Below are 57,671 nucleotides of genomic sequence, written 5' to 3' on the forward strand. Positions count from 1 at the left end.
TGAACGATTTAGAACTGATTTTCACAATGCTTGGTGAAGCATCTACTACAAGAATTGCAAAAGATAAAGATGCTCAAGGATTTATCGAAAACAAAGAAGCGGCAAAGAAAGGCGGAATAGTTGGGGGTGTAGCTAGAAAAGAACTTGAACAGCAAAGTGTTAGAAAAGTATCTACTCCAGAGAATTATCTTACTGAACCTGAAAAAAAGAAAAAACTCCCGCGTCAGAAATAAAAAACTCACATCTCTACAAAAAGTTATACTTTTTTGACATTATTCACAATCATAAGTTTCATTATTAATATAAACAACATTATTTTCTTTCCTTAAACAATTCATTTCACCAAGCTTAATCCCGTAAGGATTATCAATCACAACGTTGCGTGAAATTTTACGAATCACCGTATTATCTTGGAGAGTATATTTAACAATTATTTCAGGTATTAATACATCGCTTCCACCGCAATCAACATGATTATTTCTAGTATTATCTAAAACATCTTTGTAACTTGCATAGAAAGCGCAAATTTTAACTTCATATTCTTTATTAATTAAAGTAGCAGGCAGTTCAAAGACTCGCCTAAACCCGTTTTCAGTAAATGCAGTATTATCAATTTCTGTAAGTATTACCTGGCTGATTTCTTCCAATAAGACCATATCGGAATTTTTAGCAAAATCAAGTGTCCTTTCTTGAATTGCGCCCATATAAATCAGGAATACAAATAACATAAAAGCAACTAAAATAGTAAATTCAGTAGAAACTTGGGCCTTTCTCATCTTAAATAATGTCAAGTTCAACATATTCCTGCGTAATAATAACTATTTTTTTTGCTCCGCCCGAATATTGTGCAGGTTCAAAACTTACGGGGTACCCGGTTTTTCCTTTAATTTTAAGTGGTGCCTGAGTTGAAAATACAATTTCATTTGATCCTTGAGTGAATGTAATCTCGCAATATTTTGGAGGGTTATAATCAGTTTTGCAATTAATGCCTAAATTGTCTATACCTGACGGCATACTAATATCCAAAGTTATCTTTGACCCTTTTCCTAAAAAATAAGAATTTTCAGCGTTATTAACAATCGCATTACCTATATCAGTAAACCTTGCAGTTCCTATCTGTTCAAGAGATGATTGAGAATAAGAATAATACAAAAAAATTCCAGGAACAAGCAGTAAAAATAATACACCAATCACTAGCACATATTCCATTGCAAATTGCGCTTTTTTATTTGAAATGTTATAACTGGAGATAACCATTTATAAAAATTAAGCTTAATTAATATATAAATGTTGGTGAAATATGTAAGTGCATAGCACTGCCAATCCGTGAAATTGTCTATTATATTATTTATGTAAGATACTATCTATGTAGGCTTAACTTACATTTATTATTTGATAGATAACATAACGGGCAAAAACTATGCACAGACTAAAATATAAATGTTGGTCAAATCAGAACTTCACACAAAAATCAATATAATAATAATTCATTTTTAAAATAAATAAGAATAATAAAAAAATAAGAAAATAAAAAGCTAAATTTAGCTTTCAATAGTAGTTATAACATCCCCTGATGCAGTATGTGTAAAAGCACCTGCAGTACCTTTATAATACACAAGTTTAGGAACTAATTTTACTTTTGTGCCTACTGTGCCCAGATTACAGCTGGTGGATGTTGAAACTGTGCCGCTTGCGCTATTTTGTATTACAACTGGTGGTATTAAATTTGCAGTACTAGAACCACATATTACTGATCCAGTTGCTGGATCTTCAACCCATGCTTTTGTTATTGTAATTTTATCACCTAAAGCATTCTTTATTAATAAAGTAGCACTAGCACTTTTAAACTGATGTTGGTTACATTCTAAACCTACCTGGAAAAAACATTTTTCCGGCAACACATTTGTTGGATTTAAAACTCCAAAATATGCTAAAGCTCCTATAACCACAAGAACTACTAAAATCGCCCAACCATAAGTCATTAAAAATTCCATAGCTGCTTGCGCTTTTTTATTATTCATTAATTATCACCTTTTTTATTGTTAATCTGATATTTAATTAATTTTAAGGGGGAATTTATATATAAAGCTTTCGCATGAAAACATCGCCTAATAATTTACAATGAACCTACAAATGAAGAGAATACCCAACCAAACAAAACCATTAATATGCTGTATATAATATAAGCCCCAAAAACATACATAGGGATATACTTTATCCCGCCACGAATGTCTCCTTTATTTATAATAGAAACTATCATCGCCGCAAAAAACGCAATTGTCATTAAAGCTAAACGTGAAAAAGTAATAAAATCCGGCAAAGCAATTGCAATGCTGATTTTTCCCATTACAGAAGACAGCGTAGCAGTTGATAATATATTTTTTGAAAAAGTGTCAATCATTGAAAGCAGATAATATGATAACGAGAAAAGTGATGGGGCAATGCCTAAAACAATGGCAGTAATAAATATGGTATAACTAATAGTATTTGCAATCATTCTTTCCTTTAAAGCAGTAGTCTTTTTAATGTCATCAATCACTTTATCAATCACATACGAAATTTCTCCCCCTCCACGCATACTTTCAGTTATCAATGAAAAAGCCCGTCTTAATGTAATAGAGTCATACTTATTTACAAAATCTTCAAGCGCGCTTACAATATCGTCACCGGTCATAACGCGTTTTGCCGCAATCTTGATCTCATTTGAAAGCACCCCGAATTCAGGCTTAATCGCTCTCCATAACGCCTTATCCAGCGTCATGCCCGTTTTTAAGTTGTCATTAAAAATGGATAAAAAATCAGCAAGCACGTCTTCCATTTCTTTGGTTCTTTGAAATATTTGAACATCAATATACACATAAACAATACCCATCATAACTAATGCTAAAATAAGTTCAGTAACAAAAATAAAAATGAATGTATATGCTAATGTTTTTAATAAGCCCAACCCAACAAAATATATTGGCCAAAGATATGCAAATAATAATCCGGTAATAATCACACTTATGTAAAACATTACTCCGAATATTGTATAGGGAATTTTATAGATACCAGCCTTTTCAAGATAACGCCTAAAAATGGGCCTAACAAAATCAGGAATAAACGCTTTACCAAAATCCTCTGCAAGGATAAAATAATCCCCCCATTTTTTTGTATTTTTCATTATTTCTTTCTATTTTCCATTATAATAATACTGCCGGCCTGATTGATTTATATAATGATATAAACATAAACTGCACAAATGCTATAATAAATATAATGAAATATAACACGTTTAACGGGATTATTATCCCGACAAAACTTGATATAATAGACAGCATTGTAATTCCAAGCGATGGCACAATAATCGCAAGCACCATATAAAAAAGAGTGATAGAATTTATTTTTCTTCCATACTTTTCAATTTCTGTGAAATATTCTTCATTAATTCCGTCTAAAATAACACTTAAACTTTTGGTCATGTCTGAACCAGTTTTGATAGAGTTAGAAATTTCCCATAATATTTTTCTAAGATTTCGGCAAGGATTATTTTTAATGGATTTATCAATTGCGTCTTCAATCTTTGCGCCGAAATGTATGTCCTGCACTATCTCGTTAAATACTTCCCCTGTTGCGCCATAACTTTTGGCAACACCGATTAACGAACCAAATAAAGGTTCACCGGATTGCACTTTAACAAGTAAATACCTGCCGGCAAATAATACGTTCTTATTAATCTCTTTTTCTCTTTGAGAGATATAAACAAAGGGTATATTAATTAAAAAAAAAAACACTAAAACAAAAATCACCGGCCCTAATAAAAATAGTAATAATAATGAGACACCATAAGACTTGAACAGCATCAGCAATAATAAAATTACGGCACCCATAATCATTATTGAAGTGAATAGACTTTCAGCCACATACCTTTCAGCTGTTTTTTTCATCCGCGCCATTAACAATTGCTGCTGTAAATTTGGAAGATAACTTACTATGACTGGCGCTATTTGTTTCATCATTTTGTTAGCACTCCATTATTTCTGTTTGCTTTTCTTACTGACTACTTTTTTTTGCAGTTTTGTATTATCCTTATCATTCTGCAATTCATTATTATCTTTATCAGAAGCTTTTTTTACATGTAATTCATTGTACGATTTTTTTTGTTTGGCTTCTTTTACACTATTTAAATAATATTTAGCTAGAATTAAACCAATCTGATTAATATCATTAATGTTCCTATTGACTAAATCTTTTAATATGCTTATTTTTTCTTTTAAATCATCATCGATATCCTTTTCACTCATTCCTGTGTAAAGGTTAAGAGTTTCGTATAAAGTTTTAGACTTATTTTTAGGGAACATCATATCTTTTTGAGCATCATACTGCATAATCACATTGGGATCTCCATCAGGCATAATCTCTGCAATTTGCAGAGTTCTTCTTTTGCCAGTACGCCTGTTCCTGTTTTGCACAAGTATTAAGTTTAAAGCAGGCAGCATTAATTTTGGAACATCAATCGGAGGATTTGTTAGCCTTGTCACTGTTTCACGCGCATTATTAGCGTGGATTGTGCCGTACACCGAATGGCCTGTATGCATTGCTTCAAACAATACTTCAGCTTCTTTTTGTCTTCTAATCTCTCCCACTAATATCCTGTCCGGTCTCATCCTTAAAGAATTAACTACTAGGTCCAGCATAGAAACTTCACCTTTTCCCTCCGGATTAGGTTGCCTGGTTTCCATTGGCACCCAATGTAAAGTTGTTGGCAATTTTAACTCTCTAGTATCCTCAATGGAAATAATTCTCTGATTGGGCGGTAAAAAATTACATAACACATTAAGCATAGATGTTTTACCTGAACCAGTTCCGCCAGCAATCAATACTGACATTTCGTTTTGTATCGCTAACCAAATTAAAGCTGCTGCTTCATAGGATATAGTATTTGCCTTTAAAAAATCAGTAATTGTCCATGGCCTGGCTGCAAATTTTCTGATGGTAATTGTATTGCCAAAATTCGAGATAGGGTTAAGTGTCGCATTAACCCTGTCACCCGTTAATAGATGCGCGTCCATTAATGGCGAGAGGATTGTAATTTGTTTGCCCACGTCTTTCCCTATCATAGTAGAATAATGCCTTATCTGTTCTTCAGATTCAAGCCGAACATTAGTTTTCAGCCATCCGTGAATCTTGTGATAAACCCATATTGGTTCTTTTGCGCTATTCACAACTACTTCTTCCAAATTAACATCTTTCAATAAAATTTCTAAATGACCCAACCCCAAATCTTGCTGAATCAGGTAAGTAGTTAGTAATTTTAAATTTTCATTATTAATGTTAGGAAAAAGTTTTTTAAGGAGCAATTCCATTTCTTCTTTAAATTTTTCTTTAACTTTTTGCATACCTTCAAAACCGCTAATTTCAATAGTTCCAACATTAACCTCAGAAACAAATTTTTGTCTTATTTTTTCAAGTATGACGCTTGTAGCTTTGCTAATATTTAAAATAGAAATTTCATAACTCGGCACAAAATCCTCTTCGCCTTGACTTATATTTACATCAACTAAAATACCATCTGCATCGATTTGATAAGAATCAATTTCTTTCAATATATTCACCTTTCATTTAAAGATTGTTTAGCCTTTTGCTTTATAACAAAAGCTTCTTCATTATCTGGCTCAATATTTAATGCTTCTTCAGCATCAGCCATTGCACCGCTATAATCAAATTCTTCAAGCTTTACTACTGCCGATGCAATTTTTTCATCAGCTTTTGAAAGCCGAATAGTGCCCTGGCCTTTTTTATCAAGGTTAATTTCTTCCATCATAGCCTTTGCAGGACCATAATTAGGATTAATCTTTGATACTTCTTTAAGATAAGCAATTGCTTTAGGATGATTTTTAATCGTAAAATAATTCATCGCTTTAATCATTAAATCATCAATACGATCCATTTTAAATTCTTCATCTGAGAGGGCAGGCAACTGCAACCTTTCAGTTGGAGCGATTTTTTTAACATTCATTTGAAAATTAAAAAGTTTGGATTTTGCATAATTAATTAAAGGCGCAGAGTTTGGAATTTGGGTTAATACATTTTCAACCATCCCGTTTGCTTCGCTCAAAATTGATTGCACATTAGAAACTTCATTTGATTTACTTGCATTTTCCAGCGTTTCAATCAATAAATAAAGTTTATACATTAAATAAATATTTTTGATTTCCTCTTTAAGGCGGGTTTTTTTAGATGCAAGCGCTAATGGAAGTTGCTGGTAAATTAAATAAATGCTTTTGTAAACATCAGGCAGTAAATTAAACCTGTCAGTACTGACAATTTCATAAGCATTCACTATTAATTTTAATAATGAGAAATATTTCTCTTTTGCATAACCTTCTAACTCTCCCAAAATTACCATATCCGAATGTGATACTATCTCAAAGTAAGTTTCATATATCATATTTCGCACTTGCACTTTAGTTTTATTAAATCCCTTTGGCAGTGAGTTATAACAATCAATACTTTCTTTATAATATTGAAACCCTAAATCAAAATTAGTTTTAGCAACGCATTTTTTGCCTTTTTCAAGATAAGATTGAATTTTTTTCTTTCCATTATGAATTGCGTCTAATGCCGAATCATTTTTTGCATTTGTAATCTCTTTATATGTTTTCAATATTTCATTTTGAATAATATGTTCGTTTTTAATAAACCCCTTGGGCATTTGGCTGTACAAACTTTTAATTTCCCCGTACCTTTGGATTGCGATAACAATTTCTTTATTTTTAAGCAAATCCTGAATCTCTAAAAGTAAGCCCCTGATGGATTTAAGTTTAGATTCTGCATCAGTCAATGAATAAAGTTTTTTAACATCGACAATTTGTTGGTGTATTTCTGCCAATTTTTGTTGCAAAACAACCTTTTCAGCAAAAAAACCTTCCGGTAATGCAGAATATGCCTCTCGCGCAAGAGAATAAGCCATCGTAGCTTCATCAACATTTTCTTTTTTAAGCGCCAACCTAATAATTCCTAATTGTCGCTCAATCAAATTAGATTTGTCTTTAAGCGTGTTTTTTGCGACTTTACTTTTTAAATTGTTTAGATTTTCATAGAACTCTAATACCTTTTTAGTCAAAATTATTTTTTCTTCAAAAAATCCGGGAGGCAATTGCTTATAAATTGCTTTAATACTACTGTATATTATAATTGATTTGTCTATTTCTCCGGACCTTAAATAGGTATAAGCCTCTTTTAACAATTTTAATATTTCAGATTGCTTGTTTACCATCTCTTCTTGAACTTTATTCTCAAGTGTTACAATAATCTCATTATTAAGTTTGATTAAATCATCTTCAATCTGCCCCATTTTCTCAAGAAACATTTCAGGCACTTTATTGAATGCATCATATAATTGTTCATACGTTTTTTTTGCTTTTTCAAATTCCCCTTTAACGACTGAATCGTGCGCAAGATTCATCAAATTTGCGACATCTTTAGGTTTTGTAATGCCTCTCTCTTCATCTAAGTCATTTAGAGAAAGTAAAGATTTTGCTTTTGCCAAAAGATTTTCATGTTCAGGCTCATTTAATATTCCTTCATCTCTTAATGTTTTTTTTAATTTGGGGGGCAGTACCCCCTTAGAAACAATCTCTTGATTACCAACCCACTGAATAAAGGGAGTAGTAAATTGATAACTTAATTTAATAAAACCTACTTCTTCAAAATAATGCGCCCATTCTTCAACAACCCCTGGTGATACTCCTAATTCTTTTGCGGCATCATTGATAGAAATATTTTTTCTATTTTGCAAAAGACTCATTAAAGAATCAACGTCAGTTTCCATTATTCCTTTTTTTTCAGACATCTCTATATATCGTTAGATTATTTATATATAAAGTTATTGTTTTACTGGTGCTGTCCGAAAAGTTCATTGTCTGTATATTTAGATCTAAAAATAAACTTAATATCTGCAAGAAGTTTTTTGCTAATCCAATTAAAAGCGAGCATACTAATTAATAATGGAACAACTCTAAAAAGCACCATTTTATGTGACGTCATATGAATAATAACATGCAGAAGCGTATAAAGAATCAATTACTCGCGACAATCAACACACTTGTGAAAAATGAGATTATATATTGAATTTAAAAAAAACATATTTAGTAAATATTCATTTTAGTAATGTCCCGCATAAAACAACTATAATCATAACTTACTTTTTACAGCTTTATCAGAAATAATTGCGCTATTTCCCGTAGGATCTTCAATAATAATTTTTAATGGTTCTTGACCCCATAATACTTTATTAAGTTTTTTTAATAAATTTTTAGCTTTTTTCTTTTTATCTTGGTCTTCTTCATTGTCACGTACGCTTTCAATCATATTCATAACTCGATTGATTACTCCTTCAATGTTAGTTATATAGCCATTTGAACTAGGTCCAGATTCAATTGTCATAATTCGAGGAATTTTTACAGTTGCTTGCGCAGATTTAACAACCCTAATTTTTAGATCTTCTTCACTATTAATTTCAATAGTAAATTTAGAAGGTTCATGAGTCTCAATTGCTTCAATATCAGATTTGTGGTATTTACATGCGCTGCAACTCATCGAAAAAATATACATCTTATTAAAATAAGGTACTTCAACTTCTTGTTCTATAAGGGTTAATGCATTTTCACTACAAATCGGACATTTTTCCCCTTTCAAAATTTCACCAGTTTCATCCATGCAAATAAAGAAAAGAAATAAGGTATAAAAACCTTGCGGAGTAATTTATAAAAAGTGAGAAAGGTTTGAACGAAGTTCATTACCTTGTAAAGGTTTGAACGAAGTCGTATTGGTCACCCTGTAGATGTTAACCGTTGGCTGTTAAGAATTCGGCTGTTTTAAGTCATTTTTGCAGAAAATTGTCCAAAATCTTGTTTCCACTCATGTTTGCTTCATCCATTCCATATTTTGAATGCTTCATCTTCGTATTTTTGAAAGTCTATTTTGGTACAGTTATTTACCTTGCAGAAATGGTTTGTGATATCCTCTTTTGTTAATCTTTCTTTTTTAAGCATATTTTCACCATCGGATGTATGTAACCATAAGCCAACGTGTTTAATCTTATGACAAAACCCACATAAGTGATGAATAGTATCTAATTTTTGTATGTGATTATCATCATCATAAATCCAGAATTCATGTGCTTCTAATCGAACATTTTCTTTTCCACAAATCCAGTATTTTCTGCCTTCTTTTATGAACAATTCACTCTTGAGTTCTTGCCATTTTTGAAGTTTATTCTGTTTTTTGTAATATTGGTAAATACTTGCATACCACACTGTTAAAGGAACAAGTTCAATAGTTAGCTTAAATTTATCAGTAGTCATTTTTATCAAAGCTTTTTGAAATTTTATATTTTGAATTGATTAGTTTTGCAGAAGATATTCTGCTTGTCCTAAATTTTCTTATTTCCTTTCGCAGATGGCAATATCCTATAGTGTATTTTGCTGAGGTATAGTATACATCGAGTTTTCTTTTTTTAAATTCTGCATTTTCCATGTTAAAATACTTAATCTCTACAGTTTTAGACTGCTTAAATGCTTTCTTGAGTGTAGTATAGACTTTTGAGTCAATATTGTTATTGTATGGATGATATTTTTTTCTTAGAAATTCTTTATCAATTTCATCTTTAGCTTCTTTGGGCAGACTGTGGTTAATCTTTTTTAGAATTGACTTAATTTGTTTTTTATCTATTGACGTCTCATATTCATCATCATAGCTGTTATAATCCTCTTCATCATTATTAGGTGTGTCTTCTTCGTATTTTTTTACGAGTTTATAGATTATCTGTAATTCAGAAGGAATCAGATGGAGTGATTCTGATTCATTTTTTGTCATCCTTTAACCTTCTCTTTTTTTGCGACTCGGATTCTTGAAGATAGTTGTCGGATGTTGCTATCTTCTCTCCACTTCTTTGCTCAAGTTCTTTTCTTGCTATGCCTGCAACAGTGCCGCCTTCAGCTGCAGCATCTTTATTTTCTATGAATCCTTTGGCATTCTTGTTTCTTGCAATTCTCGTAGTTGAAGCCTCACCAAGCATTGTGAATATAAGTTCTAAATCATGCATATGGTCTCTAAGGTTTTCATTTTTTAATCCTTTCAATTTCTTGTACTCAGTTGGAGTCATTCCAAATGTTGCTTTCGAAATTTCGGCTGTAAGAATGGCAAATTCTCTGTCTGCTATAACTCCTCTTTTCTTCCATTCATCAGTCAACTCATCCCTTATCGCAATGCCTCGGACTCTTTTCTCAATCCACTCTTCAGAATATCCTTTGAATTTGAAGATTTCCTTCATTCTCTTTTGAGCAAGTTCAGGATTCTCTATTTCCTTAACTCGGTCATAACCTACTTTTGCTAGCCACAGCTTAAATGGTTCAGCTTTGGGAGAAGGAATAGACTGGATAATCCTAAATGCTCCTTCAGTGTTTACGCAGTTTGTTTCCCTTTTCTTGCTATCTGGAGCAAGAAGCTCAAGTGGGGTACAAATTGTACCCCAGTTCGCATTCAGAACAGGATCACGGCTGCGCATCTTTTTGACATATTGTTTAGGATCAGCACTATCTGTAAGAATTGAGATTATATCCAAGATAGAGAACCACCACCCATTATTGTGCCAAGTTCTCCTTATGTTCTTTCCCTGAAAGACCACGATAGCTTTATTTGTGTCCATGTTTCAACCCCCCGAGCTTATAACACCTAATAAACGAGTTAACTCCATCTCAAATTCCCTAGAAACATCAGAAGCCCCACTTAATGCATGAGCGGTTTCATGTAAAAGTGTTCCTGCATAGTCTTTTAAATTTTTTAATTGATCACGCTTAATAATTATATTCGTTCCATCCCACAAACCTGAAGCTTCACTAAATGAATTATCTAATCTCATTGTTTCTGAAATTAATACTTGTTTGATGTTACGGGGTTTACCACCAATCAAATCAAAAATCTTGGTTGTTTTTTCAAATATTTCTTTCTCAGGCTTATTAAGTTTTGTTGGGTCAACAAATTTGAACTTAAAATTATCATTCCATTCTTGTGTATATTGCCCTAAGTCTCTAATAGGATTACCTGCATAATCTTTTGTGCCCCTGATTTTTTCCTTAACTGTTTCAGGAATTATCACAACTTGAAAACCGGAATTCTTTGCATCATCAACCATATTTCTGGCGTCAAACATTTCCATTGAAGTTAGAAATATTACCTTCTTCAAAGAATTTAATAGCTTACACGCGTGAACTGCAATGTCGATCCAAACAAGTTCATCATGACATTGACCAGAATCATATTTTGATAAATCTGATGTCAACAATTCAGCAACCTTTTCAGTTTTGCATTGTAAAAGAACATCTTTTACTCTTTGAGTGTATGCTGTCCTACCAACATTAGTTCTTTCTCTGTTCAGAGCTTTCCTCATTATTTTTGTTATTGAAGTAATATTATATGAAAACAAGAAGTTTTCTTCCTCTGCAATTAACAAACCTCCAACATATATTCTAGAGGTTTTACCTTTTATATAAACTTCTCCAACATCAGTCTTTTCCAATAAATTCTCATTAGAGAACATTAAGAAGAAATCTTTTACGGCAGCTATATGCTCATCTTTACAATTCTTTAATATAACTTTTGTACCAATAAATTTGACATCCTCAGTTTCTTCCGAACATCCGCTACTTAACGGTCAGACACGACATCTACGGGGTGACCAATACGGAACGAAGTTCATTACCTTATAAAGGTTTGAACGAAGTTCATTACCTTATAAAGGTTTGAACGAAGTTCATTACCTTAATCTAATTTTTCGGTTTTTTGCGTTCTGTAAATATTTGCAAAAGCAGGCGTTACACAAATCCAGTCATCACCAAATCCTGCTACATCTCCCCCAATAGCATCGCAGGTTTTTTTAATCTTATTAATTGCTCTTTTAAGCTCAACAATATCTTTATCTTTTAAAGGTTTAATATTAATAAGCGCAATAGTATTACCAACTCTTAATGAATCTAAAATATCACGCACGCCTTCAAAATCTTCAATAATAAATGGCCGTACTTGTACCTTTTCATTATTTTTCCCAAAAGATTCTGGCGCAAGTTCTACATAATCATCTACTAATTCCTCTGGTTCTTCTAATACTTCTGTACTAAATGTTCCCCCTAAACTTTCTTTTAACTGTGAAAAAAATCCCATAATTATTCCCCTCCTGCCCTCACATATTTAATATAATTATTTTTTATACTTAATTTTTAAATTTTCTATAAATTATGATAATATAGATATATTTAAAGTTTTTCATTATTGATAAGATATTATGTTGATATAACTATATGCAAACTATATACTCTTTTTCATATATCTATAAAAGAATGATAGTTAATATACATCAGGGGTATAATTTATGGTTAATAAAAATAAGGATATACATTTGGAAGATTTAGTAAAATTTATTGAAAAAAACCAGTCCAAACTCACAGATAGGACAGTTAGAATAGGAATGGTCGGTCATGTTGATACAGATTGTGATTCTGCAGCATCTATGTTCCTATTGGAAAGAATAATCAAAAGTTCATTGCCAAGCATTGAAACACAAATTATATTAAGTGAAAAACCAAAGGATGACGTTGCTCAAATATTGGGAGAGTATCCTTCAGAATTTGAATATCTAACTTCAAAAACAAATGGTGCGCAGGAAAACCTAAAAAATCCAGATATAATTATTTATGTAGACGGGGCCCATAACCCGGGCAGGCCATATATTCCCGAATCGTGGGTGGATTTAAGCGCGCAAACAATGGTCTTTGACCATCATGATGGACAAACTAAATTTGATTTTGGCAAAATTGACACAGAAGAATGTAAAAGCACAGTTTCATTAGTTTACAATTTATTCTGCCAAACTCCAGATTTACAGATAGATACTGGTTTAGCAACCATGTGTGTTCAAGCAATCAAAATAGATACTTCTTACTATACAAAAGCAACTACAAAGGATTTTACAGCTAATTCATTTTTTTACAATTTAGCAAATAAGGCATTACTAGAAAATTTAGTAAATAAATTAAAACATAGCCAATGGAAAGTAGGGGGTTCAAGCGCATCACATAGCAGGATGATTGAAGATATATGCTGGTTTTCATTTGTAGATAACATCTCTAAAGAAGATTGGAGAGGCATATGCGATTACGCTGAAGAGGCAATCAACAGAGTAAACGATCCTATTTTACCTTTAGCCATATTTACAGCGATAGGCCCATCAGATCAATATGGACGGGGCATCCAGATAGCAATCCGCGGTAAAAATTGCAGTGAAGTAGCGACAAAATTATTTGATGGCGGCGGTGATGATGGCAAAGCTGGTGGCCAAATAGAAATCCCTTACCTTTTTGATGAAGTGATGAGTACTGATGCTTTTAATAAATTAGTTGAAGAAGAACTCGAGTTAAGGATTAAAGGTTCATATCTATCAAAAAAACCTAAAGAAGAAAAACCCAAACCTAAACCTATACGGGGCACTGAGACAGCAATAAAATCTGAAGAAGAAAAATCATTGCAGTCAATATTAGCTAAAAAAGAATTAGATAATAAAATATTTGATTGCTGCCTAGAAGCTATGAAAGCAAGACATACCCCTTCAAATGTTGCATCTGCGTTTGTTTATAAAAAAATGGGAGATGGCAAAACTGCAATAACTGAAGACAATGTTAATTCATTATCCTATATAATTGAACAATTTAAACGTGTTCCTCGGCATAATACTTATGTTGCATATGCTGTTGTCGATGGTCCTGCCAATATGTATGTGCTTACTTTAGTTTCTTCAAAAGAAGATGATCCAAAAGCAGCTAAAATGCTAGCAATGAATGTTTTTGGTGAAGACCGCATTCTCGAGGAACTATCAACTGATGAATATGTAGTTGCAAAAGTAGATCTGTTTTTTGAATATGCTTTTGGCACTAAGCTTCTTGACTGTGTTGATACCGCAATTAAAAAAAAGATAACCAGTTTGTATGAAGATAAACCAATTAATAGTTAAAAAAATTAATACTCAAAAATTAGTTAACCCAACCTTTTTGCCAAGCAAAACTCAAGAACTAAGTTCTGAGCACAGAAATGCCTTGCATTTCTTATGAGCTTGACCAAAATCTGAGACCTGCACTCACTTTGTTCGCTTAGTCTCAATTTTATTCCGCATCATCAACTGTAAAAAGAGTACTATCATGCACATCAAATAACCCCAACCTGGCGCCAGCATCAAGCCAGCCATGCGCATAATTAAGCGCGGCAAACGCATCCACAATATTGCCAAGTGAATTAAAATGTTCTGCGTCTGTAATATAACGAGATATCATATCAAGAAAATCATTGCGCGCCAATAACATGTCTTCACTATTCAGTCGAGAGCCTGAGCCTTTTGCCATGTCATAGGCTTTCTTAGTAACTGAGAAATATTTCTTAATGTGTTCTAATGTAATTTGATCTTGATTCATTTTCGTTTAAATAAAAAAAACTATGCCCTTTTAGGCATAGGTCTTCTCACTGTTATTGGCAAAGTGCCTTTCTGAAATTCCATTTTGGCAATTTCTACAGGGTTATACTTTATACTCTCTAAATCACTTTTCTTAAGTTTTAGAGTAAACGGCGCCCCCATTGAAAGCTGTAAAGCTCTACTACCAATAATACGCGCTTTTTCGTACTTAGTCATTGTTTCTTTTTCCATTGTGAATGCCTCATAACAATTTTCTAAGTTCCTTTCCTTTAGCAACAGCAATATCGATTGCGTTAAAGATTTCTTCTTGCGTTAATGCGTCATTTCCCCCTTTTTGAAATGCGCTAACAGTGCCATCTTCAAGTGTTGCAATTGTTAATCTTGCATCAACAAATTTTTCTTCATCTCTTGATGGGTCAATAAGGAAATCTTTCCCAATCTTATAAACTGTAACTTCAATTGGAACTTTGTTTAATGGTAATCCTTTATTAGTCTTATGTTTGTAATCAATTTTGCCATTATCATCAATTACAGGAAATTTTACATCCTGCAAAGCCGCAATTGCCCCTAATGACGCCGCATCAAACAAGTTGCCGTCAGCATTAACTGGCACTATGTCGATAGTTATCATCCAAACTTTTTCACCTTCGGTGATACAAAGCTTTTTAAAATCTAAAGCCCCAGATTCTCTAATGCCCCTGTCAACTACTCTTGCTAACTCAATTGAGTCGGTTGATGGCGGACCAGATTCAAAATCAGGACTTGCCATAGGCAATAACTCTGCCCCAACCATGATAGAACCTTGACCTGGCTGATCAGGGTATGGCACCATTGTTTCAAGTTTAATTCCTACAATAACATCAGTATTTCCAATTTTTACTCTTGCAGAACCTTCTGCTTGCGGAAATGATCCTTTCTCTACTGTTAGTGGTTGTCTGAATTCTTCTAATTTTCTACCATCCAATCTTATCCCTTGGTTTAATAATTTTATGATGTGATTTTTCATTGTGCTTGCACCCCAAACTTATTTTTAAGTGCTGCTTTTTGAATCTCGTAAATTTGTTTACAAGTTACAGTAGCTAAATCAAACGCTTTTTTTAACTGTTCTTTAGTCATCACACCATCCATTTGTAATAATGTGATCTGTCCTGTGCTTGGAATTATTGCCAAAGGCAAATCAGTTCCGCCTTCGTATGAATCTTCGATGTAGTTAAGATCTACCAATATTTGGTCTTCAACTCTCCCTACTGCAACAGCAGCAACTAAATCTTTCATTGCAATCCCCGCGTCTGCAAGCGCCATTGAAGCTGCGCAGATACCAGCGCACCTTGAACCTGCATCACATTGCGGTAATTCAACAAAAACATCAACAACTGCGTTCGGAAATTTAGAAAGATCAATAACCGGCGCTAAAGCTTTTTCAGTAATTAATGAAATCTCTTTAGCTCTTCTATTTGGACCGGGCCTGGATCTTTCACCGGAACTTGCAAATGGCATCATATTATAATTACATCTTAAAATCCCTTTTGAAGGGTCCTGCAAAAATCGAGGATAAAGCTCTCTTGGACCATATACTGTCGCATAAGCAATAGTCTTTCCAATTCTAAACATTGCAGAACCTATTGCATTTGGTATAATCCCCACTTTAGCTTCCATGTCTCTTGTTTGTGTTAATTTTCTTCCGTCTTCTCGTTTGTAAACCATTTTATTCACTCTCCTCGACTTCTAACTTAATTCCAGTTTCCTTTTCAAGAAAATTTTTAACTTTTTCGGTTAGTCCTGAAGTGTGTGCTTTGCTTTCAATTAATTTGATTGTTTTTTCAGCTATAGCTTCTTTAGAAGCATCTTTGCCAGCCAACCATATCCAACCGTTTTGTCCGACAGTGATTTGGCAATCTGTAGCTTTTTTAATCATGCTAACCATTGAACCTTTTTTACCTATAACTCTAGGTACTTTACAAGAAGTTATTGAAATGATTCTTCCTTCATGAAGTTTTCTAAGACCAGGACCTCTCATAGTTAAATCTACAAGATTCTGACTAGTTACATTTGTGATTCTTGCTACAATATAATCTTCAAATGTGTAATACTTTGTTAAATCTGCCCCCCTTTCAACAAAATCAGTTGTGCCTTCTTTCAATGAAAGCATTGCAGAATATGCAGAGTTTATTTCCGCTCTCCACCCTGAAAATGTTACATCAAACACTTTAGCAAGAATTACATCTCCTTGTTTAGGTATATATTTTCCTGCTAAAGGAATCAACTTAATTGTCCTTCCTTCTACTGAAGTTAATCCCAGCATTCCTGCATGGATATTTTCTCCGTTTCTGTAAGTGCCGTATCCAGGTAAATTGTCTAATCCACTTGCTAATATTTCACCGGGAACAACTACTTCTTTTGGTTTTACTAATATTCCTTGTGTCATTTTATTGACCTCCTTGTTTTCTCTAGATTAAATATATCAGAAGCGTTAGAAACCCGGCACTTCTGCACCTAATTCTGCATCTAATAAATAAATCAGTTGTATCATATGTATTTATCTAAACTATATCCACCTGAACATCCCCATGTGAAAACGAATTTACCTGGTCAATCAAATCATTCATTAACCCTGCAGGAGTTTGCACCACGCATGTAAGAGAACCATCATTGTTCCAGTCTTCTTTTAAAACTGTAGCAATTCTTCTTAAAAAAGATGGAGCTTTTACCGCATATTTTTTACTAAACCGAATTTTGAGTTCTTTAATCTCAAGTTTAATAGGTATAACTTTTTGTAAATCTTTTATTACTCTGTTAACTTGATCTTCTGCGCTTTTATACTCTTCAATTTTAATGTTTTCTTGTTCAAGCGCATTTTCTATCCGTTCAATTGGGATTGGCGCATTTGTTCTGCCGTCAATTCCATTGTTATGTATATGCTGTATTATCTGCCGCCTCTTTTGCTCTCTTATTTTTGCCCTATACTCTTGCGTAAGTTGTATTTCGCCTTCTCTTAAAATTACCTCTCCAATCTTATAAACATCATCGGTTTTGAAAAGTTCCTTAAGTAAATGTTCAGATGCTTTCATTCCCCGTTTTGCATCTTTAAAAATGTTGTCAGTGAGCAGTACATCCCTAATCTCAATATCCTTTCCCTCAAGAAATTCCATAGCTTTATCAGCATCAATTGATACTTCAAACCTTTCTCCCCCTTTCTTTAGCCTTGCCAAATGAAAATGTTCTGGTTCATCCTTTGAAAATATTTCTTGTCCTTTTTGCATTTTGTTCACTTCTTTTTAGTTCCTTTTAGCATTTTTTCAATTTGTAATGGTGTTAACCTTACAAACTCTCGATTTTCAGTCTTTATGTATGCTGCATCTAATCTTTCGCTTGATAATTCTTTACCTAAAACTTTGCTTAAAGAATTAATTGCCAGCCTGAATCCATCTTCAATTGTAATGTCATTTGAATATTCACTGTACAAAATCTCCTCAATTTCAGGTTCAACATCGCCTATTGCTTTAGCTCTATACCTAAAATAAATTCCTGCAGGATCAGTTTCATATAAAACCGGCCCTGTTTCATCAACCCCAATTATTAAAGTTGAAACTCCAAAAGGCCTCAAACCCCCGGATTGGGTGCATAACTGTTTTAAATCACATATATCTTTTACGATTGTAAGAATGTCTATAGGAGAATCATATGTTACCTTATTTTGTTGGGCCCTTACTTGCGCCCTTTCAATGAGCACTCTTGCATCAGACACCATTCCTGCTGCAGTCGCACCAATGTGAGAATCGATGTTCCATATCTTTTCAACAGCTTCAGGAATTATTAATTTATCAACTAACCTTTTATCAGCTACAAGTATTACTCCGTCTTTACATACCATTCCGATTGCAGTAGAACCCTGCCTGACCATTTTTCTTGCATATTCAACCTGTAATAATCTTCCATCCGGACTGAACATAACCGCTGCCCTATCATACCCCATCATTTGATGTTGTGTTTGTTGGTTTGATTGCATTTTCATTACACCTCATTATTATATTTTTTATATTTTTGATTTGTCATGTTTTTTATTTCTCGATTAATTTAATTAAAAATACAGGCATTTGAATAAAGTGAGATTTGCTTGCATTTTGTTGCACCCCAGTCATAAATTAATCATTTGTTTTTTTGCTTTATCAATTATTCCTGATACCGTAATAGATTTGATAAGTACCGGTTTCTCGTTAATCATTGTGATTAACATTAAGGCAGTTTTAAGTTGATTGACATATTTATTTCCAACTCTAATAATGCCTGATTGTTTTTCAATATCATAAGTTTCTTTTAATATTTGCACACCTGCATCAGCCAGACCTTTCTGGCCAAAATAACTGACTATTTCATTTTTGATTTCTCTTAACACATCAATAATTGGCATTTTTGTATTTGATAATACTTTGAATACAAGGTATCTTTTCTTTTCTCTAAGGCAAGGTAAGAGCCTTTTCATGGTTTTTGCCATTTTAAAATCTGTTTTTGGTTAACAGAGAAAAAATAATAGTTCTTTCTCTTCTTTATATCTCCGAATTTATATAGATGGCACGTCTTTATAAATGTATCGGTAATCCCCCTGTTCTAAAATGAAAGTCCATATATCAACAGATTATAAATTTGAAATAAAGTAGTATCTTATTTAAATTTTAAAATAATGCGTCCAATTGTTCTATTTTTGATATATGGAAATTAATGATCTGGTATTGTCTATGCCTTCCACTAATTGTAATTTTCCAAGTAATACCTTATTGAATTCTTCCACATCTTTAACCCTAATTACAACAACTAAATCTGCCCCCCCCGTTGTTATGTCTACTTTTTCAACAAAATGAAACTTTTTAATTTCATCCGCCAAATCATATTGCGTTCTTTTTTTTTCTTTCAGCGCAGATAAATTGGCAGTAATTAATACATAGACTAAAAACCCTTTATTTATCTTCTTGTAATCCGGCTCTATTGTATATTTTTTAATAACTCCAGTTTTTCTCATTTTTTTAATCCTGTTGTGTATAGTAGTAACTGGCAATAATGTTTTTCTAGCAATTTCCCTGGTCGTATATTCAGAATTATTTTTTAAAATCTCTAAAATTTGTAGATCTTTTTTGTCTAATTTGTGTTCCATATGGAACATACGTCCCATTAATTATATAAATCTTACTATTATTGGACGATTTTTCAATAAATTAATCGTTATTTTTATAAATAATTTAAGTTTGTATTATATCCATGATGAGTCTTGAAGCTATTGCATCGGAAAACAAAATGCCTGCGCATTATGAAAATGAAGAAAAGATACAGGCAGAAAGGCGATATATATTAGATGTTGCAAATACATTAAACATACCATTGAGAATTCTCCAACATCCATATGCCACTAAAACTTGTCAGGAAAAATATTGGTTATTATTAAAAACGCATCCGGAAAATTCATGGACTCCAAAACAAATGGTTAAATCAGTTTTTGCTGATATTAGTTGGGAGCTTTATTTATTTGTATTTCCAGAAATACTTGAACCAAATAAAAAATTTAAAATGGGAAACCAAAAAACAAAACAATTAACTCAAGAAAGCATTAATTATTTATTTGACCGGTTTAAAATTCCAATAAGATATTCTTTAGAAATGTCTAACGGTTCAGTCTGCATTCCAAACCAAATGGAATATGGCACTTGCACCCCGTTTCTTTCCCGCTCAGAAATGGACCCTTGCCGCGAAATAAATGAAATATATCTGGGCATTAAAGATATATTTATACATGAAGATCAGAGTCTGGATGATGAACTTGTTGATGTTTCAATAGGAGGCAAAGGTAACGAAGCGCAAAAGTTGTCAGTACAGCTACCTTATGCAGGAATATATAAAATTCTAGAAATGCAATACCCCGGAAAAGTGTATAAAGCAGATTTCTGGAATTATGAAAAAAAAGGTGAAACAAAATGAACTCATTTCCAAAAAAATATAAACCAAAATTAAATTTGCGTGAAACTGAAAAAGCAATAAAATTTGTTAAAGATGAATTTGAATTAAGTTTATCTGAAATGTTAAACTTAGAACGAGTTTCGGCTCCCCGGTTTCTCGAAACAGGAACGGGTTTACAGGATGACTTGGCAGGTACACAGAATCCCGTGAGGTTTGAAACCAAATTTTCGAAATCTCCCATTGAAGTTGTGCATAGTTTGGCTAAATGGAAACGTGATGCGCTTGGCAGGTACGGTTTTCAGCGGGGAACTGGGCTTTATACCGACATGGATGCAATAAGAAAAGATGAAGATATTAGCCCAATACATAGTATTTATGTTGATCAATGGGACTGGGAAAAAGTTATAGGGCCCGGAGACAGGCATTTAATATATTTAGAGAACACTGTACAAAAAATATATGCTGCGATGGGTTATGTTAACAGAATTCTCGGGGAAGAATTCCCTGTTCTTAAAAGAGACCTCCCTCCAAAAATGACTTTTGTTCATTCTGAAGATTTGGCAAATGAATTTCCTAACTTAACCCCGCATGAACGTGAACATGAACTTGCCCGAAAATATGGAGCGGCATTTTTAATAGGCATAGGCTATCCACTGGATAATGGCAACCCGCATGATTTACGCGCAGCTGATTACGACGATTGGTCTAGTGAAACATCTGACGGAAAATATGGATTAAACGGAGATATCATTGTATGGGATGATGTGCGTGAAACTTCACTTGAACTTTCTTCAATGGGTATCAGAGTTGACAGCGATTCATTGTCAAGACAATTACAAATGCATAACCTCATGGATCGTTTAAATCTTGAATTTCATAAAGGTATAATTTTAAACAAATTACCCTTAACAATTGGCGGCGGAATTGGACAATCACGCCTATGCATGTATTTCCTGCAGAAAGCCCACATCGGTGAAGTTCAATCAAGTGTTTGGCCAAAAAAAGTAAAAGATGATTTTAACAAACAAGGAGTTGGTTTACTTTAAGCGCGAAGGTCAAATTTAGTTATTTTACTTATTTTTATATCTACTTTTTGTCCAAGCTCATAATTCCCTTCAAGAACTATGGGCTTATACGCATAATTTCTTGCAACCCATGTGCCATTAATCCCCTGTTCATCAACAATAACTGTACCCTTCCAATTATACCATCTTTCATTCCTCATATACGCAATATTATGAAATATTGAAGTTATTAAAGCGCTGCGATTCTTAGCCTCTGCGCTTTCAATCTGTTCATCCATTTTTTTGGCCAATGTGTTTTCTCGCGCACGGAATCTGGAAATATGCAGCACATCTGGATTTATCCACTTGATTAAATCTACTGTATTACTAAACTGGTTCCGCGATTCAGAAGGAAAGCCTATAATTATATCTGTTGCAATTGTTATTTCTGGAATTTTATCACGAAAATTTTCAATAACTTTCTTAAACTCGCCTGTCATATAATCTCTCTTCATCTTTTTTAAAATTCCATCATCTCCTGATTGCAACGGCAAGTGCAGAAACTTAAACATTTTTTCATGTGTATAAACTTTAATTAAATCATCCATTATAGGTAAAACATTGTTTGGATTCATCATCCCCAACCTTACCCTAAAATTTCCGACAATTTTTAAAATTTGGTTTAATAATTCAACTAATTTGTTTTCATTATTATCCAAGCCATAACATGCATTATCCTGGCTGGTTATCCAAATCTCTTTACAACCTTTGATAATAGCTCTGCGCGCTTCTGATACTATATCTTCAATCGGGTATGAAACAAGCTTGCCCTTCACTTTGTGCACAGAACAGTATGAACATGAACCATTACACCCGGATAAAATTGGAATTATTGAGATTATCTTATTTTTCCTGACTCTCGGTAAATTAATTTTTACATCAGCATTGTATGTTAAAACTTCAACGGGATTATCATTTATGGTTTCTTCAACAACAGAAACAATCTCTTTAATGTTATGAGTGGAAATGAAACTTGCATCGCCGCAAATTTGTTTTACCTCTTTAACAACCTCTTTAGTCAAACACCCGGAAACAACAATTTTTTTATGGGGAAATTGTTCATGCAAAACTTTAACATGCTTAATTGCGCCATAGTCTCCTTTTACAGTGCAAACATTAACTATTAACAAATAAGCATCTTCAGCATTTTCTACTTGTTTAAATTCATATTGTTCAAGCAACCCCGCCATTACTTCACTTTCAGATAAATTGGTGCTGCACCCATAAGATTCAATGTAAAAGCATATCATAATTCTCCTCTAATCTGTTCAATCATCTCTTTATAATCATCAAAATAATCTGCGCCAATGTCATATTGATATTTTTCTTTGATAATTGACGAGCCTCTTGCAAATATTAAGTCGCTTGCAGTTAATACTTTGTAACCTTTCCTTTTGGCAGTTCGGGCAGTTTCATATACACAAAATTCGGCATAAAGTCCTGTCAAGCATAATTTACTAGCCCCCCATTTATTTAATACTTCTTCAAGCGCTCTTTCAGAGAAACCATCCATTTCTTTTTTTACCAAATATAAATGTTGGGGAATTTTTTCAATTTGAGACGATACTCTGCCCAATGTTAACCCGAACCTATCCATTTGTAATGCAATAGTTGGAATATTATATTCTTGACAAAATTTCAATATTTTAATATTTGGCAGGATCAAGTTTTTTTCAACGGCGTTTCTGGATGTTTCTTTAATACTGGACTTTAAAAAACGTTGTTGTATGTCAATCACTATTAGAGCATAATCAGTTTCTTGCCTAATGCATTCTTCCAAACTTATGTTTGTTACTGGTTTGAATGGCAAAAAATCTTTGTCCTTAAAATAAATTTGGCTTCCCATTTTACGTCCCATAATCCAAAGAATTCTTTAAACTCTATATAAAACTTACTTCATATTAGTTGCGGACAAAAGTTTAGTATATATTTTTCCGCAACTAATATTTGAAAGACATTTTATATTATACTATACCTATGTCTTTCATTATATTGCACATAGAAAATCAGGCGCAAAAAAAATAACCCCATTTCCAGAAAACTAATCATTCTCTTTATTCAACAAACCCAGCTTATCTTTTGTCAAATATCAATCACCGAACCGGAACAAATTTTTAATAAACAGACTTTCGGCATACTTCTCATAATTTATTACCGGCATAATATATTAGGGTTTAGAACAACAGCGCAGCACAAACATAAACTATATAAACTAAACTCAATATTTAGCAATTTAGGCGCTTATCATGAAAGAATTATTACAAAAAATTAACAATTACGAATGGATTCTCCCAAAGACAGCAAGAAAAGAAATGCGTGTTGAAGGAAAACTAATTGCGAATAAGGCTATTTTTGATGCAATGGAATCTGAAACAATACATCAATTAAGCAACGTATGTTGTTTGCCGGGAGTAGCAAGTCCGGTTTGCGCTTTGCCTGATGCTCATATAGGTTATGGATTACCGATGGGAGCGGTTGCGGCATTCGATGCTAAAGAGGGAATTATTTCTTCAGGGTTATGCGGTTTTGACATTAACTGCGGTATTAATACTATTAAAACTAATTTGACCTATGATGAAGTTAAAGATAAAATGCAAGAGCTTATTCCTGCGCTTTTCAAAGCAGTGCCCTGTGGTGTGGGCAGTAAAGGAAAACTTAGACTTGAAAATAGCCAATTGTTGGAAGTTATGAATAGGGGGGTTGACTGGGCAATTGAAAATGGATATGGGGTAAAAGAAGATGCCAAACATATGGAAGAAAAAGGCAATATGCCTGGCGCAGATACCGGTAAAGTTTCAGATATGGCATTTAAGAGAGGTAAACCTCAGCTTGGCACACTTGGAGCAGGCAACCACTTTTTAGAGATACAAAAAGTATCAGAGATTTATGATAAAAAAACTGCAAAAAAATGGGGAATTACCGACCCTAATCAAGTGATGATTATGCTTCATTGCGGATCCCGCGGTTTAGGCCATCAAATTGCATCAGATTATTTAAAAATTCAGGAAGCTGCTGTTGACAAATATAAGATTTGGCTGCCTGACAAACAATTAGCATGCGCGCCTGCAACTTCCACAGAAGGCCAAGATTATTTTAGCGCGATGGTTTGCGCTGTCAATTATTCCTTTACAAACAGGCTTGTAATGACCCAATGGATTAGAGAAACATTTGAACAAGTTTTCAAGAAAGACTGGGAATCAATGGGCATGCATACTCTTTATGGTCTGTGCCATAATGTTGTAAAACTTGAAGAACACAAAATCGATGGAAAAAAGAAAAAACTATATGTCCATAGAAAGGGAGCAACACGCGCATTTCCCGGAGATATTGCATTAATAGCAGGCAGCATGGGCACGTCTTCATACATTCTTGAAGGACAGCAAAAAGCTTTAGACATCACATTTGGCAGCGCTTGCCATGGCGCAGGCAGAGCAATGTCAAGACATGAAGCAATCAGAACATTTAAGTCAGGAGAAGTAAAATCAAAACTTGCAAGTATGGGTATCACTGCAAAATCTGCAACTGCCCAGGGTTTAGCTGAAGAAGCTCCAGAAGCTTACAAGAATGTTACTGATGTAATTGCAAGCGTTGACGAGCCCGGAATTGCAAAGAAGATTGTCAGACTTGACCCTGTCGGCGTACTTAAGGGTTAAAAATATTTTTGTATTCTTAATTTACCCAATAGAGCTTGCAAAGCCGGGATTAGAAAAAAACATATTTTGCGAAGAAGTTAATTTAAGCTCGATAAGTTGTCCTTAATTTTTTTAACACTCTCAACTAATTTCTTTTTTTCAATTTCATTTAATTGAATTTGTTTAATTCCAAGAACTTCTGTATTTTTTATTCTGAATGGTAAACCAATCGCCACATTTTTTATTTCATAAAATGGTTGTTTCAAATAATGCGAAACATTAATTACCTCTTCTTTTTTCGAGGTTAGTTTTTTGAAGAAATTGGCAAACTCTTTTCCTACTATTTTAGAAGGAATTCCTACAAAGATTTTCTCTTTAATCGCGATTCATTTTCCAAAACATAATAAAATTAGGTGAAAGTCTACAATACATGGCAAGAAATTCTGAAAGAATTCCGCCGAATTTCATATCTCCGAAGATAATTTGCGATTATATTTGCTGGAAGTGTACAAAATTTAGAGTAGTGAAAAAATTATAAAATTAACCCAGCCGAATATTGCTCTTAAAACTAGTTCCGAGAGCATGAAGCGACCTTTCAACGCTTTCAAAAATAACGCCGTCATATTTAATCATTGAATTATTTTGAAAAAGTCTCAATTCCGGAATAAAGATATGCTGTTTAAATTTTATAGAATTTTTATTGAGATGTTCAAGTGTTTCATAATCTGGATTGGTTTCATGCACACCCTTTTGCACATAATAACCGATATACCTGGAATCTGTTGTGAACGCTTTAATCTTATTTATATCCGCTTTTTTAATTTTCTCATAAGGTTCCATCATAAAGATCCAGTGACACGTTGCATTTTTCAAAGCTTTATTACGCGCTTTAGAAAAATTATTGTCCCACACATGATGAATTACTTTGCATGACACATTATTCTCTTTTTCAAATCGTCCAACTTCTTCTAAAGTTTTGTCCCTTGAACCGGTATCAACAACAACAATCTCATGAGCAATATGTTTAACACTTTCTAAACTTGCCCTAATCGTATCACCATCATTTTTTGTTAACATACAAATTGAAATTGACATATCCTTAATAAATAAAGTATCTGAGTTTTATATACTTTTTGGAGATTACATTATAAAGAACAACATCTCTATAATAAAATGGGTGTACCTGTTTTAAATTTTGGTTTTATGAGATTATAATCAAATTTACCATCATTATATCCCATAAATAAAGTACTTTCAACTGGCGCGGGTACGCCATTATCCAATTCTTCTATCCATTTTTCAAGATAAAACTCAAGTTTTCTTCTTATTTCCCTTGCTCCATATTCTGGAGTTTGACATTCAATTAATATCTCTTTTTTTGCATTGTCGCTTATTTCAAGAATATAGTTTTTTTGGTTGTAAACCCTTGCGCTTATTAAACCAAATTCTCTTTCAAGAATCTTTTCGATTGCTTTATCATTCAAAGTATTATACTCTAAAAACGTTGCTCTCCCTTTAAATGGAGAATCAAACCTTAAATTTTTAGCTTCTTCTTTCAATCTTCGGGTATTGCTTTTTTGATCTGCACTATAACCAATGGCTCTTTTACCCAAAGTTAATGAATCATTCCCAATATTGCTTGTTAATAAAATAAGCAAATGTGAAATATCATAACTTTGCTGTTTATTGTCAACCATACTTCCAGTATCAAGTAATGTTAATAAAAATTTGATAATACCATCGTTAGCTTTTTCAATTTCATCGAATAAAACAACACCCATCCCATATTCTCTAACATAGTTAGCTAATCTTCCTCCTTCATCATGCCCAACATAACCTGGAGGTGACCCAATTAATTTAGATAAACTATGTTGTTCATTCAATTCAGTGCAATCAATTCTTAATAATGGCTGATCTCCGAACAATATTTCTTGCAATGCCAGGGCAGTTTCAGTTTTCCCAACACCGGTAGGTCCATGCATAACAAAGCCCTGGGCTCTTTCAGAGTTTTTAATCCCGAAATCTTTACTTCTTAAAGAATTAATAATTCGTTCTAAACTTTCATCTTGCCCAAATATTCTTTTAAAGAGTTCTCTTTTTAATAAAGGTAATTTGCTCTTATATTCGGATTTAGCTTTTTCAAGATCAAATTTAGATTTCTCTTCATCATCATCTTCTTCTTTTCCGCATAAAATGCGAGGTTTAGGAACCTTAGCAGGCAAATTTTCTTCACTATCTTCACTATCATCAAATAATACATATGTCTCATTAGATAAATACATGCCTTCAGGATCAATGGCCGGAACACTATTTTTTGCAAGATTTAATATTTTTTTTCTTAATTTCGTATTCTTTTTTTCAAGCTTACTTCCAGTTATATAATTAATATCACAGTTTAAACTATACAGCCTTATTAAAGCATAATCTAAAAATAATGCGGATATTCCGCTATTTTTACTTAGCCATATTTCAGCAGCATTTAAAGCTCTTTTATACTCTTTTTTATTTTCATCTTGCCCAAAATTATCCAACTGTATTAATTTAGTGATATAAGAACCCAAAGATAAATTCCCTTTTTCAAAGTCTGAACCTAAATTATTAATTTTTGTTAATTCATTAACGGTCAGTTTTGGCGCAAAATGGTGTATATAATTAATTTTAAGTTTATCTTCACTCCCCAAAAATTCTGCAACTGATTTATAAAATTCTCCCGAAGATAAATGTAATAACTTTTTAAATGAAGGACTAGGTTCATCTCTTAACTCATTAAAATACTGTTCATTAAATTCTCCCAAATATGCCCATTCAGATAAAATTGAAAGCAATAAAAACGTTGTATATTTATCAGGGTAGCCTATCTGGTGTATGGAATCTTGTAAGCTAATTAAAGGGTTATCTTTATCATAACTTTTAAGAATCAGATCAAAATGCGCTTTATTGATATTATTTTCCAAGGTCATAATAATATTATGGCGTATGATATTTATATATTTAAAGCTCGATAATTCTGCCTTCTTTGCTCACATTAATAACTTTGGTATTACCAATTTGTTCTTCAAGGCCTGATGCTTCATGTATGTGTCCGCAAAGTAATAAGTCCGGTTTAAGCTCATTTATTGCTTTTTTAATTCCTTTGCTGCCTTTAAACCCCGAAAATTCAGCTTTAGAATCTGCCGCGTGCATGTGCGTTATCATGATTCTCTTTTTCATATCTTTAATCCGTTCATGTCCTGCTTTTAATAAATAAAACATTTCATTTTCAGTTAATATTGGCGCAGGCCCAACATTTGTCGCTCCACCGCAACCAAATAATCCTACATTTTCATGCTTGATTGAATAACCATGCAGATTAGTTGCGCCATACTGTCTTGCAAGAAATTCGGCGGTTGCTAAAGTTTCATGATTTCCCGGAATAAGTATAACTTTTTTATTTTTTTTAATAAATGGACCTATTAAATTCTCGATAGAAGTTTCGGCATATGTAATATCCCCGCACATTACAACTAAGTCAACGTTTTCTTGTTCAGCTCTATCCGCTAATTTCTCTGCTAGTTTACTGTCTCCGTGTAAATCTCCAAATGCTAATATTTTCATTATAATTATTCTAGATTTTGGAAAATTAGATAATATTTATTTCCAAAGCTAAAATCCCCCTAATATTAAGGCAAAATCATTGCTTTATATAAGTTGCTATCTTTTAAGAATTTCATGATTGATTAAATTAATAATTGTGGAAGGATGACCCTCTTTTTTCCCGTCATATACTATAAAATCCACTTTCTTAGCAATCTCTGCATCCAAGTTATCAAAGGATGTCATAAACTGGTTACCTGTTTTATTAACTGAGGTTGTCACTATCGGAAAACCAAATTTAGCAACTTGTCTAGTTATCCAATGGTTAGGCATTCTTACTCCGACTGTTCCAGAACCAAGATTAACTTCTTTGGCAATCACTTTTGTTTTAAGTTTCACAATTAAAGTGTAAGGTCCGGGCAGTTTAGATAAAGCACCTTCATTAACCTCGCAATTTTCCATTATCCATTTTTTAGAAGGGGCAATTATTGAAACCGGTCTATCGTATTGCTCTTTGATTTTTCTTAATCGAATTACTGCTTTAGAATTAAGAGCATTGCATCCTATCCCGTAAATAGTATCCGTGGGATAAATAAATATTGCTCCCCGTTCAATTGTTTCTAATGTTATTATTTTCATAATACTTAAGAATTATAACTTGTTTAATAAACATTGCTCTTTAACTAACGGCTATTACAAAAATAGTAAGAAACCAAATGCTCCTGTTAAGAATAATGCACTAAATCCATAGCCAATCATAGTCCACATTCTATTATAACTCTGAATTTCTTGTCCATCTACACTGAAATTATAAAGTTCTAAATGATGCGTATTACTTCTTAAAAACCATCCATTTACATCGGCATGCAAACCAAGTAATTTTTCAACCTTTTTCCACGCAAAAAATAAATTTCCTAATAGCGGTATCCCACTTTCATAGTTCAGATAAATAAATCCAGTCTTATCTTGAAACATCATATCTTCGCTGAACATGTACCCTGCCTGGGCCCTACCAATTGCTTCGCCTTCTAATGCAATGGGTGTACCGCGAACAGGTGACGCATAAATGTCAGACATACAATCAATGATATGTTTTTTTTCAAAACCCCCATGCAGTGGATATTTATAAAATAATTTTGTCCTATATTCAAAGATGAGCACTACAAACAATATGAAAATGTTTACAAATAAATAAGTTCTATTTACAAAACCAATCGGTATCAATAATAAGAAAATTAAAAATGTTAATGATGGCAGATACGTAATTAAAATGTCTTTACCAAACCCTCCCCACATTCTTTTTTTACTATATGAAATGTTTTTAATATTATCAAAATCATATGCAGGGTTGTTTGTTAATTTACATAATGCATCAATCCTTTTTCCTACCAATGGATGCGTAGATTTTAATTCTCTTAACCACGCCCATGGGTTAACTAAATCAAACAATAGTGACTTTTCAAGTTTACTTTTGTCATCTTTAACATTTGAATGTATTAAACCAATCTCTTTGGAAGTTTTAACATCAAAAATTCCTTGCGCTCTTGTGCTTTCAAGTAATCCGCTCATTGATGCGGTGTCTGGCACAGTTGCAATACCATATGCAATTTTGATAAGCGCTGATGATAACGAATTAGGGTCACGTGTTTCTTTTGCAGAGAACTCGTCTGCATAATATTCTCTCGTTCTACTTAAAAACATTAACAAATAAGTTCCAACAAAATAAAATACAAATGAAACTAATCCTAAAAATATGAATGGATCGCCTTTTTTTTCTTCACCCTTTTTACCAACATAGTTTGAAGTCATCATTCTTGATCTTGCAAAGATTACATAAAATTGATAAAGTAATTGTAATAAGGTAGAAGCAATTGTCATTATAATAAAATCTCTATTGATAATATGTCCAAGTTCATGGGCAATTACAGCTTCAACTTCTTTCTCGTTCAGAAATTTAAATATACCTTTAGTAAGAACAATTCTAGCATTATAAGCTGCAGAGCCATAAGTAAAAGCAGTCGGATTTAAATCATCAATAATACCAATCTTTGGAACCTTTATATCATATTTATCACAAATCTTTTCAACAATTTTCATCCATGATTCTGATTTTAATTCTTCATGAGTATAAAATTTAGTCTTGTAGAACCATTTATTTATTAAATCACTAAACCATGGACTAACTAACCAAATAATAAAGTTAATCAAAACCGTAAAAATAATAAGCGCAGGAGCAGAAATAAAGCTACCATAATACGCAACAGCAAGAACTATTGAAAATACAAACCCTGATAAAATTCCGAGGGTTAATAACGATGCAAATTGTAACTTTAATTTTGCCATTGTTCAATCTTAATCAGGGGTTTATTTAAAGTTATCGAAGAATTGTTAATAAAACGTAATACTTTAGCTTTGTGAAGCGACAAACCAAAGTTAACGTCGGTTTGTGTGCTCATGTTTAGTTTAATGCAACCAGAGGTTGCTGTGCTGACAAATGCACTATACTCAAAGCATTAAATTATTGTACATTTGAATGCTTTTCGTAATAAGCAAGTGTGCTTGATATTTTGCATTTTGATAACTTTAATTGTTTGAATATTTAGCACACTCGCTATAACAGATTTAGAAGAATTGGAAAGTATAAAGCAAGTTGCAGGAAAAGATTTATCAGAAAAACTGCTATGTTTAGCAAGTGAAAAAACACTGATTACTTGGTTCCAGACCCCTTTGCCACAATACTTAAATAAATGTCCTTATGACATTTGTAGAGAGGGCGGTAAGCTTAGAGAAAAATTTGAAAAAGATATCACTGGCCTTTATCAAGGCGATTTTCCCAGATGAATCTAAACCATAATTCCATACCAGAAAAACAGTAGCCTGTCAACAGCTTTAACCAAATTTTCATCTTTGCCAGTTATAGTTACACAATTATCATCAAATATAACTTGAGGTTCTTCACCTGCTTCATCTATGAAAAATACTGGTTTATCAGTATTATTACAAGTAATAAGCGGAACATTTACGCATGCAATGTGATTTTCAGTGCACGCTGCTTTTAAAGGCAGACGCATTGCTCTGGCCATTGACAATTGCAACTCCCCGCTTGCCAAAGCAGTATATTTTAAATTTTCATTATTTGGATTAAATGTTACATAATAAACATCTGAGCTTAAAAACTTTTTAGATAACCTGCCTTGAATTTTAACATCTCTTACAGAATCTGGATCATATTGAAACCCTACATTAAATAGAGTATTCATTTGTTTATTAAATACATCTGTGTACCAATTACCATCAATAGAAGTAAACTCGTAACCATTAAAAATGTAACTTTCATCACTAGCCCTTACTACGTTGCCGGACGGGGTGAATATTTCAATAAATTTTGTATCTCTAAAGTAATTGATGCTAAATATAAGTCCTAAAATAAAAAATAGTGACAATATTGTGTATAATGCAAATCTAGAACTTTTTTGATCAATTTCAGGATCTTCAATAATCTCCTTTTCTTTTGTTTCAACCGGTTCATCAAATCCAGATTCACCAAATCCCGGTTCACCAAATTCATCTTCTCTTTCTTCAAAACTTTCTTCTGCTTCATCAGAATCATAATTTTGACTATCAAAATCTTTCATTTTGATTTAATTGCGAGCTAAACCTTTATAACAATTTCTCTAATTCAGAATAGATAATGGTATTAGTGATGCTGTCCAGAAATTTTATTGTCTGTATATTAGTGTATAATGTCAAATAGAAATCGACCACTGTTGGTCAATACACGAGAAATAGCAAAGCTATTTCTGTGCCAAGAATCGAAGATTCTTTGGACCAACAGCATGCTCGCTTCACCCGGGTCGATTTATTTTGAGCACAGTCGAAATTCCAAGATAATAATCGGTGGTGAAACCACTTGTCAATACTTATAACTTTGTTGTAAGTTAGAAACGAAGTGAGTTAATACGAGTGGAATTTCGATGTTTGAAACATAAAGCAGCCAAGAACGGTCGTTAAAAGTTTAACTTTTAACTGCGGAATAAAGCGAAATGACAGCATTGCAGTTATAGTTAAATCCGAAGATACTAATTGACAATGAAACGACTCTGGACAGCGCCATGCCATAGAAAACTATTTAAAGATAATCTTCAAATTATTTAATATAAATTTTAATAAATATAAAAAAAGAAGATTTGATAAATATGAAAAAGACAAATATAACAAAAATAATTTTATATTTAATGTTATTAATTATATCTGTAAACCTTGTTTCAGGAGCAATCGGCAGCCTAATAGGTTCAACTGGTGATTTAGCTGCAACATTATCTAGTCAGCTTCCTGACCCTGTAGAACCGGGAAATTTTGTAGAAGTCCGTTTCAATATCCAAAACGAAGGCGCAACTGAAAACGACGTTACTTTTGAATTACTTCCTTCTTATCCTTTATCATTATTGCCGGGGGACAATGGCGTTAGAAAAATTGGCACTATGTTAGGTAGACAAATGGGGGAAGATGCAGTTCTGTTATATTATAAACTAAAAGTTAATCCTGAAGCAACAGCTGGCAATTCAACATTAAAATTACGATATATGACAAAGCCAAGAGTCTATAAACAATTTAAAGATTTTATTGTCAGAATTAGAGAACCCCAGGCATTTTTAACGATTGATGCAGTCAAAACTGAGCCAGAAGAATTATTACCAGGCAGGATAGGTTATGTGAAAATTGGTTTAACAAACTATGCGAAATTTGGAATGCGCAACATTTGGCTTACTCTAGATACAATAAATATGCCATTCTCCGGTTTTGAAAGTTCAAATGAAAAATTTATTTCAAGAGTTGAACCGGGTGAAACAATATATGAAACTTTTAAAATCATTGTTGATGGCGATGCAACTTCTAAAGTTTATAACGTCCCTATCGCCTTATCATATGAAGATGATATTGGAACTGAATATAGCCGAGATGTAGAAATAGGCCTAATTGTAAATGAACGCCCTAAATACTTGATAAATATTGAAGAATTAATAGTATTATATGAAGGTCAATCTGGTGAAGTTATATTTAGTATTTCCAATGTTGGCACTGCCGATATTAAATTTGCTATTCTAGAGTTATTGCCTTCTTCAAATGATGAGTATAATATAATTTCCGCTGAAAAAGTTTATGTTGGAAACCTAGAGAGCGACGATTTTGAAACAATTAATTACAAAATTCACGTTGATGGCGTTACAAAAAAAGAAGTGCCATTTAATCTGGTATTAAAATATAAAGATAACTTCAATAATCAATATGAAGATGTGCACCAGTTGCCTTTTAAGATATATTCAAAACGAGAAGCAGGCAAATTAGGGCTTGCAGATGTACCAGGGATAGGCTCATACTTATTTTCATCTATGATTGCCATGTTAATTATAGTGTTTACAACTTTCATGATACTTGACTGGATGACTAATAAAATGGCAAGATATAAAAGAATATTATGGTTAATTGTTATTCTGACTCCCGGAATAGGCGCGCTTGCATATTACTTTTTTGGGAGAAAAAAATCTGAAATATAATTTTATTTAAATTTGTAGGGGAAATATAATGAAAGCTTTATGTCTTAAAGAGCCATACGCGAGTTTAGTATTACAGGGGAAGAAAATAATAGAAACAAGGATTTGGAAAACAGATTATAGAGGAGATATCTTATTCTGTTGCAGTCAAAATCCTAAATCTAATATTTCAGGCAAAGCTTTTGCAATTGTTGAGCTTATAGAATGTAGGCCAATGCTTAAAAAAGATGAAAAAGCTGCATGTTGTAAAATATACCCAAGGGCAAATGCATGGTTATTAAAAAATATTAGGCCAATTAAGCCATTCCCTATAAAAGGTCAATTAAGTTTATTTGAAATAAAGTTCAAACCAAAAAAATGAAATATAATGGCTAAAATCATAATCGAATTGCGTGACGTCTGGAAAATTTATACGATGGGTAAAGTTGAAGTTAAAGCGCTTAGAGGTATTAATTTAAAAGTAAGACAGGGAGAATTTGTCGCTATTATGGGCCCTTCAGGTTCAGGCAAATCAACTTCTATGAACATGGTGGGTTCTTTAGATGTACCAACAACAGGCACCGTATTTTTAGACGGGCAAGATATTTCAAAATTATCTGAATCAGATCTGGCCCAGCTGAGGGGCAGAAAAATTGGCTTCATTTTTCAACAATTCAATCTTCTCAATACGTTATCGGCAATAGAGAATGTTATGCTCCCTATGATTTTTCAGAACATTAATAAACATAATCGTGAAATGCGGGCAAAGAAATTGCTTGAGCTAGTACAGTTAGGCCACAGATTACACCACAAACCTGCAGAAATGTCTGGCGGAGAACAACAAAGGGTCGCAATTGCAAGATCATTGGCAAATAATCCTGAAGTTATACTTGCCGATGAACCCACTGGAAATTTAGATACAAAAACAGGCAGGATAGTTATGGATTTTTTAAAATATTTAAACAAAAAGGAAAATCGAACAATCGTCATGGTTACTCACGATGAACATGTTGCAAAGGAAGCAAAAAGAATTACATTTTTGCGAGACGGAGAAATAATAAGTGATAGGACGGTAAGTTAAATGGACTTCCGTGATTATATGCTATTCACGTGGGGGCATATAAAACATAATTCTTTACGTACTTGGCTTACAATGATAGGTATATTTGTAGGAATAGCAACGATCGTATCTTTAATAAGCCTCGGTACTGGGTTAGAAGAAGCAATCACTTCAAGGTTTAGTTCACTTGGCGCAGACAAAATTATTGTACAAAATTCTCAAACACTGTTTGCTCCTCCGGGCCAAGGCACAGTTGATAAATTAAATGACCGCGATTTAAGAGTGGTTAAACAAACTAAAGGTTTTGAACTTGTAATTGGAAGGCTTTTAAGGTTTGAAAGTATAGGGTTTAAAAATAAAATTATTTTTGGGGCGATCATCAGCGTACCTTCAACTAGCCAGGGTGTTGAATTAATTAACGAGTTTATCGGTGTTAGCACTGTTGCCGGCAGGCAGTTAAAAGCAAATGACCGCGGTAAAATAGTAATGGGTTATGATTTTTATAATAAAGAACTGTTTGAGAAAAAACTGAGAGTGGGCGATAAAGTAACAATCAAAGATAAAAGTTTTTCGATTGCAGGGTTTTTACAAAGAACTGGCCAGCCATTTGGAGAAACATTTGTCATGATGAATGAAGAGGACATGAAAAATTTGCTTGATATTAATGATGAATGGGATATTATAGTTGGCAAAGTTGCAGAAGGCATTGATTCTGTTGCAGTAGGCAAAACACTAGACAAAAAATTTTTACAAGACAGGGGTTTAAAAGAATGGGAAAAAGATTATACAATACAAACTCCAGATGATATTATTGATTCTCTGGGTAATATTCTGCTCGTTGTTCAAGCAATTTTAGTGGGAATTGCCTCAATCTCTTTAATTGTTGGGGGGATAGGTATCATGAATACAATGTATACTGCTGTACTTGAAAGAACAGGGGAAATTGGCATCATAAAATCAATTGGAGCGAGGAATAGCACTGTTTTATTAATATTTTTATTTGAATCAGGTATGTTAGGTTTGGTCGGCGGACTTATAGGTTTATTATTGGGCGTAATATTGAGTTTAACTGTTCAATTTTTTGGAACTCTTTACTTTGGAACTCAATTACTTAACGCGTCATTTCCAACCTACTTAATGATTGGCGCACTACTTTTTTCTTTTAGCGTTGGTTCATTTGCAGGCACGTTTCCCGCAGTACGAGCATCACGGCTTAAGCCAGTTGACGCTTTGAGGTACAGAAAATGAACTTAAGAAAATTTAATTTTAATACCGCCCTTATTTTAGAATATCTCGAATTAGTGGTTAATAGTTTAAGAAAGCGTTATCTTCGTACTACTTTAACCATGATAGGAATCTTTATAGGCATTGCCGCTGTTGTTGCTCTTGTAAGTTTAAGTGAAGGCTTAAAATTAGCAGTCCAAGAACAGTTTGAAGCGCTGGGCGCTGATAAGTTAATTATTAGCTATAGGGGCGATGTTGTACCGGGCCTGTCTGCAAGTTCTGGTGGTTTGACTTTAAAAGATTACAAATTTATTAAACGCCTTAAACAAGTAGAAAATACAATATATTGGTACTTTGATTCTGCCAAAGTAGTATTTAAAGACCAAACCTTATTTTTGCCGGTTATTGCATATCCAACTGACGACAAGCAAGAACTTTTTAATGAAATGTGGTACTTTGATATTAAAACTGGAAGAACTCTTAAAAAAAATGACAAGTATAAAATTAATACAGGTATTGCATTTTTTGAAGATAAAGTGTTTTTAGACAATCTAAAAATACGGGATAAATTAACTATAAATGGCCTGGATTTTAAAATAGTTGGATATTATGAGCGGGTTGGAAATTCGCAGGATGACAAAAATATATTCATTGAAGAAGCTACATTTAAAGAGTTGTTTAATGTTGATGAACAGGTAAGTATAATGGTCGCAAAAGTGAGACCAAGTCTTAAGCCTTCAGCGGTTGCTAACATTATAGAAAAAAAGCTTAGGGAGTTTAGGGGTCTAAAAGAGGGCCAAGAAGATTTTGTGATACAAAGTTCAGAAGAGTTTATGAAAGCAGTCTCAGACATACTTAACATTATCCAAATAGTTTTAGTGGGTATTGCAGGCATTTCGTTATTTGTTGGCGGTATCGGGATAATGAATACCATGTACACTGCTGTAACCGAGCGTACTAAAGAAGTCGGAATTATGAAGGCAATTGGCGCCCGCAATGAAGACATTTTTTTAATGTTTTTAATAGAGTCCGGGTTACTGGGTTTTTCTGGCGGCCTGATAGGAATTTTAATAGGTATGGGTTTTGCAAAGTTAGTAGAATATTTTGCGCTGTCAATTTTAAAAACTAATTTACTTAGTCCGCAATTCTCAGGATTTTTAATATTAGGTTCATTATTCTTTGCATCATTTATCGGCGCAGTTTCTGGCACTTTCCCTGCAATGCAGGCGAGTAAGCTTGCGCCTATTGAGGCGCTTAGGTATGAATAAAAGTTGATAATATTTAAACATTCAGACAATAAAAAATCTGTTTATCAAAAGTTAACTTCGGTTCCATAAAAACTGAAAGTTCTGTCCGTAAAAGCTTCGCTCCTTGCGAACCGTTCATACTGCCAGTTATAAACTTGTTGGAAACACAGCGCTGTCCAGAAATTTTATTGTCTGTATATTATTATATAATTTGAAGTATAATGTAATCAAAAACGTTCTTGCAGTTATAGTTAAATCCGAAGTACTAATTGACAATGAAACGACTCTGGACAACGTAGGAAACACAGATTTTATAAATAACAACATATTTATTTTTAAGATAATGGCAGATCAAAACAGATTAATACAACTCGTCAAAGAAAACATTTCCCAAGGTTTTACAACTGCCCAGATAAAAACTAGCATGCTGGATTCGGGATGGCAGGAACAAGATATTGATATCGCCATTCTTGCGGCTACAGGTAAAAAAACAGGCTATGAAACAAAACCTAATCACGGTTTTAGCACATCTGCATTTTATATGGACTTAAAATTTAAACTTTCAAACATAACCCCATCATGGATAAACATAAAGACTATTGCTGGAGGGTTTGGAGTTTTATTAATCTTATTATCGGGTTATTTCTTTTACCCATTACTGTTTCCAGAACCAATTTGCGGCAATAATAAACTCGAAAAAGATGAAACTTCATTAACCTGCTGTGAAGATGCAGGATGTGATGGGGATTTAATATGTGAAAACGGCGAATGTCTTGCGCCAACACCCGCTTGTACAGAATGCCAATATTTAGACGGAAAAGTTTGTAAATCTTATACCTGTTGCGCCGATATAGATTGTGAGGCAGGAGATGCATGCGCAAATCCCAGCACAATACAATCTTCATGTATTGAACTTGAAGAGTCTTCATTTTCTTTAAAAGTAAATGAAGAAGGAATTTTCAAAGTTGACGGAGAGCCGCATATAGTTAAACTTTCAGATATTAATGATACTAGCGCAGAAGTAATAATCACATCCGAACCAATAATTGTTATAATATCAATCAATGAAACTAAACAAATTGATATTAATAATGATACTATAAAAGATATTGAAATAAATCTAATATCTATAAAAGGCAATAAAGCGGATATAACTCTTAAAAATCTTAAAAAAATTGAACCTAAACCAACACCGCAACAAACAATTACAGGAATGAAATGTTCAAAACATGTTCAATGTGATGATGGTAATGTTTTAACAAAAGATATATGTTCATTTGAGGCAGGTTCAAGGTTTGGTATTTGCCAAAATTGGGGTGAAGGAGATATACAGAATGAATGTGAAGAAGATAGCGAATGTGATGATGAATTGGATCTTACAAATGATGTTTGCTTTGGCATACCAAAAACCTGTCATTTTTTAGATATTACTGAATGTGAAAACGGAGATGGTTTTTGCGCATATGGATGTAGTTATGAGGCTGATTCTGATTGCCCTGAAACAAATACAACGGCAACAAACTCTACTGCATAAAAAATAAATATATATAAATCATAATGAATACCCTATGTGAATAATGATATACATAAACCAAATAAAACTCATAGAAAGGAACATCGAACCTAATAAAAATTTCTTAAACTGCTATATGAGACTGAAGATTTGACTGACGCAAACAAATGGTTTGACACTTTAGATTGTCTAGTTTCATTTGAACGAATATTAAATCAGGTCATGAATTTAGACCGATTTTTAGAAAAATGAAAAAAACATCAAATGTAACATTACAGATAAATTCGCCGGTCCCATATGAAATTAGGTATTGCGTAAATAATTTTGGAGAAAAAACAGATTTTACAATGGTTTATTGTCCCTATAATGAACATAATTTTAAAATTATTTCAAGACTTTATGAAGATGCTTTTCAAACCAAATTAGAAGACGAACCATCGCCGGATTATCTGCGAAAGTATTTTTTGGAAAGGATTCGACTAGGATTTTAAACCACTCTCTTAAATTTGCGTTCAAGCTCAGATATAGTAATAGTGATTATAGTGGGGCGTCCATGCGGGCAGGTAAACGGATTCTCGCACTGATATAATTTCATCATCAGTTTTTGCATATATCCAACTTCAATTCTGTCGCCCTGTTTGATAGATTTACGGCACGCCATTCTCGCTATAATACTATCTTTGATGTCTTCAAAGTTTCTGACACGTTTAGCATTTAACTCATCAATCATATCAAGTATAGTGCCTTTACCCATTTGCCGACCCATAATAACGGGAGTTGCCCTTACAAGGAAAGAATTACCGCCAAAATCTTCAACATCAAATCCAAATTTTTTAATAACTGGCAAATTATCCCGTAAGATTATTGCATCTGTTGGAGATAACTCAATATGTGTGGGAATTACTAATTGTTGGCTTCTTATGTAACCTGAAGCATATTGTTCATGAAAAAGTTCATAATTGACCCGCTCCTCTGCAGCGTGTTGGTCAATGATGCAAAAACCATCCTCATTCTCAGCAAGGATGTAACAGTTATGCACTAGCCCCAGTATCTTGAGAGAGGGCATTTTCTCGTCTTCAACTTCGGATGTAATTGATTCTAAGACTCTCTGCGCAAAACTGTCAACTCTAAACTTTTCAGCCACTGTTTGTTTTAGAGTGCCAACCTCAGCAAATTTTGTCTGAGTTGCGCCTTTAACATTTATTTCAGGAATATGCAGCGTACTTTCAAGCGCATCTTTTATGCCCTCATTAACAACTTCAGATACAAATTTTTCATCGCTGAACCTTATCTCCTTTTTTGTCGGATGCACATTAACATCAATCTTTGCAGGATCAATTGTTAAAGATAAAATTGCTACTGGAAACCTGTGTGAAAATAATAATGTGCCGTATGCATCATGCAGCGCATGCGATAAGATTGAGCTTTGTATATACCTTCCATTTACATAAAAAGATTGTTGTGTCTTATCTGCCCGGGTTAAAGAAGATTTAGAGGTGTAGCCAGCTATCTTGATTCCGTTCTTTTCATAAAACACCGGAATCAACTCTTTTGCTATATCCTTGCCATATATGTTCAATATGTTTCCCAATTTATCGCGTACTGCAGGAGAATTAAGCACGGGATTGCCGTTGTGAAGTAACCTAAAATATTTGCCAGGATTTATTAAAGCATACCTGATAACAAGATCAGTTATCTTTTTTGCTTCATTTAAAATGTTTTCTAAATATTTTTTCCTTGCGGGCGTATTAAAAAACAAATTTGTAACTTCAATTATTGTGCCAACTGTACTTGAAACTTCTTTTTTGACTTTTATAACCCCATCTTCAACCTCAATAAAATTTCCATACAGAAAATCATTAGTCCTCGATGTAATGCGCAGATTTGAGACCGATGCAATAGATGCGAGAGCTTCACCGCGAAAACCTAATGTATTAATATTGAACAAATCTGTAACATCCTTTATTTTTGAAGTTGCATGTTTTTCCACACACAAGACTATGTCTCTTGGCCCCATGCCCAGACCATTATCTTTAACTTTAATCAAAGATTTGCCGCCTTCAACAATCTCAATGTGTATATTAGTTGCGCCCGCATCTAAAGAATTCTCAATTAGCTCTTTAACAACTGATACAGGACCTTCTATCACTTCACCAGCTGCTATCTTATTTATCAAATTTGAGTCTAATAATCTTATGACCATACAAAACCTGAGAACATTGGTATTTTATAATATTATCGTGGTAGAATATATGCGGTAGAATGTAGGTGATAGAGTTTTTGTGAATGAGTAACTATTATTAAAATCTAAAACTATTTAATTATCAATTTTTTAAGTTATTTAATCATCTATTCAAGATTCATTGTAATTACCTATAATAGGATTACCTTATTTACGGTATAAACTTTTCATATTATAGAAATGCATAGCTCTTGCCGGTTTAGTTACATGTCTCATGTTACCTATCTCATTCTGAAAAGTAAGCCAAATTTATATAGGTATATTATTCTGCAATAACTCTCTTACCTATTTAAACATGAACATACTAATTAAGAATGAAACGACTCTGGATAACACTGTAAAGTAACAAAACTTATATATTTGAACTTTCTAAAATTTAATATGGAGTTAATAACAATATATAGATCAGATAATGAAAAGATTAATCTCATGGGTCCCTGGGCGAAAGAAGAGAATGTAGCATATGTCTTTGGTATGGAGCAAGGATATAATTTTTTGTATATTATGATTATTAGTGTAGAAGAGTTTAATGAAAATTTTAAAGCTTCAGGCTATGGGTTTATTCCAATACGAAAATATGAGTATGTAAAACTTCAAAGAAAACCTATCTCTTAAACCCAGTCAACTAATCCCCCCTGAACTTCTTCCTTCTTATTCACATTTTTAACAATTTTGTCAGAACCTTCAAGTTTGCCCATAATCTGCTTACTTCTAGAAATAATTTCGGCAGGCACACCCGCCAACTTTGCTACCTGTATCCCATAACTTTTATCAGTACCACCTTCTATCAATTTTCTTAAAAAAACAATATCATCATCAGTTTCATTAACTGCAATGTTATAATTTTTTATTGACGAATATTTTTCAGCAAGATGGTTTAACTGGTGATAATGCGTAGCAAATAATGTTTTTGCTTTGATATTATCGTGTATATACTCGGCAACTGCCCATGCAATACTAATTCCGTCAAAAGTTGAAGTGCCCCTGCCAATCTCATCTAAAATAATTAAGGATTTAGAAGTTGCATTATTCAGAATATTTGCCGTTTCCAGCATTTCAACCATGAATGTGCTTTGTCCCATTGTCAAATCATCATAAGCCCCAACACGAGTAAAAATCCTATCAACTATGCAAACATTGGCTTTTGAACAAGGAACAAAAGAACCAAGCTGCGCAAGTAACTGGACAAGAGCAACTTGCCGCATTGCTGTGCTCTTTCCGGACATATTAGGCCCAGTTATAATCTGCAATCTGTTGTCATTAGTCAAATAAAAATCATTAGGCACAAAACTTTCCGTCAATGTTTCAACGACTGGATGCCTGCAATTTTTTAGCTCAATAACCTCGCCATCATTTATTGTAGGTTTTGTATAATTATTTTCAACTGCAACAATTGCCAGAGATACGAAAACATCCAGCTCTGCAATTCTTAAAGCGCTTTTACTGATATCTTCAAAATACGCCGAAACTTTTTTAAGAACTTCCATAAGCAGATCATATTCCAATGAATGAATTCTTTCTTCAGCGCTTAATATTATATCCTCTTTTTCTTTTAATTCAGGAGTAATATAACGTTCAGCATTGACTAAAGTCTGTTTTCTCATATAATCTGCCGGCACTGAACCAATGTTTGCATGGCTGATTGTGATATAATATCCAAAGACTTTATTAAACCCCACTTTTAATGTTCTTATGCCGGTGCGTGCCCTCTCTTTCTCCTCAAATAAAACCATCCAATCTTTAGTATTATATGCCAAATGCCTAATCTCATCGAGTTCATTGTTGTAACCTTTCTTGATAAGATTACCTTCTCTTAATGTTAAAGAAGGTTCATCTTTGACTGCCGTTTCTATTAATGATACTGCTTCATTAAGTAAGGGCATTTCTTTTATCTTTTGCATAAGTTCCCCTTCTTTTCCGCTAAGAAGTTCTTTTATTTTGGGGATATGGTTAAGTGAATTACGCAAAGAAATCAAATCGCGGGCATTTGCATTTCCGTACATGACTCTGCTGATAGTCCGTTCAATATCATTTATGTCTTTAAGGATATCAATTAATTCTGCCCGTAACAATGTATCGTTATAAAGCTCGCTGATGCAGTTCAGTCGTTGGTTAATTAAACTTTTTTCAATTAGCGGTTCAAGTATAAACTTTTTTAAAAGCCGGATGCCCATTGCAGTCTGAGTCTTATTCAAAACTGAAAACAAACTGCCCCGCGCAGAATTCTCTTTAATGTTTGTTAATAACTCTAAATTCCGCATAGTTGATGAATCAAGCACCATGTGAGATGAAGGAACATATAACTTAATCTTATTAATATATTTCAGCGAAGTTTTTTGTGTATTTCTTAAGTAATGAACTAATGCGCCAGCTGCCGAAATACTTAACTCTTTATCTTCAATCCCAAAACCTTGTAATGTTGTTACACTAAAATGATTTAAGAGATTAGGATAAGCAATAGTTTTGGTAAAATAATGGTCATTATATGGATTAATAAAGCCTTTTAATTTATTAAGGAGTTCTTTGTTAACCTTTAAAGATTCAGGGATTAATATTTCTGCTGGATTAAACCTTGTAATCTCATTAAAAAGTTTAGATTCATCGTCTACTTCCGATACTATGAATTCTCCAGTTGAAAGTTCAACAATTGCAAGCCCAAAATTATCCGCTTTAGGGTATAAACACATTAAGTAATTATTATTTGAAGGTTCAAGCATATTAGCATCAACCATCGTACCTGGCGTCACAACCCTGATAACTCCGCGTTTAACTATGCCCTTTGCATGCTTCGGATCTTCTAATTGTTCGCATATCGCAACCTTATAACCCTTTTTAACAAAACGTCCGAGATAATTGTCTAATGCGTGATAAGGGATACCTGCAAGTGGTGCCCGACTTTCACCTTTACCCCTGGAAGTCAGGGTAATTTCAAGTTCTCTGGTGGCAGTTTCTGCGTCTTCATAAAACATTTCATAAAAATCACCCATTCTAAACATTATAACGCAATCCGGATATTGCTTTTTCATCTCAACAAATTGTTCCATTGCAGGCGTTAATTTTTTCCCAACTAAATAATCCATGAAAACTTACTACATAGAAACGATTTATATGTTTTTGTATACTTAGAAATGTAATTAAGATAAATTTATATATTAAAAACTATTAAAAATAATGATGGCACCAAAAGCGCAAGCTGCAATGGAATTCTTGATGACTTATGGTTGGGCGATTTTAGTAGTTCTTGTGGTTATAGGAGCTTTAGCATATTTTGGAGTTTTAAGTCCAACAAGTATATTGCCCGAAAAATGTTTTTTCCAAGTAGGTTTAGAATGTGAACAGTATGTTGTAGGCAATGGACAAGCACAGTTTATTGTTCGTAATAATTTAGGTAAAAAATTGACAATAAACAGTTTAAAACTTATCGATGAAAATAACAATGAAGTTTGTAGTACTTTGAGCGCAGTTTCCGGCATAGATAATGAGAAAAGTGGAACTATTACAACTTTTTGTAATATTAATAGTAATCCCGGCGACAAAAAAAAATTTACTGTAGAAATTGAATATTATACAGGGAATGAAATATCATTCACGCATACGGCTAATGGAGAATTATTGAGTATTATTGAGGAGTTAGATTCCCCAAATATACCTTCACCCGGTGAAATGGTTTTATATTCTTCATTTGATAACCCCCTGGATGAAAAAACTATTGATATGGGTAATGGTATAATAGGGACATGCACTGATCCGAAATGTCCAATATATCTAGATAACCAAGGGATTCTGGGCGGAGCATACAGTTTTGAGGGGGATGATTTTATTTCAATTCCAGATGAGGATAGCTTGACAAGACAAATATTTTCAATTTCGGTTTGGGTTAAGCCTTCCGAATTAAGTGAATATGATGAAATTATTTCAAAATACAACGAATTTCTAATCAGAAGGAATGGGGCATATATTCTTTTCTATCTCTATGAAGCGGCTAAACCTACAGCGAAATGGGAACCTAGAGTACCAGGTATAACTCTTGTTGATACGGTTAATTGGCATCACATTGTAGTAACTTATGACGGTCGATACATGTCTAGTTATGTAAACGGGATACTACAAGGTACTATAGATAGAGGAATTACTTTAACCAATAGCCCATATAATCTTGAAATTGGATCATGGGGTTCTGGAGCTAATGCATTCCATGGATTAATTGACGAAGTAATATTTTGGGATAAAGCGTTATTACCTTCAGAAGTTTCTACACTATACAATAGTTATTCTTGAACCTAATAATCCTTTTAAGGTAGTTTGATGTTGTTTTTTCTTATGTTAATTAAATCGCTTAAATTGAAAAACATACGAAGTTATAAGAATGAAATTATTAATTTTCCGGCAGGTTCCACTTTACTTGCCGGAGACATCGGTGCAGGAAAATCGACTATACTTCTGGCGATTGAATTTGCGCTTTTCGGTTTACGTCGAAAATATCTGACAGGACCTGCCTTGCTGCGCAAAGGCGCAAGAGAGGGGGAGGTTGAACTTGCCTTTTCATTGCCAAATAAAGAAATTATTGTTAAACGTGTTTTAAAAAAAAACAATAAAACAGTTGAACAAAGTTCGGGACACATCATTCTTAACGGAGTTAAACAAGATTTGACTGCTGTCGAGTTAAAAGCAAAAATGTTAGAACTCTTAAATTATCCGATGGAATTACTGAATAAATCCAAAAATTTGATTTATACTTATACGGTCTATACTCCGCAGGAAGAAATGAAATCAATTTTAACAGAGGAACCGGATATAAGGTTAGACGTCCTAAGAAAAGTGTTTGGATTCAGCAAATACAAGGTTATTCGGGAAAACAGCATGATTGCATTTAAAGAAATGCGCAATAAAGTTAAAGTGTTTGAAGGAAACACGACAGATTTAACTGAAAAAATAAAGTTTAAAGAACAATATATGCAGGAATTAAACCGCTCAGAAAAAATTTTGGAAGACACGGTTAAAAAAATAAATATTATAAAACTTGACATGGGAAAAAAAAAAAGTGAAATGCATGCGCTTGAAAAACAAAGAGAAGAATTACAGGGATTAAACCAAAGCTTGTTAAATGTAAAAATTAGAGTTGAAGAACGGATAAAAAATAAAAATTTAATCCTTGCAAATATAATTAATACTGAAGAAGAGCTAAACTTGCTAAAAAATCGGATTGATGCTTTGATTCTTGTTAAACCTCTAAATACAAAAGAAGAAATTGAAAAAGAATTAAAAAATAAAGAAAGTTTAGTTTATAGCGTAATTAACCAGGAAAATGCAGTTAAAATTAAACTTGTACAGTTCCAAGCATCAATAACTTTATTGGAGAAAGAAATTAATGAATTAAATTTAAAATCTAAAGAGTATGAAATTGACGTGTTAGAGCTTAATAAACTTTATACCGAGATTGCAGGTAAAAACACAATACAGACAAAACAAAAAGAGCTTGAACAGAGGTTTATTAAAATTAATGAAAAAATTCAGGAATTTAATCTAAAAAAATACACTGCTCTAGAAACCATAGAAAAGATAACCCGGCTTGATAACTGCCCATTATGCTTGCAGGAAGTTTCACATATGCACAAAAATCAGATTCATTCAACTGAAACTGATAAAATTAGCGTGTTAAATGATCGGTTAAACAAAAGTTTTCAAGAAAAAAGCATAATTGAAACTGAACTTAACAATATTTCTGATTTTTTAGAAAATTTAGGGGTTAAAGAGTCAGGATATATTAGGTTAAAATTGAAAATTGAAATGTTTAACCCTTCAAAGATTAAAGACAAACATGAACAATTAAATGAGTTAACAAACTTTAAACAAGATTATAATTTTAAATTACAAGAAATTTTAAAGAATGATGTAATCACTATCAAAAACGAGATAGATAAGCTGAGGCAAGAATTAAAAGTTTGGCAAAGGTATGAATTTTCTGCAAAAGATAAATTGGATTGGAAAAAACGTTCAGAAACTCTTGCAGTGTTAAAAATAAAACAACAAGAACAGTTAGCTGAAATTGAAAGGGAAACTATTGATCTTGAATCTAATAAAAAAACGTTTATAGGGAGTCTTGAAAAATATAAAGATTTAGAAATTAAATTTAAGATATTAAAAGAAGAAATCGAAAATATCAACACAATTGAGAAAGAGTTAATCGCAAACCAAGCCACTCAAAAAAAAGGAATAATTGACCTTGAAAGACAATTGCAAATTTTAGCTGTTGAAATTGACAAAAAAGAAAAACAAGCAAAAGAAATGAACAAATTAAACCAAATGATTAATTGGCTAAATAAAAGTTTTATCCCGTTAACAGTGACAATTGAACAACAAATGATGGCACATGTATATAATTTATTTGATGAATTATTTAAAAAATGGTTAAATATGTTAATCGAAGATGATTTATTAACTGTTAGCTTGGATCAAGAGTTCAGCCCTTTAATATGTCAAAATGGATTTGATGTTGAATATGAACATTTATCAGGAGGAGAAAAAACATCTATTGCTTTGGCCTACAGATTAGCGCTAAATAAAATAGTAAATGAATTATACCGCGGTATTGGCACATACGATATAATCATATTAGATGAACCAACCGATGGATTTTCTCATGAACATTTAGATAAGTTAAAAGACGTATTTGATGAGTTGAAAATGAATCAGTTAATTATTGTTTCTCACGAAAATAAAATTGAAAGTTTTGTTGAACACGTTGTGCATATTGTTAAGAATGAACACGTTAGTGTTGTGAGTGATTAATTTTTGGAGCGATTTTATAAGAAACTATAGCTGAAACAATTATAACTGACCATAGCATTAATTGGGTAATTAAACCTAAAGCAAATAAAACTATATTCATAACTAAAATAATAATTAGTGATACGGAAATTGCTTGCAACCAGCGATTCATTTTCTTCTGTGTCTATGTATTTTTTGGAACCAGAGCAGATATATAATAGGCAAAATCCCTAATGTGTTAAGCAAAAGCATTATAATAAACCAATAAACCTGGCCATTTTTAGCAGCTTTCCACATACCAATGCCTTCCCAAATTGCTGTCCACAATAATGAAATTCCCAGAAGCATTAAACTGACTCCTTCAAAAATGGGGTATGTTAGCATTTTTTAGTTCACTTGTTATTATTTGGGGCAGTTACCTTTATAAAATATTCTATATTCTGAAATAATTATGACCAAAAAAGTTTGGTTTGGACGATGTATATTTTTAAGTTGGTACTGTGATATTGGTACTTGCCAGTTTTGTTACCGTGCAACTATTAAAAGCCGTATATCGCATGCAGAACATGCCAAAAGATCGCTTAGCTCAATATTAGTTGAAGCGTTGCTTGCAAAGAATTTAAGATGGCGTATTGAATTTTTAACTGGCGGTTATAAGATATATCCAATGCCCGAATTAGTTGAAATTACTCGGTTAGTAAGTTCCATATACGGCAAAAAGATATGGTTAAACCTTGGAGTTTTGTCTAAAGAAGACTTGAACCAGTTTAGGCCTTATGTTAAAGGTATAGTTGCATCTATCGAATGCATCAATCCTAAATTACACGATAAAATTTGCCCAGATAAACAAATTCAGCCATATGAAGAAATGTTTTCTTATGCAGGCGACCTGAAAAAATCTATAACAATTGTGATAGGCCTTGGCGAAGTTCGCAAAGATTTTTCATTGTTAAAACAATTTATTGAAAAGCATAAACTTAACAGGATTACTTTCTATGCTCTAAAACCTGTAACTGGTACCCCGTTTAGTCATGGACCAACTGAAGAAGAGTATACTTGGTGGATTTCTGAAACACGAAAAGCGTTTCCGGATTTACAAATTATCGCGGGCATTACCCCTAGAACAGTTAACTATGTATTACCTGTACTGGAAGCTGGAGCTGATGCTATCACTAAATTTCCGGCAACTAAAAAATTTGGTTCTGCTGATGCAATATCATTTGAAAAGCAAGTTAAGGAAGCAGGCCATGAGTTTGTCAGTACATTGACTAAATTACCTGATGTTAATTGGGATGCGCAGATTTCTGAACTAGATATTCCCGAAAAAATGAAACGGGATGTTAAGGAACAGCTTGAGATGTATCTGAAAAGGATGAAGCAGTAAGCTTTATATAAGCTAATTCTTTTGTAAGTGTATGAGTAAAGAAAATAAGATTGGTTTAACCGTTAAGAAATCAAATGATTTTAGTGAATGGTTCACTCAAATTCTACAGAAAGCAGATTTAACTGATTATACTGAAGTTTCCGGTTGTATAGTATTCAAACCAAGAATCTGGGCAGTCTGGGAAAAGATAAGAGATGAAGTTGATACAAGGATTAAACCTTTGGGTATTAAAAATGTTTATTTTCCAATGTTTATTCCTGAAAAATTTTTGACAAAAGAAGCCGACCATGTCAAAGGATTTGCGCCTGAAGTCGCATGGGTAACTCATGCAGGCAATACAAAATTAAGTGAACGGTTGGCTGTACGTCCTACATCTGAAGCTATCATGTATCCTTCATTCTCAAATTGGACAAGGTCATGGAGAGATTTGCCTATAAAACTAAACCAATGGAGTAATGTTGTAAGATGGGAATTTAAGCATGCAACTCCTTTACTTAGAACCAGAGAATTCTTATTTAATGAAGGACACACGGTTTTTGCTACCGAAGAAGAAGCTTTAGCTGAACAAAAACAAATAATTGATATGTATACAGATATTTGCGAAAATTATTTGGCAATACCCGCGCATATTGGAAATAAAAGTGAAAAAGAAAAGTTTGCTGGCGCAGTATTTACAACCTCAATGGAATTTTACATGCCTAATGGCCGTTCTATTCAAGGACCTGATTTTCACCATAACGGACAAAACTTTGCAAAAGCTTACGAGATTAAATATTTAGACCAAACCGAAAAAGAACAATATGCATGGCAAAATACCTGGGCAATCTCATCCCGGATGCTTGGTGTAGCTGTTGCGGTGCATAGTGATGATAATGGTTTGGTTCTGCCGCCTAAAATCGCTTCTGAACAAATTGTTATTGTACCTATATTATTTGATGATACTAAAAAAAAAGTCCTTGCTAAAGCTGAAGAGATTAAAAAAAAACTAGATAAGCAAAAATTAAAAGTTATCCTTGATGATAGAAATGAATATTCAGCAGGATGGAAATTTAATGAATGGGAATTGAAAGGAGTTCCCATACGTATCGAACTTGGACCAAAAGATATTGAAAATGGCACTGCAATACTGGTTAGGCGTGATACTTTAAAAAAAGAATCTGTCAAACTGGAAGATATACATAAACAAGTGCCTAAAATGCTAGATGATATGCAAAAAAGTTTGTTCAAGAAAGCTAAAAAAATGTTAGAAGATAATACCTTGGAAGTTAAAAACAGGAAAGAGTTCTTGGAAGCTGTTGATAACAAGAAAATTGTACAGGCTTATTGGTGCGCTGAAAGAAAGTGTGAAGATTTGATTAAAGATGAAACAAATGGCGTTAAAACTCTTAACAGCCCATTTAAACAGCCTTCGATGAAAGGTAAAAAATGCATATATTGTGGTAAAGATGCTAAAATGTATTTCTTATTCGGGCGTTCTTATTAATTAGATTTTGCTGTAACATTTAATATAGATAATTTTTATAAGAAAATAATATGCCTAAGAAAAGTTAAATTTATAAACCATTTCTAGTTCTATTCTTTTATGCTGCGATCGCATAACTCGGTAGTGCGCTGGCCTTGAGAGCCAGTTTCCTTAGGGATTTCCCGGTTCAAATCCGGGTCGCAGCGCTATTTTTTAAGCAATTTTTATGTGAAATTAGATCATTCTTATTTTAATTCTTTACCATATAAAAATCTACTAAAAAAATAAACTAAAAAAACACAAGTTTTATAAACTAATCTTCATTCATATATATAAAGTTATTGTAGTCATTATTAATTGACTTTTTTAAAAAAATATGAAATAGATACTAAAACATAATTAATATTCATAAAATTTAAGCTCATACAAAAAATTTGCGCTTAGAAAACCAGGAGGTTTTAAATATGTCAATGGTAAAAAAATGCCCGGAATGTGGAAGTATAAATTTATTTTGGAACCAAGAAAAAGGAGAAATTATTTGTAAAGACTGTGGTCTTGTTATTGAAGATAAAATGGTTGATTTTAGCCAGGAATGGAGAGCATTTGACTCTGAAGGGGTAGAAAGAAAACGCAGAACCGGCGCACCTATGACTTATACTGAATATGACAAAGGTTTAGGCACAGAAGTGGGCCAAAAAGGAGATTTATTAAAATTACAAGGAAAAAGTAGAAGTAAATTTTTTAGATTAAGAAAATGGCAATATAGAATAAGTACTGCTATTGAAAGAAATTTAAAACTTGCGCTCGCTGAACTTAAAAGAGTATCAAGCTACTTAAAATTACCTAAATCTGTAGAAGAAGAAGCTGCAAGAATTTATACGCAAGCTGTGCAAAGAGGTCTTGTGCGGGGCCGTTCAATGGAATCTGTTGTTGCGGGCGCATTATACGCTGCTTGCAGAAGGCATGAAGTTCCAAGAACACTTGACGAGCTTGCAGAAAGTTCAAACATCGAAAAGAAAGAAATAGGTAGAACTTATAGATTTATAACAAGAGAACTCGGAATAAGTATCCTACCAAGCAACCCTGCGGATTACATCGCAAGATTTAGCTCAGCTTTAAAACTTAACCCTGAAACTCAGTCAACTGCAATAGAAATTCTGGAAAAAGCGCAAAAGGCCGAACTTACATCCGGTAGAGGTCCAACTGGTATAGCTGCTGCATCTTTATATGTTGCGGCATTATTACATGGCGAAAAACGCACACAAAGAGAAGTTGCGGATGTAGCCGGTGTAACTGAAGTTACTATTAGAAATAGGTATAAAGAGTTGCTTGAAAAGCTTAAACTTGGCAGCGATGTTAAAAAAGTAAAGAAAAAAAATAAACCTTAATTTGTCAAAAGCTCACTATAAACCAGGTATTTTGGCTATTGAATAACCCCAGTTAAAAATAATTGAAAAGGGGGGGGATATTTTAATTTATTTTATCGTATTCATTAAGTTTATACATTAAAAAGGCAATATCAATATAAGTTGACCAATCTTTTTCATACCTATCTGCCTTAAGCTTAGCCATCATTCTTAATTTAGGTTGAATATAATTTTTTAAAGCATACAGCGCATGATAAACAAACATCGGGTTAGAAGATAATCCCTTTTTAATTGATTTGTTAATAATCTCAATTGTCATTTCATTTGAATAAAACCTAGTCTTAATTTCAAGATCATCCATACTCAAACACCTTCATCATCTATAATAAGATTCTAAAGATTAATAAAATAAACATTAAATAATTTCCTGAAAATGATTTATCAATATATTTCTCTTTATCATCATTATAAAATAATCCGTAACCCTTATCAAGTTTGGGAATACTAATAATATTTAACCTTTTAACCTTATCAAAATTTACAATGTTGAATAATTCGTTTTTATCTGCAAAAATCACGCATGTGAACATAGAATTAAAATTAAAGTATGCTATTTATAATTTTACCTAAAATCTTTTTATCATAAGACTTTTTATAATCTCTGGAAAGTTCTCTAAGTTTGGTAATATTTATAAAAACTTTCTTCTTTTTTAAATCTGGTTTCATCATAGATAAATATTGGCAAAATTGCGTAACATTATGCGGTTTTGTTGATTTATTTGCTCTCTCAAAATCTAATAAAATAGGCGTTGATTTAATTAAAATATGTTTATGGGGATGATGCATCTCCTCTTTATTAATCTTTAATTTATCCATTTCATAGCATTGCTGAAATAAATTCCGGATAACTACCATAATATCCTCTTTATTTGATTCTTTCACATACTGCGGGAAAAATTGCCCATCGATATAATCATATATAAAATAATCATTAGTTGCTTTTAAAACTTTAGGACCGATTTTTTTTTTATTTAAAACCTTTAAAATTTCTACCTCATTCTTGATTCTGCCGCAGGCTTTAGATTTAGGATTTTTTAATTTAATTGTAACTTTTTTATTTTTAAATTTACCAGTATAAATATATCCCCTATGGCCTTTATTTAAAAACCTAAACTCCTTAATCTCATTTAATTTTTTTAATAACGGAGTTTTATCAATCTGATACAAATAAAGTTGTTCAAACATTGGCAAAATCTCTGTCTCTATAAGTTTAAACTGAAAAAGGCATTTATTAATAATTTCATCAACATAATCTTTATTTGTTAAGGAACTAAACACTAGCAAAATTTTACCATTATCTTCAAGATATTCATTAGCTTGCTCAAGAAACGTTTCAATAACCTCATAACCATGTTTACCCCCGGTAGTAATTTGTCTTGATGCCGTGTCTTCAAGTTTATCTTCCGGAAGATATGGTGGGTTAAAAATAATAAGATTATATCTTTGTTTTATATTTTGAAATAAATTTGAAATCTTGAATTCAATTATTTTATCAGAATTGGCTTTTGCATAATCAATTGCTTCCGGATTAACATCAACAGCCGTAACTTTTTGAGTATACTTTAATGCCTCTCTAGCAAGAATGCCTGAACCTGTACCCATATCTAACACTTGGCCTGAAGCGTATTTTTTAATGAATTTTAATATTAAATTAGTGTCCTCTTGTGGTTCGTATATCATAGAGATTTGGGGAAATAGTTTCCTATATATAGTTTTCGGTAGATTAATTATATATCTCATCTATTCAATTAATTATATGTCTCATCTATTCGACTAATATATTCTTTAATCCTGTGTATTATAGATGTTAAAAGATAACGCTCTAATTTATCGTTAAAAACTTCACCAAGTTTAGAAAACTCCGTAATCCTATAATTATTAATTACTTTTTCTACTAACATAATATCTCTTAAACGTTTTAATTGTCTCCTGATATTTGAAGAGGCAATTCCGCTCATCGGTAAGTTATATTTTTTTCTATTTGTAATTACTAAAGCCCTTATCTCTTCCGAAGTAAGCTCCTGTCTCTTATTTCTTTGCCGAAGCAATACATCTAAAATGTCTACCATAACATCTCTAGAATCTCCGGGTTGTAACATTCCCAGTGATAAACAAAGTTTTCTAACTAATTCACGCTCTTGAATTGATTCAGGTTTTTCGTATCTTCTAAGAATTAACTCATTCAATGGCGTGTCCCTGGAAATACTTGGAGCTTTAGTCATTTTTTCACCTCATGTTATCATAAACTAAAAAATATTATCAATAATGATAACTTCCCCATTTATAAGTTTCACGCATAAATGTCCAGTGTCCAGTGCGCTAATCACCAAAAATCAAAAATTAAATAAACGCTTTATTATAATGGTTGCATAGCTTCCTTTAGGTAAAGTAAAACATACCTTTATTTTGTATTTATTACGCAAAAATTCGTCATTTGTAGGAGAAGAAATAGAAATGTTTGCGGGGGCAATTATAATCTCACGTTTATATGTTTTAAAAAAATTCCCTGAAATATTAATATCAAAATCTTTTAAATCTAATTTTTCTTTTTCTAAAACCGTTTTTATAATTTCTTTTTCATATGACTCTACTTGCATATTTGAACTGAGTGTCTGAAATGATTTAGGCAGTCCGTTAATACTTTGTTTAAAAAATAACAAGCTTCCAACATTATATTTTACGGAGTAAAGAGAATGCTTATCAAAATGTTTTTTTAATAATAATTTAATGCACTCATTCCAAAGATAACTCTGATAGGCAAAAACGAACATTTCCCTTGCATTAGCAGGTATTTTCTGATAAGCTTTTAACCAATCCCTAGTTTTTTGATATGTATCAACAATATGTGATAAACACCTTGTTTTTAATTTAACTGGTTTCCCCCAATTATTTAAAATTAAAATTTTATCCTGTTTTATTTTTTTAATTTCAAACTTTGAAAAAGAAGTAAGATAAATTTTTACAGCAGTTTCATAATCCTTTTTAATTATATATTTAATGATAAAATCCTTATTATGTACGCTCCCAAATCTTTGGGAATCATAATAATTAGGAACAGATAAATCATTACATTTTGTAGAAATTCCATGTAACTCCCTTCCAGTTATGCCCCTGATAATAATTTCGAATCTATTTCCGCGCAAATCGCCTATCTTGATGGGATTATTCAAATAACCCAATAAAATTAAGGAAAAATTATTTTCAGACAATATTTTTAGTTCATATTTATCATCCAATGTCAAATATTGTTCAGTTACTGCATGTTTATCTTTTAATCCCGCAATGCCGAAAGCACCGCGAGGTATTTGGTTTGTTCTGGAAAGATAATCAACTAAATCGAAAGTTTCCAAATTTTTTTTTTTGAGAAGATAAAGTTTATATTTGCCTCTTTTAAGAATATTAAACTTATTTAATTCAAATACTTTAAAATCTTCAGGTATTCTTCTAATTTTGATTCCCATTTTATTAAATAAAACTATCTTGTTTTTTTCAAAAAATTATTTAATCTTACCGGTTTGCCAATCGTGGAGTATCATTCTTGAAGCCCGAACCTGATCAGGACAATTACCTTTTTTTAATAAATTTCTTTTCTTTGCGATTGCCACAATTGATTCTTCAAAGTCTTCTGAAATCTCTATCCCATAGTAAGCTTCAATCTTACCGGGAAATTTTTCCATTAAATCTGTTACAGCCACATCAGGATTTTCTACTTTATTAAATTCAGTTGCTCCAATAAATGCATGCTTATTTTTATCCTTTTCCATAAACGGAATTACACCCGGACTGTCAATAAATAAAATTTTATTATCGGCTTTAATTTTCATTGCACCCTTAGTAAACCCACTTACGGAACTAGAGGGAGCCGAGTTTTTACCCTTCACCGCGTTAATTAACGAAGATTTACCTACATTTGGATAACCTAAAACACCAACTACAAATTTTTCTTTGTCCTTGTAATGTATTTTACCTACCATTAAAATTTGTTTTCTTAATAAAGTAGTGCCTAGATGCTTTACTGAAGAAATAAACACAGAAGGTTTTAGAACGATCTTATCTAAAATAGTTTTATCGACAAGATCGCATTTTGTTATAACATAAATTAAGGGTTTTTTTGATGCCTTAACATTCTCTTCAACTTCAGGATTTCTAGTTTCATTTATAAACCGGGCATCTAACACTAATATTAAAATATCCGAATCTTTTATCACTTTATGAACAATATCCCAAAAATTTTTTAACATAAAAATATATTAATTGAATCCAATATAAATACTTACTGATTATTAATTATTCCATCTAAATAGTCTTTTAATATATCTAATATAAATTTAAAGTCTGTAAGAACTCTCTTGCTTATTTAATTAAATACGAACACACTAATTGTCAATTAAACGATAGCGCCAACTTAACGTAATATTTATAAAGCTAAAGCAACTAACTTATATTGGTGATGTTACATGAAAAGATTTAGTGCAGTATTATTTATTTTAATTTTAGTTAGTTCTTTAGTAACGGCATACCACAACGACGAAGAAGTTGGGAGTAATCCTGAAACTGGTGTTATGGTTGATGCAGTTGATCAAGATCGCCCTGAACCAATAATAGCTAAAGAAGAGAAAGCTATGAATGATAAAGCGGCAGAATCTGTGCCCAAAATAATGGCAGAAAACAAAAGCACTGAAATGGCTGGACAAGTGAAAGCTAAAATGCAAGATAAAATAAAAGGTCTTGAAAATGCTTTAACTAAAGTTACCAATGAAAATGCTATACAGAGACTAGAACAAAATCTGATAAAATTCCAAGAACATTTACAAGCAAGATTTGAAAGAATGGAAAATGTTGAAGTTGAAGAAGTTAACGAGGAAACCGGGGCAGTTACAATCAAAGCTCAGGAACCGGTGAAATTTTTAGGTTTTATCAACGGTAAAGCAACAAAGAGATTTGAACTAGACAACAACGGAAACGTAACTGAAAAACATCCGTGGTATAGTTTTTTATATGCTGAAGATTCGGAATAAGATTCTTATTTTTTCTTTTATTTAGGTATATTTTTAAATTAATAATCATTTTATTTAATTATGACCTTAAAATCAATAGGGGAAAT

At 32.7% G+C, this 57,671-nt stretch carries 61 protein-coding genes and 1 tRNA gene (1 of these 62 running past the window's edge); 22 read left to right on the top strand and 40 right to left on the bottom strand.

What is annotated here, in order from left to right; genetic code table 11:
* Positions 1-233, top strand: a 233-nt coding sequence (locus tag J4418_04475; protein ID MBS3113309.1) for a phage antirepressor protein, incomplete at its 5' end; no start/stop codon positions are given.
* A gap of 39 nt (positions 234-272) precedes the next feature.
* On the opposite strand, the gene J4418_04480 is transcribed toward J4418_04475, so the two are convergent.
* From J4418_04480 to J4418_04540, 13 genes are all read right to left on the bottom strand, one after another.
* On the bottom strand, positions 273-800 hold the full coding sequence (locus tag J4418_04480; GenBank protein ID MBS3113310.1) for a hypothetical protein: 528 nt from the start codon (positions 798-800) through the stop codon (positions 273-275).
* On the bottom strand, positions 778-1,257 hold the full coding sequence (locus J4418_04485) for a hypothetical protein (GenBank protein ID MBS3113311.1): 480 nt from the start codon (positions 1,255-1,257) through the stop codon (positions 778-780). The genes J4418_04480 and J4418_04485 overlap by 23 nt, the downstream gene beginning before the upstream one ends.
* Before the next feature lie 284 nt (positions 1,258-1,541).
* Entirely contained in the window at positions 1,542-2,021 is a 480-nt protein-coding gene (locus J4418_04490; protein MBS3113312.1) for a hypothetical protein, read from the bottom strand.
* 95 nt (positions 2,022-2,116) lie between these two features.
* The gene (locus J4418_04495; GenBank protein MBS3113313.1) at positions 2,117-3,163 is read right to left on the bottom strand and encodes a type II secretion system F family protein; all 1,047 of its coding nucleotides are present in this window, start codon (positions 3,161-3,163) and stop codon (positions 2,117-2,119) included.
* Positions 3,164-3,182: 19 nt separating this feature from the next.
* Positions 3,183-3,998 (bottom strand): type II secretion system F family protein, encoded by an 816-nt coding sequence (locus tag J4418_04500; protein ID MBS3113314.1) that lies wholly within the window; start codon positions 3,996-3,998, stop codon positions 3,183-3,185.
* A 15-nt stretch (positions 3,999-4,013) separates the two neighbouring features.
* Positions 4,014-5,585, bottom strand: a complete 1,572-nt coding sequence (locus tag J4418_04505) for a CpaF family protein (GenBank protein ID MBS3113315.1) — start codon at positions 5,583-5,585, stop codon at positions 4,014-4,016.
* Positions 5,586-5,590: 5 nt separating this feature from the next.
* Positions 5,591-7,834, bottom strand: coding sequence for a hypothetical protein (locus tag J4418_04510; GenBank protein MBS3113316.1), 2,244 nt, complete (start codon positions 7,832-7,834; stop codon positions 5,591-5,593).
* Between the two features lie 341 nt (positions 7,835-8,175).
* Entirely contained in the window at positions 8,176-8,700 is a 525-nt protein-coding gene (locus tag J4418_04515; GenBank protein ID MBS3113317.1) for a ZPR1 zinc finger domain-containing protein, read from the bottom strand.
* 212 nt (positions 8,701-8,912) lie between these two features.
* Positions 8,913-9,347: a hypothetical protein gene (locus tag J4418_04520; protein MBS3113318.1), complete on the bottom strand. Its 435-nt coding sequence runs from the start codon at positions 9,345-9,347 to the stop codon at positions 8,913-8,915.
* On the bottom strand, positions 9,337-9,858 hold the full coding sequence (locus J4418_04525; GenBank protein MBS3113319.1) for a WYL domain-containing protein: 522 nt from the start codon (positions 9,856-9,858) through the stop codon (positions 9,337-9,339). Before J4418_04525 ends, J4418_04520 begins: the two co-directional genes overlap by 11 nt.
* Entirely contained in the window at positions 9,845-10,690 is an 846-nt protein-coding gene (locus tag J4418_04530) for a Bro-N domain-containing protein (protein MBS3113320.1), read from the bottom strand. The genes J4418_04525 and J4418_04530 overlap by 14 nt, the downstream gene beginning before the upstream one ends.
* A gap of 3 nt (positions 10,691-10,693) precedes the next feature.
* Positions 10,694-11,581 carry a hypothetical protein gene (locus tag J4418_04535; GenBank protein MBS3113321.1) on the bottom strand — a complete coding sequence of 296 codons (888 nt, stop codon included), beginning with the start codon at positions 11,579-11,581 and terminating at the stop codon, positions 10,694-10,696.
* 221 nt (positions 11,582-11,802) lie between these two features.
* On the bottom strand, positions 11,803-12,201 hold the full coding sequence (locus J4418_04540; protein MBS3113322.1) for a cell division protein SepF: 399 nt from the start codon (positions 12,199-12,201) through the stop codon (positions 11,803-11,805).
* 208 nt (positions 12,202-12,409) lie between these two features.
* Here J4418_04540 and J4418_04545 point away from each other — a divergent pair, with 208 nt between their 5' ends.
* Positions 12,410-14,044, top strand: a complete 1,635-nt coding sequence (locus J4418_04545) for a hypothetical protein (protein ID MBS3113323.1) — start codon at positions 12,410-12,412, stop codon at positions 14,042-14,044.
* A gap of 148 nt (positions 14,045-14,192) precedes the next feature.
* Here J4418_04545 and J4418_04550 read toward each other — a convergent pair whose 3' ends face one another.
* The 9 genes from J4418_04550 to J4418_04590 all read right to left on the bottom strand — a co-directional run bounded on the left by J4418_04550 (position 14,193) and on the right by J4418_04590 (position 19,643).
* Complete coding sequence (locus J4418_04550) at positions 14,193-14,498, bottom strand: DUF357 domain-containing protein (GenBank protein ID MBS3113324.1); 306 nt, start codon at positions 14,496-14,498, stop codon at positions 14,193-14,195.
* A 20-nt stretch (positions 14,499-14,518) separates the two neighbouring features.
* On the bottom strand, positions 14,519-14,728 hold the full coding sequence (locus tag J4418_04555) for a DNA-directed RNA polymerase subunit K (GenBank protein MBS3113325.1): 210 nt from the start codon (positions 14,726-14,728) through the stop codon (positions 14,519-14,521).
* Between the two features lie 10 nt (positions 14,729-14,738).
* Positions 14,739-15,503 (bottom strand): exosome complex protein Rrp42, encoded by a 765-nt coding sequence (locus tag J4418_04560; protein MBS3113326.1) that lies wholly within the window; start codon positions 15,501-15,503, stop codon positions 14,739-14,741.
* Positions 15,500-16,201, bottom strand: a complete 702-nt coding sequence (locus tag J4418_04565; protein MBS3113327.1) for an exosome complex exonuclease Rrp41 — start codon at positions 16,199-16,201, stop codon at positions 15,500-15,502. Before J4418_04565 ends, J4418_04560 begins: the two co-directional genes overlap by 4 nt.
* Before the next feature lies 1 nt (position 16,202).
* Positions 16,203-16,922 carry an RNA-binding protein gene (locus J4418_04570; protein ID MBS3113328.1) on the bottom strand — a complete coding sequence of 240 codons (720 nt, stop codon included), beginning with the start codon at positions 16,920-16,922 and terminating at the stop codon, positions 16,203-16,205.
* A 115-nt stretch (positions 16,923-17,037) separates the two neighbouring features.
* A complete protein-coding gene (locus J4418_04575; GenBank protein ID MBS3113329.1) occupies positions 17,038-17,757 on the bottom strand; it encodes a ribosome assembly factor SBDS in 720 nt (239 codons plus the stop codon).
* A gap of 5 nt (positions 17,758-17,762) precedes the next feature.
* Positions 17,763-18,503, bottom strand: coding sequence for an archaeal proteasome endopeptidase complex subunit alpha (locus tag J4418_04580; GenBank protein MBS3113330.1), 741 nt, complete (start codon positions 18,501-18,503; stop codon positions 17,763-17,765).
* 129 nt (positions 18,504-18,632) lie between these two features.
* Positions 18,633-18,989, bottom strand: a complete 357-nt coding sequence (locus J4418_04585; protein MBS3113331.1) for a hypothetical protein — start codon at positions 18,987-18,989, stop codon at positions 18,633-18,635.
* A gap of 201 nt (positions 18,990-19,190) precedes the next feature.
* Entirely contained in the window at positions 19,191-19,643 is a 453-nt protein-coding gene (locus J4418_04590) for an Lrp/AsnC family transcriptional regulator (protein MBS3113332.1), read from the bottom strand.
* Between the two features lie 104 nt (positions 19,644-19,747).
* On the opposite strand from J4418_04590, the gene J4418_04595 reads away from it, so the two are divergent.
* Both J4418_04595 and J4418_04600 read left to right on the top strand, forming a co-directional pair.
* Positions 19,748-20,461 (top strand): hypothetical protein, encoded by a 714-nt coding sequence (locus J4418_04595; protein MBS3113333.1) that lies wholly within the window; start codon positions 19,748-19,750, stop codon positions 20,459-20,461.
* On the top strand, positions 20,458-21,486 hold the full coding sequence (locus tag J4418_04600; GenBank protein ID MBS3113334.1) for an aspartate--ammonia ligase: 1,029 nt from the start codon (positions 20,458-20,460) through the stop codon (positions 21,484-21,486). The genes J4418_04595 and J4418_04600 overlap by 4 nt, the downstream gene beginning before the upstream one ends.
* Here the strand turns inward: J4418_04600 and J4418_04605 are convergent.
* Both J4418_04605 and J4418_04610 read right to left on the bottom strand, forming a co-directional pair.
* Positions 21,483-22,754 (bottom strand): tRNA (N(6)-L-threonylcarbamoyladenosine(37)-C(2))-methylthiotransferase, encoded by a 1,272-nt coding sequence (locus tag J4418_04605; protein MBS3113335.1) that lies wholly within the window; start codon positions 22,752-22,754, stop codon positions 21,483-21,485. The genes J4418_04600 and J4418_04605 overlap by 4 nt on opposite strands.
* On the bottom strand, positions 22,751-23,362 hold the full coding sequence (locus tag J4418_04610) for a cysteine hydrolase (GenBank protein ID MBS3113336.1): 612 nt from the start codon (positions 23,360-23,362) through the stop codon (positions 22,751-22,753). The genes J4418_04605 and J4418_04610 overlap by 4 nt, the downstream gene beginning before the upstream one ends.
* 388 nt (positions 23,363-23,750) lie before the next feature.
* Between J4418_04610 and J4418_04615 the strand changes: the two genes are divergently transcribed.
* Positions 23,751-25,157 carry an RtcB family protein gene (locus J4418_04615; protein ID MBS3113337.1) on the top strand — a complete coding sequence of 469 codons (1,407 nt, stop codon included), beginning with the start codon at positions 23,751-23,753 and terminating at the stop codon, positions 25,155-25,157.
* 77 nt (positions 25,158-25,234) lie between these two features.
* Here the strand turns inward: J4418_04615 and J4418_04620 are convergent, their stop codons facing one another.
* The 6 genes from J4418_04620 to J4418_04645 form a co-directional block, all read right to left on the bottom strand.
* Positions 25,235-25,522: a hypothetical protein gene (locus J4418_04620; protein ID MBS3113338.1), complete on the bottom strand. Its 288-nt coding sequence runs from the start codon at positions 25,520-25,522 to the stop codon at positions 25,235-25,237.
* A 154-nt stretch (positions 25,523-25,676) separates the two neighbouring features.
* Positions 25,677-26,231, bottom strand: coding sequence for a glycosyltransferase (locus tag J4418_04625; protein ID MBS3113339.1), 555 nt, complete (start codon positions 26,229-26,231; stop codon positions 25,677-25,679).
* Between the two features lie 68 nt (positions 26,232-26,299).
* Positions 26,300-28,096 carry an ATP-dependent Clp protease ATP-binding subunit gene (locus J4418_04630; protein MBS3113340.1) on the bottom strand — a complete coding sequence of 599 codons (1,797 nt, stop codon included), beginning with the start codon at positions 28,094-28,096 and terminating at the stop codon, positions 26,300-26,302.
* Between the two features lie 31 nt (positions 28,097-28,127).
* A complete protein-coding gene (locus tag J4418_04635; protein MBS3113341.1) occupies positions 28,128-28,730 on the bottom strand; it encodes a metallophosphoesterase in 603 nt (200 codons plus the stop codon).
* Positions 28,731-28,826: 96 nt separating this feature from the next.
* Positions 28,827-29,348, bottom strand: coding sequence for a threonylcarbamoyl-AMP synthase (locus J4418_04640; protein MBS3113342.1), 522 nt, complete (start codon positions 29,346-29,348; stop codon positions 28,827-28,829).
* Between the two features lie 54 nt (positions 29,349-29,402).
* Complete coding sequence (locus J4418_04645) at positions 29,403-31,052, bottom strand: M48 family metalloprotease (protein ID MBS3113343.1); 1,650 nt, start codon at positions 31,050-31,052, stop codon at positions 29,403-29,405.
* A gap of 288 nt (positions 31,053-31,340) precedes the next feature.
* Here J4418_04645 and J4418_04650 point away from each other — a divergent pair, with 288 nt between their 5' ends.
* On the top strand, positions 31,341-31,550 hold the full coding sequence (locus J4418_04650) for a hypothetical protein (protein MBS3113344.1): 210 nt from the start codon (positions 31,341-31,343) through the stop codon (positions 31,548-31,550).
* Positions 31,551-31,552: 2 nt separating this feature from the next.
* On the opposite strand, the gene J4418_04655 is transcribed toward J4418_04650, so the two are convergent.
* On the bottom strand, positions 31,553-32,344 hold the full coding sequence (locus J4418_04655) for a hypothetical protein (protein ID MBS3113345.1): 792 nt from the start codon (positions 32,342-32,344) through the stop codon (positions 31,553-31,555).
* A 561-nt stretch (positions 32,345-32,905) separates the two neighbouring features.
* Between J4418_04655 and J4418_04660 the strand changes: the two genes are divergently transcribed.
* The 7 genes from J4418_04660 to J4418_04690 all read left to right on the top strand — a co-directional run bounded on the left by J4418_04660 (position 32,906) and on the right by J4418_04690 (position 39,775).
* Entirely contained in the window at positions 32,906-34,264 is a 1,359-nt protein-coding gene (locus J4418_04660; protein ID MBS3113346.1) for a PLDc N-terminal domain-containing protein, read from the top strand.
* Between the two features lie 28 nt (positions 34,265-34,292).
* Complete coding sequence (locus J4418_04665) at positions 34,293-34,622, top strand: ASCH domain-containing protein (protein MBS3113347.1); 330 nt, start codon at positions 34,293-34,295, stop codon at positions 34,620-34,622.
* A gap of 18 nt (positions 34,623-34,640) precedes the next feature.
* Complete coding sequence (locus J4418_04670) at positions 34,641-35,321, top strand: ABC transporter ATP-binding protein (protein ID MBS3113348.1); 681 nt, start codon at positions 34,641-34,643, stop codon at positions 35,319-35,321.
* A complete protein-coding gene (locus J4418_04675; protein MBS3113349.1) occupies positions 35,322-36,548 on the top strand; it encodes an ABC transporter permease in 1,227 nt (408 codons plus the stop codon).
* The gene (locus J4418_04680) at positions 36,545-37,792 is read left to right on the top strand and encodes an ABC transporter permease (protein MBS3113350.1); all 1,248 of its coding nucleotides are present in this window, start codon (positions 36,545-36,547) and stop codon (positions 37,790-37,792) included. Before J4418_04675 ends, J4418_04680 begins: the two co-directional genes overlap by 4 nt.
* A gap of 322 nt (positions 37,793-38,114) precedes the next feature.
* Complete coding sequence (locus tag J4418_04685) at positions 38,115-39,305, top strand: hypothetical protein (GenBank protein MBS3113351.1); 1,191 nt, start codon at positions 38,115-38,117, stop codon at positions 39,303-39,305.
* Between the two features lie 227 nt (positions 39,306-39,532).
* A complete protein-coding gene (locus J4418_04690; protein MBS3113352.1) occupies positions 39,533-39,775 on the top strand; it encodes a hypothetical protein in 243 nt (80 codons plus the stop codon).
* On the opposite strand, the gene mutL is transcribed toward J4418_04690, so the two are convergent.
* The gene (mutL, locus tag J4418_04695; GenBank protein ID MBS3113353.1) at positions 39,772-41,487 is read right to left on the bottom strand and encodes a DNA mismatch repair endonuclease MutL; all 1,716 of its coding nucleotides are present in this window, start codon (positions 41,485-41,487) and stop codon (positions 39,772-39,774) included. The two genes, J4418_04690 and mutL, sit on opposite strands and share 4 nt — an antisense overlap.
* Positions 41,488-41,907: 420 nt before the next feature.
* Here mutL and J4418_04700 point away from each other — a divergent pair, with 420 nt between their 5' ends.
* Positions 41,908-42,141, top strand: coding sequence for a hypothetical protein (locus J4418_04700; protein ID MBS3113354.1), 234 nt, complete (start codon positions 41,908-41,910; stop codon positions 42,139-42,141).
* Here the strand turns inward: J4418_04700 and mutS are convergent.
* A complete protein-coding gene (mutS, locus tag J4418_04705) occupies positions 42,138-44,606 on the bottom strand; it encodes a DNA mismatch repair protein MutS (protein ID MBS3113355.1) in 2,469 nt (822 codons plus the stop codon). The genes J4418_04700 and mutS overlap by 4 nt on opposite strands.
* A gap of 94 nt (positions 44,607-44,700) precedes the next feature.
* Here mutS and J4418_04710 point away from each other — a divergent pair, with 94 nt between their 5' ends.
* The gene (locus tag J4418_04710; GenBank protein ID MBS3113356.1) at positions 44,701-45,804 is read left to right on the top strand and encodes a LamG domain-containing protein; all 1,104 of its coding nucleotides are present in this window, start codon (positions 44,701-44,703) and stop codon (positions 45,802-45,804) included.
* 42 nt (positions 45,805-45,846) lie between these two features.
* Positions 45,847-48,315, top strand: a complete 2,469-nt coding sequence (locus J4418_04715) for an SMC family ATPase (GenBank protein ID MBS3113357.1) — start codon at positions 45,847-45,849, stop codon at positions 48,313-48,315.
* 147 nt (positions 48,316-48,462) lie between these two features.
* On the opposite strand, the gene J4418_04720 is transcribed toward J4418_04715, so the two are convergent.
* The gene (locus J4418_04720; protein MBS3113358.1) at positions 48,463-48,678 is read right to left on the bottom strand and encodes a hypothetical protein; all 216 of its coding nucleotides are present in this window, start codon (positions 48,676-48,678) and stop codon (positions 48,463-48,465) included.
* 67 nt (positions 48,679-48,745) lie between these two features.
* Between J4418_04720 and J4418_04725 the strand changes: the two genes are divergently transcribed.
* From J4418_04725 to J4418_04740, 4 genes are all read left to right on the top strand, one after another.
* Positions 48,746-49,678: a radical SAM protein gene (locus tag J4418_04725; GenBank protein MBS3113359.1), complete on the top strand. Its 933-nt coding sequence runs from the start codon at positions 48,746-48,748 to the stop codon at positions 49,676-49,678.
* Positions 49,679-49,709: 31 nt separating this feature from the next.
* Complete coding sequence (gene proS, locus J4418_04730; protein ID MBS3113360.1) at positions 49,710-51,161, top strand: proline--tRNA ligase; 1,452 nt, start codon at positions 49,710-49,712, stop codon at positions 51,159-51,161.
* Between the two features lie 101 nt (positions 51,162-51,262).
* A tRNA-Ser gene (locus J4418_04735) sits at positions 51,263-51,346 on the top strand.
* 258 nt (positions 51,347-51,604) lie between these two features.
* The gene (locus J4418_04740) at positions 51,605-52,528 is read left to right on the top strand and encodes a transcription initiation factor IIB (protein MBS3113361.1); all 924 of its coding nucleotides are present in this window, start codon (positions 51,605-51,607) and stop codon (positions 52,526-52,528) included.
* Positions 52,529-52,610: 82 nt separating this feature from the next.
* On the opposite strand, the gene J4418_04745 is transcribed toward J4418_04740, so the two are convergent.
* From J4418_04745 to J4418_04770, 6 genes are all read right to left on the bottom strand, one after another.
* Positions 52,611-52,868 (bottom strand): hypothetical protein, encoded by a 258-nt coding sequence (locus tag J4418_04745; protein ID MBS3113362.1) that lies wholly within the window; start codon positions 52,866-52,868, stop codon positions 52,611-52,613.
* Positions 52,869-52,887: 19 nt separating this feature from the next.
* The gene (locus J4418_04750) at positions 52,888-53,097 is read right to left on the bottom strand and encodes a hypothetical protein (GenBank protein MBS3113363.1); all 210 of its coding nucleotides are present in this window, start codon (positions 53,095-53,097) and stop codon (positions 52,888-52,890) included.
* Positions 53,098-53,107: 10 nt separating this feature from the next.
* Entirely contained in the window at positions 53,108-54,244 is a 1,137-nt protein-coding gene (locus tag J4418_04755; GenBank protein MBS3113364.1) for a methyltransferase, read from the bottom strand.
* 71 nt (positions 54,245-54,315) lie between these two features.
* Complete coding sequence (locus tag J4418_04760; protein MBS3113365.1) at positions 54,316-54,789, bottom strand: hypothetical protein; 474 nt, start codon at positions 54,787-54,789, stop codon at positions 54,316-54,318.
* 111 nt (positions 54,790-54,900) lie between these two features.
* A complete protein-coding gene (gene truD, locus J4418_04765; GenBank protein ID MBS3113366.1) occupies positions 54,901-56,028 on the bottom strand; it encodes a tRNA pseudouridine(13) synthase TruD in 1,128 nt (375 codons plus the stop codon).
* Positions 56,029-56,064: 36 nt separating this feature from the next.
* The gene (locus tag J4418_04770) at positions 56,065-56,808 is read right to left on the bottom strand and encodes a 50S ribosome-binding GTPase (GenBank protein ID MBS3113367.1); all 744 of its coding nucleotides are present in this window, start codon (positions 56,806-56,808) and stop codon (positions 56,065-56,067) included.
* Positions 56,809-57,024: 216 nt separating this feature from the next.
* Between J4418_04770 and J4418_04775 the strand changes: the two genes are divergently transcribed.
* Positions 57,025-57,585 (top strand): hypothetical protein, encoded by a 561-nt coding sequence (locus J4418_04775; GenBank protein MBS3113368.1) that lies wholly within the window; start codon positions 57,025-57,027, stop codon positions 57,583-57,585.
* A gap of 60 nt (positions 57,586-57,645) precedes the next feature.
* Positions 57,646-57,671 carry the beginning of a hypothetical protein gene (locus tag J4418_04780; protein MBS3113369.1) on the top strand. 292 nt of this gene lie beyond the right edge of the window, so only the first 26 of its 318 coding nucleotides appear in the window; its start codon is at positions 57,646-57,648; its stop codon lies off the right edge, out of view.

Source organism: Candidatus Woesearchaeota archaeon, from assembly GCA_018303425.1.
In the GTDB taxonomy this organism is placed as follows: Archaea; Nanobdellota; Nanobdellia; order Woesearchaeales; family JAGVYF01; genus JAGVYF01.

What these genes read in the sequence shown, in the direction of transcription:
- J4418_04480 (MBS3113310.1), bottom strand. Translation starts at nt 800, where the DNA reads ATGTTGAACTTGACATTATTTAAGATGAGAAAGGCCCAAGTTTCTACT.
- J4418_04485 (MBS3113311.1), bottom strand. Translation starts at nt 1,257, where the DNA reads ATGGTTATCTCCAGTTATAACATTTCAAATAAAAAAGCGCAATTTGCA.
- J4418_04490 (MBS3113312.1), bottom strand. Translation starts at nt 2,021, where the DNA reads ATGAATAATAAAAAAGCGCAAGCAGCTATGGAATTTTTAATGACTTAT.
- J4418_04495 (MBS3113313.1), bottom strand. Translation starts at nt 3,163, where the DNA reads ATGAAAAATACAAAAAAATGGGGGGATTATTTTATCCTTGCAGAGGAT.
- J4418_04500 (MBS3113314.1), bottom strand. Translation starts at nt 3,998, where the DNA reads ATGATGAAACAAATAGCGCCAGTCATAGTAAGTTATCTTCCAAATTTA.
- J4418_04510 (MBS3113316.1), bottom strand. Translation starts at nt 7,834, where the DNA reads ATGTCTGAAAAAAAAGGAATAATGGAAACTGACGTTGATTCTTTAATG.
- J4418_04515 (MBS3113317.1), bottom strand. Translation starts at nt 8,700, where the DNA reads ATGGATGAAACTGGTGAAATTTTGAAAGGGGAAAAATGTCCGATTTGT.
- J4418_04520 (MBS3113318.1), bottom strand. Translation starts at nt 9,347, where the DNA reads ATGACTACTGATAAATTTAAGCTAACTATTGAACTTGTTCCTTTAACA.
- J4418_04525 (MBS3113319.1), bottom strand. Translation starts at nt 9,858, where the DNA reads ATGACAAAAAATGAATCAGAATCACTCCATCTGATTCCTTCTGAATTA.
- J4418_04530 (MBS3113320.1), bottom strand. Translation starts at nt 10,690, where the DNA reads ATGGACACAAATAAAGCTATCGTGGTCTTTCAGGGAAAGAACATAAGG.
- J4418_04535 (MBS3113321.1), bottom strand. Translation starts at nt 11,581, where the DNA reads ATGTTCTCTAATGAGAATTTATTGGAAAAGACTGATGTTGGAGAAGTT.
- J4418_04540 (MBS3113322.1), bottom strand. Translation starts at nt 12,201, where the DNA reads ATGGGATTTTTTTCACAGTTAAAAGAAAGTTTAGGGGGAACATTTAGT.
- J4418_04545 (MBS3113323.1), top strand. Translation starts at nt 12,410, where the DNA reads ATGGTTAATAAAAATAAGGATATACATTTGGAAGATTTAGTAAAATTT.
- J4418_04550 (MBS3113324.1), bottom strand. Translation starts at nt 14,498, where the DNA reads ATGAATCAAGATCAAATTACATTAGAACACATTAAGAAATATTTCTCA.
- J4418_04555 (MBS3113325.1), bottom strand. Translation starts at nt 14,728, where the DNA reads ATGGAAAAAGAAACAATGACTAAGTACGAAAAAGCGCGTATTATTGGT.
- J4418_04560 (MBS3113326.1), bottom strand. Translation starts at nt 15,503, where the DNA reads ATGAAAAATCACATCATAAAATTATTAAACCAAGGGATAAGATTGGAT.
- J4418_04565 (MBS3113327.1), bottom strand. Translation starts at nt 16,201, where the DNA reads ATGGTTTACAAACGAGAAGACGGAAGAAAATTAACACAAACAAGAGAC.
- J4418_04570 (MBS3113328.1), bottom strand. Translation starts at nt 16,922, where the DNA reads ATGACACAAGGAATATTAGTAAAACCAAAAGAAGTAGTTGTTCCCGGT.
- J4418_04575 (MBS3113329.1), bottom strand. Translation starts at nt 17,757, where the DNA reads ATGCAAAAAGGACAAGAAATATTTTCAAAGGATGAACCAGAACATTTT.
- J4418_04580 (MBS3113330.1), bottom strand. Translation starts at nt 18,503, where the DNA reads ATGCAATCAAACCAACAAACACAACATCAAATGATGGGGTATGATAGG.
- J4418_04585 (MBS3113331.1), bottom strand. Translation starts at nt 18,989, where the DNA reads ATGGCAAAAACCATGAAAAGGCTCTTACCTTGCCTTAGAGAAAAGAAA.
- J4418_04590 (MBS3113332.1), bottom strand. Translation starts at nt 19,643, where the DNA reads ATGGAACACAAATTAGACAAAAAAGATCTACAAATTTTAGAGATTTTA.
- J4418_04595 (MBS3113333.1), top strand. Translation starts at nt 19,748, where the DNA reads ATGATGAGTCTTGAAGCTATTGCATCGGAAAACAAAATGCCTGCGCAT.
- J4418_04600 (MBS3113334.1), top strand. Translation starts at nt 20,458, where the DNA reads ATGAACTCATTTCCAAAAAAATATAAACCAAAATTAAATTTGCGTGAA.
- J4418_04605 (MBS3113335.1), bottom strand. Translation starts at nt 22,754, where the DNA reads ATGATATGCTTTTACATTGAATCTTATGGGTGCAGCACCAATTTATCT.
- J4418_04610 (MBS3113336.1), bottom strand. Translation starts at nt 23,362, where the DNA reads ATGGGACGTAAAATGGGAAGCCAAATTTATTTTAAGGACAAAGATTTT.
- J4418_04615 (MBS3113337.1), top strand. Translation starts at nt 23,751, where the DNA reads ATGAAAGAATTATTACAAAAAATTAACAATTACGAATGGATTCTCCCA.
- J4418_04625 (MBS3113339.1), bottom strand. Translation starts at nt 26,231, where the DNA reads ATGTCAATTTCAATTTGTATGTTAACAAAAAATGATGGTGATACGATT.
- J4418_04630 (MBS3113340.1), bottom strand. Translation starts at nt 28,096, where the DNA reads ATGACCTTGGAAAATAATATCAATAAAGCGCATTTTGATCTGATTCTT.
- J4418_04635 (MBS3113341.1), bottom strand. Translation starts at nt 28,730, where the DNA reads ATGAAAATATTAGCATTTGGAGATTTACACGGAGACAGTAAACTAGCA.
- J4418_04640 (MBS3113342.1), bottom strand. Translation starts at nt 29,348, where the DNA reads ATGAAAATAATAACATTAGAAACAATTGAACGGGGAGCAATATTTATT.
- J4418_04645 (MBS3113343.1), bottom strand. Translation starts at nt 31,052, where the DNA reads ATGGCAAAATTAAAGTTACAATTTGCATCGTTATTAACCCTCGGAATT.
- J4418_04655 (MBS3113345.1), bottom strand. Translation starts at nt 32,344, where the DNA reads ATGAAAGATTTTGATAGTCAAAATTATGATTCTGATGAAGCAGAAGAA.
- J4418_04660 (MBS3113346.1), top strand. Translation starts at nt 32,906, where the DNA reads ATGAAAAAGACAAATATAACAAAAATAATTTTATATTTAATGTTATTA.
- J4418_04665 (MBS3113347.1), top strand. Translation starts at nt 34,293, where the DNA reads ATGAAAGCTTTATGTCTTAAAGAGCCATACGCGAGTTTAGTATTACAG.
- J4418_04675 (MBS3113349.1), top strand. Translation starts at nt 35,322, where the DNA reads ATGGACTTCCGTGATTATATGCTATTCACGTGGGGGCATATAAAACAT.
- J4418_04680 (MBS3113350.1), top strand. Translation starts at nt 36,545, where the DNA reads ATGAACTTAAGAAAATTTAATTTTAATACCGCCCTTATTTTAGAATAT.
- J4418_04685 (MBS3113351.1), top strand. Translation starts at nt 38,115, where the DNA reads ATGGCAGATCAAAACAGATTAATACAACTCGTCAAAGAAAACATTTCC.
- J4418_04690 (MBS3113352.1), top strand. Translation starts at nt 39,533, where the DNA reads ATGAAAAAAACATCAAATGTAACATTACAGATAAATTCGCCGGTCCCA.
- mutL (MBS3113353.1), bottom strand. Translation starts at nt 41,487, where the DNA reads ATGGTCATAAGATTATTAGACTCAAATTTGATAAATAAGATAGCAGCT.
- J4418_04700 (MBS3113354.1), top strand. Translation starts at nt 41,908, where the DNA reads ATGGAGTTAATAACAATATATAGATCAGATAATGAAAAGATTAATCTC.
- mutS (MBS3113355.1), bottom strand. Translation starts at nt 44,606, where the DNA reads ATGGATTATTTAGTTGGGAAAAAATTAACGCCTGCAATGGAACAATTT.
- J4418_04710 (MBS3113356.1), top strand. Translation starts at nt 44,701, where the DNA reads ATGGCACCAAAAGCGCAAGCTGCAATGGAATTCTTGATGACTTATGGT.
- J4418_04715 (MBS3113357.1), top strand. Translation starts at nt 45,847, where the DNA reads ATGTTAATTAAATCGCTTAAATTGAAAAACATACGAAGTTATAAGAAT.
- J4418_04720 (MBS3113358.1), bottom strand. Translation starts at nt 48,678, where the DNA reads ATGCTAACATACCCCATTTTTGAAGGAGTCAGTTTAATGCTTCTGGGA.
- J4418_04725 (MBS3113359.1), top strand. Translation starts at nt 48,746, where the DNA reads ATGACCAAAAAAGTTTGGTTTGGACGATGTATATTTTTAAGTTGGTAC.
- proS (MBS3113360.1), top strand. Translation starts at nt 49,710, where the DNA reads ATGAGTAAAGAAAATAAGATTGGTTTAACCGTTAAGAAATCAAATGAT.
- J4418_04740 (MBS3113361.1), top strand. Translation starts at nt 51,605, where the DNA reads ATGTCAATGGTAAAAAAATGCCCGGAATGTGGAAGTATAAATTTATTT.
- J4418_04745 (MBS3113362.1), bottom strand. Translation starts at nt 52,868, where the DNA reads ATGGATGATCTTGAAATTAAGACTAGGTTTTATTCAAATGAAATGACA.
- J4418_04750 (MBS3113363.1), bottom strand. Translation starts at nt 53,097, where the DNA reads ATGTTCACATGCGTGATTTTTGCAGATAAAAACGAATTATTCAACATT.
- J4418_04760 (MBS3113365.1), bottom strand. Translation starts at nt 54,789, where the DNA reads ATGACTAAAGCTCCAAGTATTTCCAGGGACACGCCATTGAATGAGTTA.
- truD (MBS3113366.1), bottom strand. Translation starts at nt 56,028, where the DNA reads ATGGGAATCAAAATTAGAAGAATACCTGAAGATTTTAAAGTATTTGAA.
- J4418_04770 (MBS3113367.1), bottom strand. Translation starts at nt 56,808, where the DNA reads ATGTTAAAAAATTTTTGGGATATTGTTCATAAAGTGATAAAAGATTCG.
- J4418_04775 (MBS3113368.1), top strand. Translation starts at nt 57,025, where the DNA reads ATGAAAAGATTTAGTGCAGTATTATTTATTTTAATTTTAGTTAGTTCT.